This is a genomic window from Hymenobacter sp. IS2118, from assembly GCF_000715495.1.
Taxonomy (GTDB): Bacteria; Bacteroidota; Bacteroidia; order Cytophagales; family Hymenobacteraceae; genus Hymenobacter.
In genome coordinates this window covers 1-56,137 of the sequence record NZ_JNLX01000096.1, presented here as the reverse complement: position 1 = coordinate 56,137, position 56,137 = coordinate 1, and the positions used below count along the sequence as shown (strand labels likewise).

Below are 56,137 nucleotides of genomic sequence, written 5' to 3'. Positions count from 1 at the left end.
CGCCCTGCTCGCGCCCCCGCTGGCTGGCGTGGCCGTGGCCGATGCCGCCTGGGCCCAGCAAACCGCCCGCCTCACCGAGCTGCTGCACGCCGGCGCCACCCACACCGCCCTGCACCAGCAGCACGCCCCCGCGCTGCTGCCCGAAGCCTGGAGCCAGCAGCTGCTACCCGAGCGGGCGGCCCTGCTGGCCTACGGCGACAAGTGGTGGCGCTTTTTGAGCGGCAACTACCGCCGCGCCCGCAAGCGCCTGCAAAGCGTGTGGCAAGGCCCGCTGCCCGATGATAACGCCGCGTTGGTGGTCGTGATTGATGCCATTCACGAAGCCGCCCGGCACCAGCAGACCATCGTGGAAGCCGAGGCGCTAGCCGGGGCGTTGTTCGGGCCGGCATGGCAGGGGCTGCGCTCCGACTGGCCGGCGTTGCGCCGCGTGGCCGACTACCTGGCCCTGACCCAGCAGCGCATTGCCCGCCAGGAATTACCCGCCAGTCTGCTCGCCTACCTGGCCCGCGCCGCCCGCCCCGACGCCCTGGCCGCGCCCGTGGCGGCGCTGGAAACCGCGCTGGCCCGGCACCGCACCACCCTGCAAGCCCTGGCCGATGCCTTGCAGCTGAACGAAGCGCGCCGCTTTGGCCCCGATGGTCGCCTGCAATTCCAGCCCTTTGCCGCGCAGGTCGCCACGCTCGCCGCCTGGGCCGCCGACCTGCCCGCCCTGCGCCTGACCACGGAATGGAACAACGTGGCCGCCACCGTGCAAGCCGAGCAGCTGCCCGAGTTGCTGCTCCTGGCCGAGCGTTGGCCCGAAGCCGCCCAATTTCTGGCCGCCGCCGTGCGCCAGACCTGGCTGGAATACCTGCAGCAGCTGGCCCACGAGCAGTACCCGGCGCTGCGGCAGTTCGAGCGGGCCGGGCACGAGGAGCTGGCCGCCCGCTTCCGCCAGGCCGACCGCGACAGCCTGTACCACCACCGCGTGCGGGCCATGCAGAACCACCACGCCCAGCTGCCCAACCCCCAGGCCGGCGGGCAGATGCTGCTGCTCAAAAACGAGTTTGCCAAGAAAAGCCGGCACCTGCCGCTACGTAAGCTCATGCAGGAGGCCGGGCGGGCGGTGCAGGCCATCAAGCCCGTGTTTATGATGTCGCCGCTTTCGGTGGCGAGCTACCTGCCGCCGGGCGCGGTCGAGTTCGACCTCGTGGTGTTTGACGAGGCCAGCCAGGTGAAGCCCGTGGACGCGCTGGGCGCGGTGGCGCGCGGCCAGCAGCTGGTGGTGGTGGGCGACTCCAAGCAGCTGCCGCCCACCAGCTTCTTCGACTCGCTAACGGGGGCCGGCGAGGCCGCCGACGACGAGAATGTGACGGCCGACATCCAGAGCATTCTGGAGCTGTGCAAGGCCCGCCAGATGCCCGAGCGCATGCTCCGCTGGCACTACCGCAGCCTCCACCAGTCGCTGATTGCGGCCTCCAACCACTTGTTTTATGATGATAAGCTGGTGATTTTCCCGAGCCCCGGCGGGCAGGGGCAGCTGGGTTTGGTGTACCATCACCTGCCCGACACGCACTACGAGCGCGGCACCACGCGCACCAATCCGCTGGAGGCCGCCGCCGTGGCCGAAGCCGTGCTGCACCACGCCCGCACTACCCCGAAGCTCACGCTGGGCGTGGTGGCGTTCAGCACGGCGCAGCGCCAGTCCATTCAGGACGCGCTGGAAATCCGCCGCCGCCAGCACCCCGAAACCGAAGCCTTTTTCAACAGCCACGCCCACGAGCCATTCTTCATCAAGAACCTGGAAAACGTGCAGGGCGACGAGCGCGACGTCATTCTCATCAGCATCGGCTACGGCCGCACCAAGGACGGCTACCTCACCATGAGCTTCGGGCCGCTGAACGGCGAAGGCGGCGAGCGGCGCCTCAACGTGCTGATAACCCGCGCCAAGCAGCGCTGCGAGGTCTTCACCAACCTCACCGCCGACGACCTGGACCTGGACCGCACCCGCGCCAAAGGCGTGGCCGCCCTGAAAACCTTCCTCAACTTCGCCCAGCACGGCCGCCTGAACCAGAACGAGGAAACCGGCCGGGCCGCGGAATCCCCGTTTGAGGAAGCAGTGTACCGGGCCCTCACCGCCCGCGGCTACCAGGTGCGCCCCCAGATTGGCAGCCAGGGCTTCTACATCGATTTGGCCGTGGTGGACCCCGACCAGCCCGGCCGCTACGTGCTGGGCATCGAGTGCGACGGGGCCATGTACCACTCGGCGCGCTCGGCCCGCGACCGGGACCGCCTGCGCCAGCAGGTGCTCGAAGCCGTAGGCTGGCGCCTGCACCGCGTCTGGAGCACCGACTGGTTCCGCGACCCGGCCCGCGAAACCGAGCGCGTGGTAGCTGCCATCGAGGAAGCCCGCGCCCGCCTGGCCCAGGACCAGCCCGATGAGCCGGAACCGGAGGCCGCCGCGCCCGCCGCCCTGCCGGGCCCGTTGGAACGCGAGGAACCCGCCGCCGGGGGCGCCACCGCCGCGGCCCCGTACCAGGTGGCGCAGCTGCCGGCGGCCATCCGGCAGCAGGAGATTCACCAGCACCCCACGGGCCGCCTAGCCGCCTGGGTGGCCGAAGTGGTGGCCGTGGAAAGTCCGGTGCACGCCGATGAGGTGACGCGCCGCCTGGCTTCGGCCACGGGCGCCACGCAGGTGGGCTCCCGCATCCGGGCCACGGTGGCCGAGGCCATCCGGCTGGCCGGCCTGCTGGGCAGCATCCGGCCGGAAGGCGACTTTTTGTGGACGCCGACCATGCCCTTATCGGCCGCACCGCTGCGGGACCGGAGCGCCTTGCCGGCGGTGTCGCGCAAGCTGGGCTTCATTGCGCCGGAGGAGCTGGCCGCTGCCGTGCTCACGGTGGTGCGCGACGGCTTTGCCCTGGAGCGCGAGGCCGTGGCCCTGCCCGCCACCCGCCTCCTCGGCTTCAGCCGCCCCAGCGAAGAGCAGCGCCTCACCTTCGCCGCCACCATCGACCAGCTCCTTGCCGCGGGCCAGCTCCGGGAAGCCAACGGCGTGCTGACGCCGGCCTGAGTGTTCAGCTACAGGCTTTAAGCTACAAGCCGCAAGCCGCAAGCATCAGGGCTTTTTCTTCTCTTTCTCGCAGAGGTTCGCAGAGCTGGTCGTCGAAACACTGCGAACCTCAGCGTTTTCACCTCTGCGAACTTCTGCGAGAAAAGGATACGCCCGCCAGGGTTCTGCTTAAGGGTGGCTGATTTATGACTTTTTAACAGGTTCCGGGTAACCCTTGGCGGGTCAGGCGGGTTAGAAAGAAACAATCCTTTCTTCATTTCAGCCTGAATTTACCATGAAAACCGCATTTAACACCCTTCTTTTTGGCCTGGTAGCCCTGCTGGCCGGCTGCACCTCCCCGGTAGCCGTGCAGCAAAAGCCCAACACCGATTTCAGCCAGTACCGCACCTATGACTGGGCCCGCACCGACGTGAAATCGGCGGACTCCGCAAATCCCATTTACAAGAGTACGCTCAACGACCAACAGATTCAGCAGGCCATTAGCCGGGAGCTGGCTACGCGTGGCATCCGCCAGGCCGCGGCCAGCGCCGAGCCCGATTTCCTCCTCACCTACCATCTCTACATAGAGGAAGCCGAGCGGACCATAGCCACTGCGCCGGTCCGGGGCTACGCCTACCCCTACGCCATGAGCTATCGGGGCAGGTTTTTGCCCATCAACTACGGCTACTGGTACACCACGCCCTACTACACCCGCGGCCGCACCCGCACCCGCACCGAAACCTACCAGGAAGGCACCATGATTCTGGATTTCGTGGATGCCCGCACCAACAACCTTTTCTGGCGCGGCTCCGTGGCCGATGCCGTGAACAATCCCGCCAACATCGGCTCCGAGTTCAGCCGCGTGGCCAAGGAAATCCTGGATGAATTTCCGGTGGAGAAAATGTAGCCGCGTGCTGCCATTGGGCCGCTTCGCCCCTGCGCCCCGCTTCCGGCTGTTGGTCGGGGGCGGGGCGTTTTTAGGAAGGGCAAGCGGGCGTGTTTTACTTTCGCCGGGGCGGGCCTTGCGTAGGAGGCCCACTGCGCCGCGCCGTTGCCATGAAACCGGAATTTGAACCCATTCAGCCCACGCCGGGCAGCTCCTTCACCCTGCGCCACTACACGGAGGCGCGGGACCGGGACATCAGCTGGCACTACCACCCGGAGTACGAGCTGGTGTACATCCCGACGGGCAGCGGGCGGCGGCACATCGGGCAGCACGTGTCGGGCTACGCGGGCGGCGAGCTGGTATTTATGGGCCCCAACCTGCCGCACCTGAGCTTCAGCTACGAGAAAGATGGCTCTTTTGAGCAGGTCGTGCTGCAATTGCGGGAGGATTTTATGGGCGAAGGTTTCCTGCAAAAGCCGGAGCTGGCCGCCGTGCAGCAGTTGTTTCAGCGCTCGCGGCAGGGGCTGGCGTTTGGACCGGCCACCCGAACCGCCGTGGGCCCGGCACTGCGGGCCATGCTGGCGCAGCCAGCGCCCGCGCGCCTGCTCACGCTGCTGGGCCTGCTCTACGAGCTGGCCGATGCGCCCGACGCCACTGCCCTGCACGCCGACATGGGCCTCTCGGCGCTGCAGGTGCGCGAGCAGCAGCGCCTGAAACAGGTGTACGAGCACATCGAGCAGCACTACGCCGCCCCCATCACGGTGCAGCAAATGGCCGACCTTACCTTCCTGACCGTGCCGGCGTTCTGCCGCTACATCAAAAAGATGACCGGCCAGACCCTCACCGCGCTGTTGCAGGAATACCGCATCAGTCAGGCCGGGCTGCTGCTGGGGCAGGGCCGGCCGGTGGCCGAGGTCGCCTTCGCCACGGGCTTCAACAACCTCTCGCATTTTAACCGCACGTTCCGCAAGCTCACGGGCCAGCGGCCGTCGGAGTATCGGCGGGGTAACCTCACCCCCTAGCCCCCTCTCCAAAAAAGAGGGGGGACTAACCTTAGGTCTAAAATCTAGTTCCCCCTCTTTTTTGGAGAGGGGGCTAGGGGGTGAGGTTACGCGCATCAACCCGGCTATCAGGACCAGGCTTTGGTGTGAAAATGGAAGTGGGGGATTCGGCGCAGCAGGGCAACTTTCAGGTAGCGGAGGCTGCGTTCGGCATCTTCGGCAGTGAGTTGCCAGACATAGGGAATATGCATATCAAATAGTAATTAACGTGAAACCAGGCAGCCCCTTTGGGCTTTCCACTGCGCTACCCGGAAAATAGAAAGTGGTGGCGCGGCGCGGGTGGGAAGGCGGGGAGCGCAACGGGCAGGGCAAAAGCCTGCGATATAGAACAACAAAGGTAGTGCACTCCAAAACGCCCTACTGCCACTGCATTGACCACTACTGGCACTGCATTGGCCGGCCGCTATGGCGCGGGGCAGGTTTTCGGCCGCAATGCGGTTATTTGCAGGCTGCAAAACCTCACCCCTCCCCCATTCCCAACATGCTGCGCTACTTGTTATTTCTCCATTCTTCCCCTCTCAAAATGGCCCGCCCGGCGCTAGTGTTGCTCGCTTGCCTGCTGTGGCAGGCGGCGGCGGCCCAGGAAATAAAGTCGCCCAACGGGCAGCTGGCCCTGACGTTTGCGTTGCAGGCCGACGGCGTGCCCACCTACCGCCTCAATTACAAGGGCCGCGCGGTTATCAAAACCAGCAAGCTGGGCCTGGAGCTGAAAAACGCCCCGGCCCTCACCAGCGGGTTTGCCGTGGCCGAGAGCCAGCAGCGCACCTTCGACGAAACCTGGACGCCGGTGTGGGGCGAGGTGAAAACCATTCGCAACCACTACAACGAGCTGGCCGTGACGCTCACGCAGGCCGCCAGCAACCGCAGCATCCGGGTACGGTTTCGGGTGTTTGACGACGGGCTGGGCTTCCGCTACGAGTTTCCGCGCCAGCCCAACCTGGGCTACTTCACCATTAAGGAAGAGCGCACGCAGTTTGCCCTGGCCGGCGACCACAAGGCCTTCTGGCTGCCCGGCGACTACGACACCCAGGAGTACAGCACCGTGACCTCGAAGCTCTCGGAAGTGCGCGGGCTGATGAAGAGCGCCGTGACCGGCAACGCCTCGCAAACCACGTTTTCGCCCACCGGCGTGCAAACCCCGCTCATGCTCAAAAGCCAGGACGGGCTTTACATCAACCTGCACGAGGCGGCGCTGGTGGACTATTCCTGCATGCACCTGGAGCTGGACGACAAGAATTTCGTGCTCGAATCGCACCTCACGCCCGATGCCGTGGGCGACAAGGGCCTGATTCAGACCCCGGCGCTTTCGCCCTGGCGCACGGTGATTGTGAGCGACAAGGCCGGGGATATTCTGACCTCGAAGCTGGTGCTGAACCTCAACGAGCCCAGCAAAATCAAGGATACGAGCTGGATTAAGCCGGTGAAGTACGTGGGCGTGTGGTGGGAGATGATTACGGGCAAAAGCTCGTGGTCGTACACCAACCAGGACAACATCAAGCTCGACTCCATCGACTACTCCAAGGTGAAGCCCAACGGCACCCACGCCGCCAACACGGCCCACGTGAAGGAGTACATCGACTTCGCCGCCCTGCACGGTTTCGACGCCGTGCTGGTGGAAGGCTGGAACACCGGCTGGGAAGACTGGTTCGGCAAGCACAAAGATTACGTGTTCGACTTCGTGACGCCCTACCCCGATTTCAACGTGACCGAACTGCAGCAGTACGCCGCCAGCAAAAACGTACGCATGATGATGCACCACGAAACCAGTGGCTCGGTGCGCAACTACGAGCGGCACCTGGATTCGGCCTTTCAGTTCATGAACAAGTTTGGCTACAACGCCGTGAAAACCGGCTACGTGGGCGACATCGTGCCCCTGGGCCACCACCACTACGACCAGTGGGTGATTAACCACTACAACTACGTGCTGGAAAAGGCCGCCGCCCACAAAATAATGGTGAACGGCCACGAGGCCGTGCGCCCCACCGGCCTGGCCCGCACCTACCCCAACCTCATTGGCAACGAGGCCGCGCGGGGCACCGAGTACGAAGCCTTCGGCGGCAACAACGCCGACCACACCACCATCCTGCCCTTCACCCGCCTCATCGGCGGCCCGATGGACTACACGCCGGGCATTTTCGAAACCAAGGTCAGCGTACTGAACCCGCAGAACAACTCCTTCGTGCACAGCACCCTGGTCCGGCAGCTGGCCCTGTACGTCACCATGTACTCGCCCCTGCAAATGGCGGCCGACCTGCCCGAACACTACAACAAGTACCTCGACGCCTTCCAGTTTATCAAGGACGTGGCCGTAGACTGGGACGACACCCGCGTGCTCGAAGCCGAGCCCGGCGACTACATCACCATCGCGCGCAAGGCCAAGGGCAAAAGCAGCTGGTTCATCGGCAGCACCTGCGACGAGAACGGCCGCAACTCCAACATCCGCTTCGACTTTCTGGAGCCCGGCAAAAAGTACGTGGCCACCATCTACGCCGACGGCAAAGACGCCCACTACGAGAAAAACCCGAAAGCCTACACCATCCGCAAGATGAACGTGACGCGCAAATCCAAGCTGGCGCAGTACTGCGCGCCCGGCGGCGGCTACGCCATCAGCGTGGTGGAGGCGGGGCGGTAAGGGTTTCGTAACCTGGCCCGCTCTTACGCAGGCCCCATCCCCCGTCGGCCCCATCCCCTAACCCCTTCCCCCGGAGGATTCCGCGCATCAAGCGGAGAGGGGCTGGGGGATGGGGCTGGCGTTCTACCGCCCCGCTGGCCGGGCCAGCGCTGCCAGGGCAACCAGCGCGGCGCGGGCCCTGGTTTTCACGGTGGCCAGCGGAATGCCGAGCTCCTCGGCCGTTTCTACCTGGGTGCAGCCGCCGAAATACAACAGCTCGATGACTTCGCGCTGGCGTGGTTTCAGGCCCTGCGTCAGCTCGCGGATGCCGATGTGTTCGGGGTGAAAGGTGGTGGGGGCGGGAGCGCGCTGCGCGCTTTTGCCTTCCAGGGGCTGGGTGCTACTATGAAACTTCTGCCGCGGGCTGCGCATCACGTCGATGGCGTGGTTGCAGCAGACCCGCACCATCCAGGTGAAGAGGCGGCCGCGGGCGGGGTCGTAGGCGCTGATGCCCTGCCAGATTTTGAGCAGCCCTTCCTGAAGCAGGTCCTGCGCCAGGGCTTCGTCGCGCACCAGCCGCACCAGCACCAGTTGCAGGTTACGGCCGTAGCGGTCTTGCAAAAGCCGCAGGGCCTGCTCGTCGCGGCCCAGCAAGCGCTGCACCAGTACCGCCTCGCTTGTTGCCGTGGGCAGTGCCGGAGTAGAACTCATAGAGAGTAGATGGGAAGGGAAAAAACGGTCGAAAATTACCGGCTTGAGGAAGTAGCTGTTGGGGCGCGACTGGTTCGGGCGCGCGCGCGACCCTCATGTACGGTAAGGTTTGCTCGTTCGGTTTGACCTATACGGGCATCTTTGGGGCCAGTTGAATTTTTTGGGTTGAAAATAAGGCCGTTGCCAACAGGATATTTCGGGCAGACTGGCGCTGCAAAAACTGCGTCGGGCCAGATTGGCAGGGTTGGCAGGGGGCCGGCCACGGATTGGGAACGTACTTTGGGCCGGGCTGCGTCCGGGCCGCGCAGTTGAGTTGCTTGCTCGTAGCCGCGCGCGCATTCCGGCCACGGTTTTCAGCCCTGCTCCTTATGCCGACGCCCGCTCCCCTGCCTCCCCCAGACGCCGCCACCATTCGCGGGGCGCGGGCGCAGCGGCGTCTGGGCCGCGTTGGCCTCGGGCTGCTGGCTTTGCTGTTGGTGCTGCTCCTACTCGACCACGCGTTTCCGCTGCCGCCGGCGCCGCGCTACTCGCCCCTGGTGCTGGCCGCCGATGGCAGCGTGCTGCACGCCTACCTCAACCCCACCCAGAAATGGCGGATGAAAACCGAGCTGGCCGAGATTACCCCGGCCCTGCAGCAGGCCATTATCAATAAGGAAGACCGGTATTTTCGCTACCACTGGGGGGTGAATCCGGTGGCGATTGTGCAGGCGGCGGGGCGGAATATATTCGGAAAAGGCCGCACCACCGGGGCCAGCACCATCACCATGCAGGTGGCCCGGCTGCTGGAACCCAAGGAGCGCACCGTGGGCAACAAGCTGCTGGAAATGCTGCGCGCCATGCAGCTGGAAGCACACTACAGCAAGGCCGAAATTCTGCAATTATACCTGAACTTGGTGCCCTACGGCGGCAATATTGAAGGCGTAAAATCGGCCGCGCTGCTGTATTTCCAGCAGCCGCCCGACTACCTCTCGCTGGCCCAGACCGTGACGCTGGCCATCATACCGAACCAGCCGCGGGCCCTGGTGCTGGGCAAGAACAACGCCCGCATCGTGGCCGAGCGCAACCGCTGGCTGCGGCAGTTTGGGGCGCAGCATCTGTTTCCGGCCCAGGACATTGAGGATGCGCTGCATGAGCCGTTGGACGTGCAGCGCCACGCCGCCCCCGCGCTGGCCCCGCACCTGGCGCGCCGGCTGGTGGCGCAATACCCCGGCCAGGCCATCATCCGGGCTACGCTGCGACGCGGGCCCCAGGCCAAGGCTGAGGATTTGACCAAGAATTACGTGCGCCGCCTGCACGAGCTGGGCATTACGCAGGCCGCCGTGCTGGTCGTCAACAACCGCACCCGCGCCGTGGAAGCCTACGTGGGCTCGGCCGATTTTACCGATGCCGCCAGCGCCGGGCAGGTCGATGGGGTGCGGGCCATACGCTCGCCGGGCAGCACACTCAAGCCCTTCCTCTACGCCCTGGCCCTGGACCGCGGCCTGGTGACGCCCAAGCTGAAGCTGCCCGACGTGCCCAGCAACTTCAGCGGCTTCCGGCCCGAAAACTTCGACAAAGAGTTCAGCGGCGAAGTAACCGTGGAGCGCGCCCTCACCTACTCGCTCAACATCCCGGCCGTGCGCGTGCTGAGCGAGCTGGGCGTGACCACCTTCACGGATAAGCTGCGCGATGCCGGCTTCCGCCGCGTGGCCCACGACGCGCCCCGGCTGGGCCTGAGCACCATTCTGGGCGGCTGCGGCACCACGCTGGAGGAGCTCACGGCCCTGTATGCAGCGCTGGCGGGCGGCGGGAAGTACCGGGCGCTTTCTTTAATTAAAAATGAAGAATTGAAAATTAGAAATGGAGCTTCGAGGGCGGATGGCCAAAGACGTACGCCGCGCAAACCCGACTCAATGGCCATTTTTAATTCTTCATTTTCAATTTTTAATTCTGAGCTTGTCTCAGAAGCCGCCGCTTTTCTCATCACCGATATGCTGGCCCAGCACACCCGGCCCGATTTGCCGCTGGGCTACCAGGGCAGCTCGCGCCTGCCCAAAATTGCCTGGAAAACCGGCACCAGCTACGGCCGCCGCGATGCCTGGAGCATTGGCTACAATCCGGACTATACCGTGGGCGTGTGGGTGGGCAATTTCAGCGGTGAGGGCCGCCCCGCCCTCACGGGCACCGACATTGCCACGCCGCTGCTCTTCGACCTCTTCAACGCCCTGGCCTACAACGCGCCTCAGCACTGGGCCCCGCCCCCGGCCAGCCTCGATTTCCGGCTCGTATGCGCCGAAACCGGACTGGTGCCCGGCGACCATTGCCCCAACCAGCTGATTGACTACTACCTGCCGGGAACATCCAGCGCCCGGCGCTGCGAGCACCAGCGCGAAGCCCTGGTTTCGGCCGATGGCACGGTTTCCTACTGCCGGGCCTGCGTGCCGGCGGCGGGCTTTCGACGGCAGCTCTTTGCCAATCCGCTGCCCGAGGTGCTGGCGTTTCGGGAGTCCCAGGGGTTGCCCGCCACCCGGCTACCAGCCCACAACGCGGACTGCCGCCTCGTGCGGGGCGCCGACGAAACCGGGGCCGCCCTGGCCATCACCTCGCCCCTGGCCAACGCCGAATACCTGCTCAGCCGCGCCGAAAAGCAACAGCTGCTGCTGAGCTGCGCGGCCGGCAGCGAGGTGCGCCAAGTGTTCTGGTACGTGAACGACCAGTTTTTGCGCGCCGCTTCGGCCACCGAGCGGGTGTTTATCAGTCCGCCCGCGGGCAACGTGAAAATCTCCTGTGCCGACGACCACGGCCGCAACGTGGACATTCAGCTGCGGGTGGCTGAATTGTAGGCGCGGGCCGGGGCGGCGTATGTTTGCGGCCCCTTACTACCTCTTACGTTGCCTTTTTTATGTCCAAACGAACCATTCGCAGCCTGGCCGAGCTGGAAGCCTGCGTGGGCCAGGAGCTGGGATTTTCCGAGCTGCACACCGTCACGCAGGAACAGATAAACCAGTTTGCCGCCGCTACCCTCGATTTCCAGTGGATTCACGTGGACGCGGCGCGGGCCGAGGCGGAGTCGCCGTTCAAGGCCACTATTGCCCACGGCTACCTCACGGTGGCGCTGCTGCCCTACCTGTGGCAGCAAATCGTGGCCATCGAAAACCTGAAAATGCAGGTGAACTACGAAATTGAAAGCCTGCGCTTCAACCAGGCCGTGACCGTGACCAGCCAGGTGCGGCTGCGCGCCAACATGCTCTCGGTGGCCAACTTACGCGGCATCGCCAAGGCCCGCGTGGGCGTGACGCTGGAGATTGAAGGCTCGAAGAAGCCGGCCTACACGGGCGTGGTCACGTTCCTGTATCACTTTCAGGAATAACGGCGGCGGGCCGACCGGGCGCCGCGTACGGGCGCCGGCCCTCCGTGCCAGCACGGAGGCGGAGGCGCGGGCAGCAGGGAGAGCAAATTACCCAGCAGCGCGGATTGCCGCGGGGGTGCTACGGGCCGTGCTTTGTCACGACCCATTTCACCCCCGGCCCCATGCAGACTGTCCGCCTCTCGCTCGTCCTTATTCTGGCCCTGGCCGGCGCCGCTCCCGCACTGGCTCAGCGCCTGGAAGTGGAAAAAACGCACGATGTATCGAAGAAAGCCAAGCGCGGCTACCTATCCGATGTGACGGTGAACCAGGCGGCGGGCAAGGTCGACCTGCTGTTCGTCACCAAATCCACCGAAAAGCTGGTAGCCACCCAAACCTACCATTTCGACACCAAGTACAACCTGCTGGGCGTGGAGGAAAACAGCATTCCGATGGAAAAGGTGAAGGGCTACCGGGGCGAAAACTTCAGCAAGGAAGCCGTGACGCTGGAGGTGAGCGACCCCATGGCCAGCGCGGGCGCGGCCAGCCTGATTCCGGGCGTGGCGGTGCTGAGCGCCCTGAAAAACCCGGCGGGCACGCTGCTGCTCCGCCGCAAGCGCATCGACTACAAATGGAGCTGGCTGGGCGGCGGCTACCGCAAGAAGGTCAAGCTGCTGGGCACCGAAAAGCCCCGCACCGAAAGCGGCTCCAGCTACCGCCACCTCGGCCATGTTGACGATGACGTGAACGGCGGCGTGCTGGTGCTGGCCGCCGAAAACATCAAGCTCAGCAACATCAAGGGCCTGAAAATTGGCTACCACGTGCTGTATTTCAACAGCAACCTGGAGCTGGTGCGCGATACCTACCTCGATACCGACGTGCTCCAGACCTTCGTGGCGATGGCGCCCGTGGCCCTAGACGCGGAAGAGGAAGCCGACGACAGCCAGCTCACCGCCTCGCCCGACGTGGCCATTATGCTGGCCTACACCAAGGGCGTGGGCAAGCTAAAAGAGGCCCACAAGGCCACCGACTACCAGTACCTGCGCGTATCGGCCCAGGGAGAAGTGAAGGAGAAGATTGCCGTGGACTCGCCCAACAGCGGCTGGCAGGTAGCCGGCTTCGTGCCCCTGACCGATGGCGGCGTGCTGGCCTACGGCCCGGCCATCGACGACCAGAAGAGATTTCATGCCGACGTGCCCGCCGGCGACGACTTCAAAGGCAAGAACTTTCAGCTGCTGAAGGTGCAGGCCGGCCAGGTAAAATGGCTCACCAACACCGACCTGAAGGAGTTTGAGAAAAAGCAGCGCGTGCCCGAAGGCCAGAAGCGCACCCCCGACTACACGGGCAAGAAATTCCGCATCAATCTGGCCAGCGAAACCCCCAACGGCGACATTTTTGTAGGCGGCCAGAACTACAAGGTATCGGGCGGGGGCAACAAAATGCTCAATACCCTGGCCAATGGCCGCGTTTCGGGCAACACCCCCGAGGTGCAGTCCTACGGCGACCTGCTGCTGTTTCACTTCGATGGCAGCGGCCAGCTCCGGTCGCAGTACGGCCTGCGCCGGGCCGAAAACAACGCCACGGCCAAGATTATGCCCACCGGCCAGTTCATGCGCGCCACGCCCGACAGCCGCAGCGTGTACTGGATTGTGCAGGAGCTCGACGGCTTCCGCACTGTGGAAGGGCTGACCGAGGACGGCAGCCGTGGCGGCTTGTTTGAGCCCAGCCAGCGCGAAACCATCAGCTACCCCAGCGTCACGCGCATCGACCTGACCACCGCCACCATTGGAGCCCAGAAAACCTTTGGCGTGACCAAAGACAGCAAGTTTTACATGAGCAACAAATTCCCGCTGCTGCCCGTGGGCGATGCCGGCAAGCAGGTGGTGTTTTTTGGCGAAAACCGCTCGGGCAAAACCCTTTGGTTTGGGCAGATGCCCCTGGAATAGTTGCTTGGCTATTAGCTGTTAGCTTTTTTTCGGCTGGCATAAGGTGGTAACCACCGGTTCTGGTTCTCAAGCCAGGCATGCGTTCACTGCTAAAAGCTGACAGCTAATAGCTAACAGCTAAACTACCGGCTACTTCTCCCTCCTCGTTTGTTCCGTTCGCATGTCGTTTCTTAGCGCCCTCCACCGCGTAGCCGCCCCGTATATGTCGCTTCCCAAGCCGCCCGCAGCCACCCAAATACCGGTGCTTCTCGTCGACGACCACCAGCTGGTGCTCGAAGGTGTGCAGGTGTTGCTGAAGCACGACGCCGGCCTGCGCGTGGTGGCCACGGCCAACTCCGGGGCCGCGGCTCTGCTGCAACTGCAATCGCACCCCGAAGTGCAAGTGGCCGTGGTCGATTTGAATATGCCCCAGATGTCCGGCGTGCAGCTCACGCAGGCCATTCGGACGCGGTTTCCCCAGGTGCGGGTGTTGGCCCTGAGCATGTTTCACGACTACGCTTCGGTGCAGGAAGTACTGGCGGCGGGCGGCTCGGGCTACCTGCTGAAAAACACTTCCGGCGAAGAGCTGAGCACCGCCATCCGCCGCGTGGCATCCGGGCGCACGTTTTTCAACCCCGAAGTAGGCGCCACCCTCCTCGACCATCTCGACGTGCCCGCCACCCGCGACGCGGCCGAACGCCCCGTACCGCTCACCACCCGCGAGCAGGAAATCCTGCAGCTCATTGCCGGAGAATATTCCAGCGCCGCCATTGCCGAAAAGCTGTTCATCAGCGAGCGCACCGTGGAAACCCACCGCAAAAACATCTTCACCAAAACCCAGTCCAAGTCCATCGTCGGCCTGATTCAGTACGCCTTCAAGCACAAGCTTATTTGAGCTGCAAGCCACAAGCTGCAAGCCCACGCACAAGGGCTCTCAGTGTTTAAGCTTGTGGCTTGCAGCTCAACCTTTACGCCAGGGCCCGGAGCGGCACGGCCAGCGTAACGGTAGTGCCCCGGCCGGGTACGGAGTCAAAATCGGCCCGCCCGCCGAGGTAGGCCAGGCGCGTGGCCACGTTGCGCAGCCCGATGCCGGCTTCCGGCCCCAGCGCGGCGGGGTCAAAGCCGATGCCGTTGTCCTCCACCATCACCGTCAGCTCGTCAGCGTGGCGCACCAGCTGCAGGCCAATCTGGCTGGCCTGGGCGTGTTTGATGATGTTCTGGACCAACTCCTGAACCACCCGAAAGAGTACACTTTCCACTGTGGGGTCCAGCCGCATATTGTCGAGGCCAAAGGCTTGAACCTCTACCCGCAGGCCTTCGCCGCTGGGCAGCTTATCGATGAATTCGCGCACGGCCGCCGCCAGCCCGCGTTTCAGCAAGGCGTTGGGCATGAGGTTATGGGAAATGCCGCGCACCTCCCGAAACGACTCATCTACGATATCCACCGCGTTGTCCAGTAGCACCTGGTGGCCGTTGAGCTGGGGACCCAAATGCCGGCCCAGGGCGTGCAGGTTGAGCTTGGCCGCCGTGAGCAGCTGGCCGATGCCGTCGTGCAAATCGGAGCCGATGTGGCGGCGCTCGTTTTCCTCGGCTTCGAGCACGGCCGCCACGCGCTGCCGCTCCAGGCGCTGCTGCTGCTGCTTCAGCTCCAGCTGCTGGCGCAGGGCCCGGCGCTTGAAAAAGCTCCAGCTGGCGCCCAGCACCATCACCAACACCGCGCCCGCGGCCAGCAGCTGCAGGTTGCGGTGGCGCACCAGCAAGCCTTGCTCATCCAGCCTCAGGGCCTGAATGCGGTTGCGGTCATCTTTTCGCTCGCTCTCGTAGCGGGTCTGCATCTCCGCTACGCTGCGAACCGCGGCCTCGCTGCGCACGCTGTCCTTGATGCCCGCCAGCTCGCGCTGGTAGCCGTAGGCGGCGGCAAAGTCGCGGCGTTGCGCCGCCAGCCCGGCCAGTCCTTGCAGGGCATCAATCTCTTCTTCGCGGAAATTTTCTTTTTGGGCCAGGGCCAGAGCCTGGCGCAGGTAGGTTTCCCCCTTATCCAACTGGCCCAGGTGCGCATAGCTTTCCCCGATAATGGACTTCAAATCAGCCTGCTGCACCGAGTTGGAGTAGGTTTCGGTGGCAAACAGGCGCTCGGCCCGCAGCAGCGGCGACAGCGAGGCGGCCCACTGCTGCTGCTTCTGGCGCATCACCCCGAGCGTGACCAAAAAATTTCCAGTGTACGTGCTATCGTCCACTTCGCGCGCCTGTTTCAGGCCCTGTTTCAAGTAGGCCAGGGCCTGGGGGTAGCGCCCGGCATCGCGGTGAATGATGCTGAGGTGGTCGAGGGCATCGAGCACAAAGGGCATCACTTTCAGCTCCTGCCAGCGCCGTAGGGCTTCTTCGTAGGCCGCCTGGGCGGCGGGCGCGTTGCGCTGCTGCAAGTACACCTGCCCGATGCAGCCGTAGGAGTCGGCGATGCCGCCGGCATCTTTGGCGGCTTCGCGCAGGCGCAGGGCCTTTACCTGGTAGCGCATGGCGGTTTCGTACTGGCCCATGTCGGTGTAGCGCGCACCGATGTTGCGGTAGTTGTGGCCTTCCCAAAGCCCGTGGCCCACCGCCCGGAAATAGCGGGCCGAGGCCAGGTGGTGGGCAATGGCGATGCGCGCCTTGCCCACCATGGCATTCATGGTGCCGATGTTGTAGTGCACGCGGGCCAGCCGCAGGGTGTCGTGCAGGCGGGTGGCCAGCGCCAGCGCCTGACGGGCGTACTGGCCGGCAATCACCGTGTCGTTGTACTGGAAATTGTACATCAGCGTCACCATCGCCTTGGCCCCGATGGTGTCGTTGGGATGCTGGGCCAGTACTTGGCGCAGGCTATCCACGGCGCGGTTGTCGCGCTTGGGCACCATCTGGGCCCGGCCCGAAAAAGGGAGCAGTACTATCAGCAGCAGCAGGCGTAGCGTTTTGGTCATAGCAATGCAGGAAGAATATTTCACCAAGGCAATAAGTGAAATTATACTATTATCCGCGTATTGCGCTGCTTACTATCCGACTATTTTTCGCACTATTTATTTCCCCCTTTATTATGTTCTCCCAAACAGTCCTCACCTAAGCATTACAGAAGTGCTGCCAACGCAAAAACACCCCAACGGAAAGCCCGCCGGGGTGTTCTCATCTACTTTTTACGCTTGATTCCAGCAATAACTGCCCGTTACCGACGGGGCACGTGCTGCCCCCAGCCGGACCGCCGGAATCTTACGGTGCCAGCTGCCGCTCCAGGTACTCCTCCCCCACCTGCACGGGCGCCATCTCCTTCGATTCTGCCTCGGTGAACAGCCGCGAGCGAATCAGAAACCGCACGCCCAGCGGGATTTCCAGCGAGAAGCTGGCGCCCCGGCCCTTGGTCACGTCCACGGTGAGCTGGGTGTGCTGCCAGTATTCAAACTGGCTGGTGCTCATGAAGAAGTCGCAGCCGTGAATCTGGCCCAGCCACACGTCGTTGCCACCGATGCGGAACTCGCCTTTCTGGAAGCACATGGGCGAAGAGCCGTCGCAGCACCCGCCGCTCTGGTGAAACATGAGTGGGCCGTGCTCATCGCGCAGCAGGTCGATGGTGGCTTCGGCGGCAGTGGTAACTAGGACGCGGGGCGTGGACATGGCAAAAAAATAGGGGTGGATGGATACAACCTCAAAGCGTTGCGGGCCGTTGGCGCAGCAGCTTTCTGCTGCATGCAACTTCTGCAACTTCTCTTTCTCTTCTATGGAACGAAACATCGGCGACCCCGGCGAAATCCTGAACAACTCCGTAGCCACCCGCGCCGTGAACATCGAGCCGGACATGCGCAAAGTGCGCCGGCTCGACATCTACCACCGCAGCTACCGCAAGCTACTCCAGGGCTGGGGCCTGACGGGCGTAGCACTGCTGGCCGCGGGTGTGGGCCTGTGGTACTTCCAGCACCAGATTTGGGGTGGCATTGTGATTGCGCTGTCCTTGCCGGTGCTGTTTATTGCCGCGCGCCTGCCCCAAACCCTCAAGGGCGACGCTTACCGCAGCGGCCTGCTGATTCCGGGCATCATCACCAGCCTGAGCCCGCTCACCCTGCTGTGCCTCACCGATGCGCGCACCAGTAGTTTTGACGACGACGAAGAGGAGGAGGACGAAACCGCCGAAACCACTGCTGCCGGCCCGGTATTCTGGGGCGTAAAACAAGTGGTAATCGAGCACCTGACCATGCAGCCCGAACGCCTGGGCGAGCAAGTGCCCTGCGTGTCGCTGTTTGGCGAAACCAACGAGGGCGGCGACTTCTACCTCAACTTCGAGCCCCGCCCGCTGGCCTGGGGCACCGACGACGCCCGCCTGATTGAGCAAGCCCGCCAAGCCATCGACAACGAGGAATGGCTGCTGTTGCCCGTTGTGGCCGCCGCTTACGCCGCCAGCGAAAAGAACGAAAACGAAATTGCTTATTTCGACGCGGCGCTACGGCCCGTGCGCCTGCCGAAACCCGCTACCGAAGCCGAAGCTGCGGCGCAATAAGCAAGAGGATTCGCTTGGCTAAACAGAAAGCCCGTCATGCTCCGACTTCACTCGGCACGACGGGCTTTTTATCTAACTGACTTGTTCCCGAGTAAGCAAAAATCGAAGAAGACGAGTCATGCTGAGCGCAGCCGAAGCATCTCTACCGCACCGTTGGACGGTTTCAACGAAGCGAGCGAGATGCCTCGGCTGCGCTCGGCATGACTCGTCTTTTTACTGCGGTTAATTTTGCGCGAGTGCTTAAAAGAAGCCCAGCTTCTGCTTGCTGTAGCTGATGAGCATGTTCTTGGTCTGGCGGTAGTGGGCGAGCATCATCTTGTGGTTTTCGCGGCCGAAACCGGAGGCCTTGTATCCGCCGAAGGGCGCGCCGGCGGGGTAGTCGTGGTAGCAGTTCACCCACACGCGGCCGGCCTGAATGGCGCGGGGCATGGTGTAGAGCTCATGGGCATCGCGGCTCCAGAGACCGGCGCCGAGGCCGTAGAGCGTGTCGTTGGCCATTTCGATGGCCTCGTCGTTGTCTTTGAACGTGGCCACCGACAGCACCGGGCCGAAGATTTCCTCCTGGAAAATCCGCATTTTGTTGTGGCCCCGGAAGATGGTGGGCTGGATGTAGTAGCCGTCGCCCAGCTCGGGATGGTCCTGGGTGTGGGCTTCGCCGCCGGTGAGCACCTCGGCGCCTTCGGCCTTGCCGATTTCCAGGTAGCTCAGGATTTTCTCGTACTGGTCGTTGCTGGCCTGCGCGCCCATCATGGTGCTGGGGTCGAGCGGGTGGCCGAGCTTGATGGCTTCCACGCGCGCAATGAGGCGGGGCATGAAGGCGTCGTAGATATCCTCGTGAATGAGCAGACGCGACGGGCAAGTGCAGATTTCACCCTGGTTGAGCGCAAACATGGCGGCGCCTTCCAGGCACTTGTCCAGGAAGTCATCGTCGGCGTCCATCACCGATTTGGTGAAGATGTTCGGCGACTTGCCGCCCAACTCCATGGTCACCGGAATGATATTTTCGGCAGCGTATTGCAGGATGAGACGCCCGGTGGTGGTTTCGCCGGTGAAGGCCACCTTGTTCACGCGCTTGTTGCTGGCCAGGGGCTTGCCGGCTTCCAGGCCGAAGCCATTCACGACGTTGAGCACGCCGGGCGGAATCACGTCCTGCAGCAGCTCCATTAGCACCATGATGCTGGCCGGGGTTTGCTCAGCGGGCTTCACCACCACGCAGCAGCCGGCGGCCAGGGCGGGCGCAATTTTCCAGGTGGCCATCAGCAGCGGGAAGTTCCACGGAATAATCTGGCCCACCACGCCCAGCGGCTCCTGAATCACGAGCGAAAGCGTGGTTTCGTTCAGCTCGGTGGCCGAGCCTTCCTCGGCCCGAATCACGCCCGCGAAGTAGCGAAAGTGGTCGATGGCCAGCGGCAAATCAGCCGCCATGGTTTCGCGGATGGCCTTGCCGTTTTCTACGGTTTCCACGGCCGCCAGGTGGGCCAGGTTGGCCTCCATCACATCGGCAATTTTCAGCAGCACGTTGCTGCGCGTGGTGGGCGAGGCCTTGCTCCAGGTGGCAAAAGCTTCGTGAGCGGCGTCCAGGGCCAGCTCAATGTCCTCCTTTGTGCTGCGGGCTACTTTGCAAAAGGCCTTGCCATCAATGGGCGAGGGATTATCAAAATACTGGCCCTTGACGGGCGCTACCCACTTGCCGCCGATAAAATTGTCGTAGTGAGACTTGAACTTGGGACGCGCGACCAGGGTGGTGGTTTCTTCGAGGGTTTCAGCCATGACGTTGTAAAAAGTAAAGATTGAATGGGTTAGTCAGTAGGTAAAGGTCTTTGAATAACCTTTCGGTGGGGTGTGGTATTATCTTAAAGTGTGCGGGAATAATCGCAACTTGTAGGCGCTCTGGATGCCTGGGCCCGTCATGCCGAGCGCCGCCGAGGCATCTCGCTCGCTTCGGCTCCGCCCGGCCCGACGCTCTTCTTCCATTTATCACCTTCCTCCCAATTCCCACCCATGCCGTCCCGCCTGCACCTGCCTGCCGCCGTTGCCCCGCTCGCCCCCGAGCGCCTGCACAGCCTTGTCGAAAACCGCACCGTGTACACCCTCGATGGCTTTGAGCTGAACGTATTCGAAACTCACCAGGCCGCCCACCGCGTCCAGCTGCGCCTCGACGGCCTGGCCCTGACCACCATGCTGCGCGGCAAAAAGGTGATGCACCTGCCCGGCCACGCCGCTTTCGACTACCTGCCCGGCGAGTCGGTGGTGATGCAAGACGAGCTGATGGAAATTGACTTCCCCGAAGCTTGCCTCTGTCAGCCCACTCAGTGCCTGGCTGTAGTCATCGCGCCTGACGCCATCCGCCACACCCTGGACCTGCTCAACGAGCGGCACCCCCGCGCCGAAGCCCACCAGCCCTGGTCGTTGCAACAGCCCGACTACGCCCACCTCACCAACACCCCCGAGCTGACCGACACCCTGAGCCGCCTAATGGCCGTGTCGCGCACCTCCCACGCTAACAAAGACGTGCTGGCCGGCTTCACCCTCCAGGAATTGCTGGTGCGCCTGATGCAAACCCAGGCCCGCCAGCTCATTTTCCACGACTACGCCCGCTACGTCACCACCCACCGCTTCGCGGCCGTGGTGGCCTACATCAAGCAGCATCTGTCCGAGAAATTATCCATCGATAAGCTCAGCGCGCTGGCCTGCATGAGCAAGGCCACGTTCTTCCGCGTCTTCAAGCGCGAGTTTGGCATTACGCCGGTCGAGTTCATCATCCGCGAGCGGCTGGGCGAGGCCAAACGGCTGCTGCGCCACCCCCTGGCCAGTGTGGCCGAGGTGTGCCTGCGGGCCGGGTTCAACAACCTCTCCTACTTCCAGGCCCTCTTCAAAAAGCACGAAGGCGTGACGCCGGGGGCGTACAAGAAGCAATTGGTGGCGTAACTCCTTTAAAAAACCACGCTGTAGGGCGCATCGGCCAGCCCCTTCACGTCCTCGTGCAGGCCCACGCCCAAAATCTCGTGCACGTTGGCCCGGATGCGGTTGGAAATCTGCGTGAGCGGCAGGTCGTTGCTGTCTTTGCCGAAGGGGTCTTCTATCTCGTCGCCTATCATTTCCACGCCCAGCAGCGCGTAGGCCCCGAACATGGTGATGGGAATGGTGAGGTATTCGTAGGTATCGAGCAGGTTGAAGGGCATGACCAGGATGAACACCGTGATAAACCCCTTGATGAAATAGCTGTAGGAAAACGGGATGGGTGTGGCCTTAATGCGTTCGCATGCCCCGGCCACATCCAGCAGTGCCTCGTGGTGGCGCTGAAGCGTGAGCAGGTGCGTGGGAAGCAGCACGTCGTCGCGCAGCAGCCGCTCGTAGAACTCCTGTAGCTGGGCGGCAATGCGCGAGGGCACATGGTCGATGTGGTGCAACTGCTCGCGGTAGCCGGGCGTTACTTCGGCCAGCTTGTGGATTTTAGCGCCCTGGCGCAGGTGTCCGTCCAGGGCAATGGGGAAGTTGGAGAGCAGGCCGGCCAGGTAGGCGCGGTTGGCGTGGTCCTCGGCTGGCAGGCGGGCGTGGAGCAGGATGGCCAGGTTGCGGCAGTTGTTCACGAGCTGCCCCCAGAGGCGGCGGCCTTCGTAAAACCGGTCGTAGGCCGTATTGGTCCGGAACACCAGTAGCAGGCTGAGCAGGATGCCCAGAAAGGAGAAGAATTCCTTGTCGACGACAAACGAAATCCAGTGATAATACACGGCTCCGGCCGTAATAGCCGTGGCGTAGAGCCCCACCCACAGCACCCGCTTCAGCAAGTGCCGAATGACGCCCGAGGACTTCAGATGGCGCAACGCCTCCCACCAATCGGTCGATTTGTAAATAATCATAAACGCAACATTCGGCGCGGGTTGTGGCTAGCCGAAGGCCAAAATTAAGCGCCTGCGTAGGTAATGGCGGTGATTTCCACGATTTCCTCGGTTGGCCCCAGCTTCAGCGGCACTTGCTTCCTCAGCTTCTGGCCCTGCACGGCCCGCGCAATGGGCGCCACAAACGCCACTTTACCGGCGGCGATGTCGGCCTCGTCCACCCCCACAATCGTGAAGGTGCGCTCCTGCCCCACCTTGCCACCGCGCACGGTGCGCAGCGTGACGGTGGCCCCGAAGCGCACTTCCCGGGGCGGCTGCCCGGCGGGGTCTACCAGCTTGGCGCTGCCCAGCCGCTCGGTGAGCAGGGCAATGCGGCCGTTGTATAAGGACAGCTGGTGGGTGCGGTCGGTGTCGTTGTCGTGGTTGGCTTCGGCCTGGGTGCGCTCAGCTTCGAGGGCGGTGAGCTCGGCGCGCAGCTGCTCCAGGCCCTGCGGCGTCACGTAATTGGGCGTGCCGGGCGGCAGCGCCGCGCGGGGCGGAATGAGGGGCGGCGTCTGAGCATCGTCCTCTTTGGTAAATCCTCGGCTCATGGCCAGTTGAACGCAGACGCAAGGGACGGGTTGCCCGGCCGCGCACTTGCCCTTTGCCGCCATCCCCTGCCACCTGGGCTTGCAATAAACTGAGTGGGGCGCAACCATCGGCGGCGTCGCGCTGTTGAAGAGGCTTTGTGCCCTGGCCACCGCGCCGCCGTTTCCCTCCATGCCCAGTACCGCCGTCGACACCAGCTCTGCTTCCCACCCTACCGTTTCCGCAACGCCGCCGCTGGCCCCTTCCCTGGTCTGGCTCATGGCCATTACCTGTGGGCTGGTGGTGGCCAATCTTTACTACAATCAGCCGCTGCTGGGCGAAATCGGCCGCACGTTTGGGCTTTCCGAGAGTCGCGTGAGCCTGGTAGCTACCGTTACGCAGGTGGGCTACACGCTGGGCCTGCTGCTGGTGGTGCCCCTCGGCGATAAACGGGAGCGCAAGGGCCTCACCCTTACCCTGCTGTTGTGCGCAGCCGCCTGCATGGCCGGGGCCGCCTACGCCCCCAGCTTCGCGCTGCTGGTAGCGGCCAGCTTGCTGGCGGGGGTATTCTCGTCGGTGCCCCAATTGCTGATTCCCATGGCGGCCTCCCTGGCTTCGGAGGAGCAGCGGGGCCGGGTGGTGGGCAAGGTAATGAGCGGGCTGCTGATTGGCATTTTGCTCTCGCGCACCATAAGCGGCTACGTAGGGCTGCATTTTGGCTGGCGGGCCATGTTTTGGGTGGGCGCTGCTCTGATGGTGCTGCTCACGCTGGTGCTGGCCCGGATGCTGCCACGCAACCAGTCGCACTACGCGGGCAGCTACGGCAGCCTGCTCCGCTCCCTGGTCACTTTGGCCCGGCAGCTGCCGGTGCTGCGCCGCTCGGCGCTGGTGGGAGCCTGCCTGTTCGGGGGCTTCAGCGCGTTCTGGACCACGCTGGTGTTTTTTCTGGAAAGCGACACCTACCACTACCACAGCGACGTGGCCGGCCTCTTTGGCCTGGTGGGCGCGGCCGGGGCCTTCGCGGCTTCTTTCGCTGGCAAATCGGCCGACCGCAAGGGGCCGGACTACGCCCTCACGCTGGGTATTCTGCTGTTTTTGGGCGGCTACCTACTGCTGGGTTTCGGAGGGTACCACCTGGTGGGCCTCATCGTGGGCGTGCTTATTGTGGACGTAGGGCAGCAGATGGCCCACATTTCCAACCAAACCCGCGTGTTTAGCTTGCTCCCCGAAGCGCGCAGCCGCCTCAACACCGTGTACATGACGGCCTGCTTCGTCGGGGCCTCGGCTGGTTCCTTCCTCGGCGGCCTGGCCTGGGACCATTTCCAGTGGCCCGGCGTGTGCGCCGTGGGCCTGGGCCTGGTGACGCTGGCCTACTGCGCCAATCGGTTTTACGGGCGGGAGTAGGTCAGGCAATAGATTAGCGTTTCTATCTGTAGCAAAGTGGCTCTACTTCCGTTTGGTTGCGCCCCTGTTTATCATACAGTAAGGTAAGAGTCGTTTCAAAAGCCGGAACTGAAATATCGATATACCATCTCAATGGGATGTCAGGTATGTTTTTACTCATTTCAGCTAAAATACGCTCCCAGTGTGGCATTTCTTCGGATAAAGTAAGGATTGATTCATCCTTCCAGAAAAGGTCCAGACAGATTTCATCTGTAACAAATCGGTCTACTTTATACCCGAAAGCCGTTTCCAATTGCTTCCAGTCGTAGCGCTTGGACACCGTATCGGGATTATCTGTCAGTATAAGCCCTCCATCATAAAATCTCACCTGTTCCAGTGCCTGTTCATCAAGTGCCTTACGTATCGCTATACCCAGCTTGCTGCTTGGGGATGCAAACAGATTTCGCATGTCCAGCAATCTGTATAGCGTAAAACACCCGCTAATACCGAAGACTATTACAACGAACCAGAAAGCAAAAGGTGAGTATGCCTGCTGCGTCCAGATAGCAGAGGCAACAAACAGGAAAGCTCCACCAATGAGTAAAAATTGTTTGGATTTGCTTTCCCAGATAATCCGACGCCCCTTATACGTTTCATGCATAGCGACTGACAACTAATTCAGCTTATCAACTGCGTTTGGCATTTAGTAATTTTGTTTCTCCAGCCGCTCCAGGCACACCCTCAAACTCGCCCGCCAGTGCGGAATAGCGAGGCCCAGCGCGGATTTTGCCTTGCTCTTGTCCATCACCGAGTACATGGGCCGGGTGGCTTTGGTGGGGTACTCGGTGGTGCGGATGGGCACGGTGCGGGTGGGCAGGCCGCTCAGCTCAAAAATGGCCACCGCGAAATCGTACCACGACGTCAGGCCCTCGTTGCTGTAGTGGTAGAGGCCAAACTGCTGATTCTGGGTTTCGATAATGGTGAGGATGCAGCCCGCCAAATCGATGGCGTAGGTAGGCGTGCCCACCTGGTCCCAGATGACGCGTAGCTCCTCGCGCTCGCGGCCAAACTTCAGCATGGTTTTCACGAAGTTGTTGGCGTATTCGGAATATAGCCAGCTGGTGCGCAGGATGAAAAACCGGTCGGTGTGGGCCGCAATCACCTGCTCGCCTTCCAGCTTGGTGAGGCCGTAGACGCTGACTGGCTCGGTGGCATCGGTTTCGAGCAGGGGCTCGTTGCCGGTGCCGGCAAACACGAAATCGGTCGAAATCTGAATGAGCACGGTACCATGCTCGCCGCACAGGCGGGCCAGGTTTTCCACGCCGTCGCGGTTGATTTTACGGGCCAGCTCCTCTTCGTCCTCCGCTTTGTCCACGGCGGTGTAGGCGGCGCAGTTGATGACGTAGGCTGGGCGGTGCTGGGTAAAAAGCGCCGCCAAGCCTTCGGGGGTGAGAATGTTGGCCTGCTCCTCGGGCAGAAAAACCAGGTTAGGCGTGCCCCTTTCTTTGGCCACGTGTGCCAGGCACTGCCCCAATTGCCCGGAGGCCCCAAAAATCAGTGTTGTGTCCATTGCTGAGCCTTTAATTAGGCTGCAAGTTAGGCTGACCCGACATAGCACCGTGCTGTGTCGGGCCGCTGATAGCACGACGCACAAGCTAAAGCTTATGCCACATTACTCCCGCGGCGGCAATAGTTTCAAGCCCGCCGATACTTCCTTGCCCACAATGGCCTGCTTGTTTTTGATGGGCTCAAAGCGCACCTCGCGCGGCTGTTTTTCGCTCAGGTATTTCCAATAGCGCAGGGGCATGTGGCGGCGGTGCAGCTTCAGGTTCTTGCGCTCCGGGATGTTCACGTGGTCGAAATACGACTGCCAGAGCAGCTTAAACAGGGGCTCGCGCTCATCAAGCACCGTGGCGGAAAGGTCGGAGGCTTTCTGCGGCTTATCCAGTTCAAAGCGCACCACGTCGGTGCGGGTCAGGTCGTAGTACAGGCCGTAGTGGCGGCGGCTGTCGTAAATCAGCCAGCGCTGGTCGGCGTAGCGCTTGGTGAAGTGCGCGGCGATGAGCGGCAGCACGTCAAAGTCGGGCTCGATGGTGGCGTGAAACAGCTCGTCGGTGGTTTTTTCGAAGCGCACGAAGGCTTCCATGCGGTGCTTTTCGCGAAACATCTGCTGGGCCAGGCGCTGGATGCGCCGCACGTCGGCGTTGGCGTAGTTCTCCGAAATGTCGCAACCAGCACGCAGGGCTAGGTCCACGTACCGGAAAATGAGCAGCTCCCGCTCGGCGTCCTCGCTCAAAAACACGTGGTAGAGGCGGGTGCGGGCCTCGGCATCCATCGTTTTCAGCAAGCCCTCCCACACGCGGGTGGCTAGGGCCTCGTCGGTTTCGCGGTGGGCCGGTTGGGCAAACAGGCCGGTCTGGGCCGTGGCCTCGGGCTGAATGCTGTTGGGTGCCGCCCGCCAGTCGTACACCGTAAAAATCACTGTGAGCAAGCCCTCAAACGTCCCGTCGTAGGTATAGTCGCGGGGCGGCGCAGTGAGTTCGGGCGCACCAGCCCGGCGAGCGGGCGCGGCACTAACAGCGGAAGACGGGCGGCGTACGGGTCGCAATGGCAATAAAAGTTGGGAATGGTGAAGCGGCGCTAACCGGATTTCATTACGGCAAAATCAATGCTGCCATTCCGATTTCAACACAGACATCATGATTTTATCGTGAAACGAACCCCGCCGAAGGCAAGCCTGCCGCATGCGACCCTCCACCCTGAAACCAGCCTTGGCATACGCTTTCAAACCGCCCGTGTTCGGTTCCGAAACGGTGAGCATAATCCGGTTGAGACCGAGTTTGGTGAAACCGATGGCTACCACTTCTTTGGTTACTGCAGTGCCAATTCCTTTACCCCAAAAGGCTTTTTCACCTATCAGAATAAAGTACTCACCCGATTGATTGGTGGCGGAGATACCCGACAGCCCGGCATAGCCAATTAGCTCGTTCGTATCCGTGGTGTAGATGCCCAAGTTGAGGCTTTTCGCGTCCCGCAGGGTGGCCGCAAACCAGGCGTCTACTTGCTGAGGCGTGCTCATGGCCTGAAAAACCGACATCGAAAATTCGATGACCTCCGGGTCGGCAATCCAGCGGTGGAAGTGCGCACCGTCTTCCTGCTGCAAAGGACTGAGCCTAATCATATGAGTAGTTTTCAGCAAAGGTATTCGGCTGGTTTTCGCTGAAATGCTACCAGCCAAGCCGCAACCTACGCCGCCTGCTGCGTTTCTATGCTCATTTGGGCCAGGGCGCGGGCGCGGGCATCGTCGTGCAGCTGGCGTACCAGGGGCACCAGCTCGCTGATGCGGCAGCAGCACGAGAGGCGCGAGACTTTTTCGGAGGGCGCGACGACAGGCATCGGCACGTTTTGACGGTGGATGATTTTCATAACCGAGAATAAAATGTCGTTTTGCGCGCCGCCCAGGCTGCTGGTTTGCGCCTTGGGCCGGCCTTGCGGGAAGTGAGCGTCGTAGTTCATGGCTGCTTTAGGAAGCTTGGGCGAATAAATCCAACTGCTGGGTGACCAGCGCCGAGCGCACCGAGGCGCCCCCAAACAAAATCTGGCGGCGCACCTGCTGCTCGCTCAGCTCGCCGATGATGGGCCGGTGCTCGCCCTGGCAGGTGAGAAAATACTTGGCGCGCTTGAGCACCACGCCCAGCTGGCGCAGGGTTTCCATGTTGAGCGAGGCGAAGCGGCGGGCGGCCACAATGCGCTTGGCCGAGCGGGCGCCCACGCCGGGTATGCGCAGTATCATTTCGTACTCGGCCGTGTTCACGTCCACCGGAAACACATGGCGGTTGCGCAGGGCCCAGGCCAGCTTGGGGTCAATTTCCAGGTCGAGGTGCGGGTGGGCGGGGTCGAGGATTTCGTCGGCCTGGAAGCCGTAGAAGCGCATCAGCCAGTCGGTTTGGTACAGGCGGTGCTCCCGGATAACGGGCGGCTGCGTGACTTGCGGCAGGCGGGCGTCGTCGGTCACCGGGATGTAGCCGGAGTAGTACACCCGCTTCAGGCCGTAGCCGGTGTAGAGCGAGTCAGTGAGCTTGATGATTTCGAGGTCGGTTTCGCCGCTGGCGCCCACAATGAGCTGCGTGCTTTGGCCGGCCGTAGCGAAACCGGGCACTTTCTTGAACAGCGCCTTCTCCTCTTTATTCTGAATAATGCCGTCCCGAATCTGCGCCATCGGCGTCAGAATCTCGGCGTAGTTCTTCTCCGGGGCCAGCGTGGTGAGGGCCAGCTCCGAGGGCAGCTCGATGTTCACACTGAGGCGGTCGGCGTATAAACCGGCCTCGGCAATAAGCTCCTCCGAAGCGCCGGGAATGGTTTTGACGTGGATGTAGCCGTTGAAATTGTGCTCGGTGCGCAGCTTTTTCACGATGCGCACGAGGCGCTCCATGGTATAGTCGGGGCTGGAGAAAATGCCGGAGCTCAGAAACAGCCCTTCGATGTAGTTGCGGCGGTAGAAGTTGATGGTCAGGTCCACCACTTCGTCCACGGTGAAGGCGGCGCGCTTCACGTCGTTCGAGCGGCGCGAGACGCAGTAGGCGCAGTCGAAAATGCAGTGGTTGGTGAGCAGAATCTTGAGCAAGCTCACGCAGCGGCCGTCTTCGGTGTAGCTGTGGCAGATGCCCATGCCTTCGGCGTTGCCCAGGCCTTTGCTCTCGTTTTTGCGCTTGCCACCGCTGCTGCTGCACGAAGCATCGTACTTGGCGGCATCAGCTAATATGCTTAGTTTCTCTTGAATGCGCTCGTTCATACGAAATGGCTTGCTTTCGGGCTTAAAAGTAATATGCGGCGACCAAATTGGCGCTATTTCTTAAGCTAATTTTTTTGGTAAAAGTTTCTTTTTCCTGGAAAGAAGCTAGACATTATTCCGCCGTGAATGATGTGGACGTTAGTAAAATTTATTTATTACTTGCTTCGGGCCTCCTCCTTAATCAGGATTTACACACTCAGTTGCTGGCGCGCGTCTCCGACGCGTTGCCCACTGGTTTCGCGTCTGTGACGCGCGGGGCTAACGCGACCAGACGGTGCGAACGGTGGCGTTCGGAAACGCCAAGCCAGCAAGCCACGCGTCGGAGACGCGTGCCAGCGACTGACTGCTTAATCCTATTTTAATAAGGATGGCATTGGAGAACCGCCGGTCAGTAGCCTGAGATGCCGTTTCTTCCACCCTGGACCACTTTCCGGCCCTCCGCGACGGAAAGAGTCCTCAAACCACCTACTGCGGCTCCTTTTCGTAATTTGCAGCGTTGCCTGCCATTATGAGCCCTCGTCACTGTTTTCTGTTTGCGCTGCTGGGGCTTTGTTTGGGCGCGGGGCGGGCGCGGGCCCAGGGCTTCGACCCCCGCTCGGCGGTGCCGCCCGATTCGCTGCGGGCCGGCGAGAACATGCTGCCCCCGCGCACCGACTCCCTGCGCCAGCGCTTCGACGACGAACGCCTGCTCAGCCGGCTCAAGGCGTACTCACGGCGCAAAACCATTGCCGGCCGCGCGGTTTCGGCCTTGTTCAACTTCACCCGGCGCCAGGAAGAGCGCGCCGGCCTCGACGCCGTACTCCTCGACCGGCAGTTCGACCGCCACAGCTACAAAGTCGTGCGTCGGGTTGATATTCGAACCATGGATTCGTTTGGCTACAGCCTCACCGATTCGACCCGGCTGCCGCGCACGTTCCTGGAGAAGTCCGGCAACATGCTGCACCTCAAAACGGCTCGCTCGCGGGTGCGGCAGGTGCTGCTATTCGGGCCCGGCCAGCTGCTGGAGCCCCAGGACCTGGCCGAATCGGAACGCCTGCTGCGCCAAACGCCCGAGATTCTGGACGCCCGCGTGCTGGTGAACGAGCAAACCTCGACCCGCGACAGCGTGGATATTCAGGTAATCACCACCGATGTGTTCAGCCTCACGGGGGGCCTGGAGCTGGGTTCGGCAACGGCGGGCCGCATCACCCTGGGCGACGATAATTTCCTGGGCCTGGGCCACCAGTTTAGAAACTCCTACCGCTACGGGCGCAACCTGGCCCCCAACGGCACCGAAATCCCCCAGACCTGGGCCTACGACGGCCGCTACACAGTGCCGTTCCGGAATTTCGTGCGCGGCCGGGCTACCTACCGCAACGAGTACAACTACCGCTCGGGCGGGGTGGCCGTGCAGCGCGACTTCTACTCGCCCAGTGCCCGCTACGCCGGCGCCCTCAGCCTGGATGCCGTCGACCAGCGCATTGCCCTGGTGCCCACCGCCGCAGGCGAGTTCATCACCTATTACCCCTTGCGCTACACCGTGCAGGATGCCTGGGTAGGCCGCGCCCTGCGCCTGCGCTCCTACGACCTGGGCTACGAAAACCCCGGCCGCATCATCGTGTCGGCCCGGGTGTACAATTTACGCTACAGCGCCGTGCCCCGGCCCGATACCAGCGTTATTTTTCCCGCGCCGCCACCCGATTTCCGCAACAGCAGCCTGCTGCTGGGCACGGTGGGCTACTCGGTGCGCCGCTATTATAAGGACCGGTACCTGTTTGGCTTTGGCCGCACCGAGGACGTGCCCACCGGCACGCTGGTCAGCCTCACGGCGGGCTACGACCTGAGCGGGGCCGTGCAGCGGCGCTACCTGGGCGTGCGCGTGGCGGCGGCGGGCTTCAGCACGCGCAGCGGCTACCTCTACGGCGCGGTCGATTTGGGCGGTTTCCAGCTCATGAACACCCGGCGCAACTGGGAGCAGGGCTTGCTCTCTACCGAGCTCACCTCGTTCACCAAGCTCTACAACTTTGGCAACTGGCAGTACCGGCACTTTCTCAGCAGCCGGGCCACCGTGGGCCTCAACCGCCGGCCCGGCGAGCAGCTGCTCGGCATCAGCGACGCGCGCGGGCTGCGGGGCTTTGCGCCCGCCCGGCCCATTTTCGCCACCAGCCGCTTCGTAGTCAACTACGAAACCACGCTCTACACGCCGCTCTCGCTGCTGGGCTTCCGCCTGGCGGGCTTGGCCTTTGCCGATGCCGTCTGGATTAGCGACCAGCCCAAGGGCGGCTCGCCTTTTAGCGGGGCGCCCTACACCGGCTTCGGCCTGGGCGTGCGCCTGCGCAACGAGTTCACGGCCCTGCGCACCGTGCAACTGCTCATTGGCTACTACCCGCGCGGCCTCAACACGGCCAACGGCATCCGCATGTTCGAAACCGCCCGCGAAACCGTGACTTTCACCGATTTTGGCCTCGGCCAGCCCGGCACAGGGCTTTATCAGTGAGCAGTGAGCAGTGAGCAATGAGCAATGAGCAATGAGCAGTGAAAAACAACTCTTCACTGCTTAACTCTTCACTGTAGGAATTACGCAGTCAGCCGCTGGCACGCGTCTCCGACGCGTTGCCTACTGGCTTGGCGTTTCCAAACGCCGCCGTTCGCACCGTCTGGTCTGGTTGGCCCCGCGCGTCAGCGACGCGAAACCAGGGGGCCACGCGTCGGAGACGCGCGCCAGCGGCTGACTGCGTAAGTCCTGCCGTGCTCACTGCTCACGGATAACTGTAGTCTTACCGGCCGAAGGTGATGGGAATTGTGCAAGCCACGCGCACGGGCTCGCCGTTGGCGCGGGCGGGCACCCAGTTGGGCATCAGCCACACCAGCCGCAAGGCTTCGTCGTTCAGGGCTTTGCCGGGGCCGCTCACTACGTGCGCATCCTGCACTTTCCCCTCGGCACTGAGGGTGAAATTGACGAGTACGCGGCCGGACGTACGGCTCTGCTGGCCTTGCGTCGGATAACGCATGGATTTTCTGAGGTACTCCGCAAAAGCTTTGTTGCCGCCCGTGAACTGCGGGAGCACCTCGGGGTTCACGTACACCGAATCGGCATTGGTAGCGGGCCGGGCCGGCACGGGCACCGAGGCCATAGGGGCATCCGAGGGGTCCGACGGCATTTCGATACTTTGAGCAGAAGCCTGACCCGAGGCCGCAGCCGCAGGAATCCACATGGTAGCAAATAGGGCAATCGTGCGTAGCGAAGTTAGCATAAGGGTAAAAATGGAAGTGAAAACCAAGAGAGAATGAAAAGGAGACCTGCTATGCCCAACAAAGAATGCTACGGCAAAACGGTTTTATTGGATTGTCTTATTCGCATAATATCAAACCGTCAACTACAGATGACAACATAACCGTAAATACCATTTTCAGTTATTTATAGATTGTACCAAAACGAAATACAAAGCAAAATTAACCAATATTCGGCATTAAGCTAGTAGTAGCTTGAGATTTAACCCTTATTTAACAAAGGCCGATGCGCAGTTTCGGCAATATTACTTTTTCAATAATTACGCACATCCATTGCTGGATTCAGCGTGCACCCATAAACCAGGCAGCAGCTTTTTAATCTAGGACTTACGCATTCAGCCGCTGGCGCGCGTCTCTGACGCGTGGGACCAACGAAACCAGCCGGCGCAAACGGCTGGGTTTGGAAACACCAAGCCAGCAGGCCGCTAGCGGCTGAGTACGTAAGTCTTGTAACCCTAAATCGACGATAAAGGAAATAACACCGCGAGGGCTTTTAACAAGCGCGAGCACTTCACCACCGCCGAACGGGAAACCGCCCGACTGGCGAAGACGTTGGGGCACCCGGCGCGGGTGGCCATTTTGCAGCTGCTGGCCCGGCGCCAGTCGTGCGTGTGCGGCGAGCTGGTGACCGAGCTGCCCCTTCCGCAGAGCACCTTGTCGCAGCACCTTAAGCAGCTGAAGGCGGCGGGCCTGGGTGCAGGGCGAAGTGGCCGGCCCGCGCGGGTGCTACTGCCTCAATTTCCGGCTGCCGGCTGGTATTTGCATGTCGGGCCTGTTTCCAGGTAGTGGAAGTGCGGCTTTTGACCCGGCATTTTGTTGATTGCGGGGGCGTGGAGTGCGCAAAGCGGCGGCCTAAAATAATTGCGCGCCAGCTCATCTTTCCGGTGCGATTCTGCGTTAGCGAAACGGAACTTTAGAGGAGCATTATTTTCTGAAAAATAAACAATTAGCTTCGGACGAGTATCGCTTTTGCTGCTGCCGGCTGGCAAAGGCCAGCCATCCCGAATAACCGAAAAATAGCCTTCGCGGCCAGTGCAACTATTTTATGAAGGAAAGCGAAAAGCGTTACCGCCGGCTGATTGAAGCCAGCCAGGACTTGCTGGTAACCGTTGATTTACAGGGCCACATCATCGACACCAACGAGGCGGCCGTGAAGCTGACCGGCGTGGACCGGGAGGTGCTGCTGGGGTCGGACTTCTTCCAGTATTTCGCCGACCCGGCGGCGGTGCGGGCGGTGTATGCGGAAGTGGTGGCCCACGGGACCGTAATTAACGTGCCCTGTACGTTGCGCCACGCCACCGGCCCGCCCACCGAGGTGCTCTTCGATGGCACGGTGAACAAGGACGACCACGGCCTGGTACTGGGCGCGGTGCTGGTGGCCCGCGAAGTAGCCGGGAAAAACTGGGCCGACGAGCTCAGCATTGCCAACGAAGAGCTGGCCTTCCAGAACGACGAGAAGGAAAAGCGGGCCGCCGAGCTGGTGGTTGCCAACAAGGAGCTGGCCTTTCAGAACGATGAGAAGGAGAAGCGTGCTCAGGAGCTGGGCGTGGCCAACACCGAGCTGGCCTTCCAGAACGATGAAAAGGAGAAGCGTGCCGCCGAGCTGGGCATTGCCAATGAGGAATTGGCCTTTCAGAACGACGAGAAGGAGAAGCGCGCCCAGGAGCTGGGTATCGCCAATGAAGAGCTGGCCTTCCAAAACCACGAAAAGGAAAAACGGGCGCAGGAATTGAGCATCGCCAACACCGAGCTGGCGTTTCAGAATAACGAGAAGGAAAAGCGCGCCCAGGAACTGAGCGTCGCTAATAAGGAGCTGGCTTTCCAGAACGATGAGAAGGAAAAGCGGGCGCAGGAGCTGATTGTGGCCAATGAAGAGCTTGCCTTCCAAAATAATGAAAAGGAGAAGCGGGCGCAGGAATTGAGCGTCGCCAACAAGGAGCTGGCCTACCAGAACGACGAGAAAGAGAAGCGCGCCGCTGAGCTCAGCATTGCCAACGAGGAGCTAGCGTTTCAGAACGACGAGAAAGAAAAACGGGCGCAGGAACTCAGTGTAGCCAACACGGAGCTGGCTTTCCAGAATGATGAGAAGGAGAAGCGGGCGCAGGAGCTGAGCATCGCCAATAAAGAGCTGGCCTTCCAAAACAACGAGAAAGAGAAGCGGGCCGCCGAGCTGGGCATCGCCAACATTGAGCTGGCCTTCCAGAACGACGAGAAGGAAAAGCGGGCGGCGGAGCTGGTGATTGCCAACAAGGAGCTGGCCTTTCAGAACGATGAAAAGGTGAAGCGGGCGGCCGAGCTGCGCATCGCCAACTACGCCCGCAGCCTGATTGAGGCCAGCCGCGACCCGCTGGTGACCATCAGCCCCGAGGGCAAGATTACGGACATGAACCTGGCCACGGAGTACATCACCGGCATTGGGCGCGAGCAGCTGCTGGGCTCCGACTTCTTCACCTACTTCACCGAGCCCCAAATGGCGCGGGAGGTATACCAGGGGGTGTTTGCCAAGGGTACCGTGGCCGATTCGCCCCTGACGCTGCGCCACAAGAACGGCAAGCTGACCGACGTGCTGTTCAACGGCTCGGTGTATAAGAACGACGAGGGGCACGTGCTGGGCGTGGTGATTGTGGCCCGCGACGTGACCGACCAAAAGCGCATTGCCACCGAGCTGACGGAGGCCAAAATCGCCGCCGAGCGCGCTACCGTGCTGGCCGAGGAAGCCCAGGCCAAAGCCGAAAGCGCCACCCAGACTGCCGAAGATGCCGTGAAGGCCAAGCAGCAGTTTCTGAGCAACATGAGCCACGAAATCCGCACGCCCATGAATGCCATCATCGGCTTCACGAAGGTGGTGCTGAAAACGGAGCTTACCGACAAGCAGCGCGAGTACCTGACGGCCATCAAGCTCAGCGGCGACACGCTGATTGTGCTCATCAACGACATTCTGGACCTGGCCAAGGTGGATGCCGGCCGCATGACCTTCGAGCAGATACCGTTCAAGCTCTCGGCCTCGGTGTCGGCGATGGTGCATCTGTTCGAAACCAAAATCCAGGAGAAAAACCTGGAGCTGGTGATGGAGTACGACGACCGGATTCCGGAAGTGGTGGTGGGCGACCCCGTGCGCCTGCACCAGATTATTCTGAACCTGGTGAGCAACGCGGTGAAATTTACCAGCGAGGGCAGCATCACGGTGGGCGTGCGCCTGCTGGTGCAGGACGCGGAAAAGGTGGTCCTGGAGTTCGCCGTGACCGATACCGGCATTGGCATCGAGCAAGCCAAGCTGGGCACGGTGTTCGACAATTTCCAGCAGGCCACCAGCGGCACCAGCCGCCTGTACGGCGGCACCGGCCTGGGCCTGGCCATCGTCAAAAATCTGGTGGAGCCCCAGGGCGGCACCATTCACGTGCGCAGCCGGGTGGGCGCGGGCTCCACGTTCAGCTTCGTACTGAGCTTTGCCAAAACCCTGGAAAAGGCCGATGCCGAAACCAACCTGACCGTGGCGCTCGAAACCGGCTTCCAGGACGTGAAAGTGCTGGTAGTGGACGACATTGCCCTCAACCAGCTGCTGATGAAGACGCTGCTGGAAGACTTCGGCTTTGCGATGGAAGTGGCCGGCAACGGGCAGATTGCCATCGAGAAAATGGCCACCACGCACTACGACATCGTGCTGATGGACCTGCAAATGCCCGTCATGAACGGCTTCGAGGCCACCGAGCACATCCGCAACGTGCTAAAATCCAACGTGCCCATTATTGCCCTCACGGCCGACGTAACCACCGTGGACGTGGAGAAATGCCGAGCCGTGGGCATGAACGATTACATCTCGAAACCCATCGACGACAAGCTGCTCTACAGCAAAATTATCAAGTACCTGAAAAGCTCGGGCCACGAGAAGAAGGCGGTATCAGAAGCGGCCGAGGCTGCCCCGGCCGCGCCGCTCACCTGCGTCAACTTCGAGTACCTGCGCCGCGTCACCAAAACCGACGCCCGCATGGCCGAGATGATTTACCTGTATTTGCAGGAGATTCCGCCGCTGGTGCAAACCATGAAAAAGGCCATTGCTGCAACCGAATGGAACGCGCTGAAATCGGCCACCCACTCCATCATTCCCACCTTCGCCACGATGGGCATCAACCCCGAGTTCGAGGACAACGCCAAAGCCATCCAGGCGCTGGCCGGCATCCTGGTCGCCAACGAGGCCGGCGACGCTGGCAGCCCCGAGAACCTGGCCGAAGTGCACCGCCTATTCCTGAAAATCGAAACGGTGTGCGAGCAGGCCGCCGCCGAGCTGGAGGAACAGCTGCAGCGTCTGTCGCAAACGCTGAATCCCACGTGGGCGAAGCGCTAGCGGGTTTCGGCGCTCGCCCCACGCCAAGCGGTTTTTTGACTTCCTGCACGGGCACTGCTAAGCAGGTGTGCATAAGTAATCGTATTGAATTTTAACCGTCATGCTGAGCTTGTCGAAGCCTCTCTACCGCCTCGTTGAACAACTCCAACGGTGCGGTAGAGAGGCTTCGGCAAGCTCAGCATGACCCGCTTTTTTGCTGCGGTTACTTTTGCCCCACTGCTTAAAAGTGGGGGCAGAGCGTAATTGCTTGTTGCTTGTCGCTCTCCGCGTGCGCCTCATCCCCTAGCCCGGCTGCACCAGCCGCGCCACCTCGTCACTAGGGCCGATGGTGGCCACGCTGCCCGCGTTGAAGCGCAGGAAATCGGCCTCCACGCCATCGGAGAAGATGACGCCGCCCGCGGGCATCAGCGACTCGACGTGCAGGGGCTGGCCGGCGCGCAGCCGCCCCGCCACCAGGCCGCACTGCGTGCGCTGGCTGCGGAAGGGCTCGCGCACCACGAACAGCAGCTCGTCAGGTTGCAGGGCGGGCTGCTCGGTGGCGAAGGGGCTGCCCACGAAGTCTTCGAGGCCGGCAGCCATGTTGAAAATGGAGCTTAGCCAGCCGGTGCTGCCGGCCGGGGTGGCCACGATGATGCCCGACGAGGAATGCTCCTCGGTGGCGGCGTCGAAGGTGAGGCGGTAGCGGGCCGAAACGTGCGAGGCTGCCCCGATGAACAGGTCGTTGAAGGCGAGCAGGCGCTGGCCGTCCTGCAAGGTGGCCTGGGCCAGCGGCCGGGTGCGGATGGGCACGTCGGCCCCGCGCACGAGGGCCTGCACGGCGGCGCGGCAGGTATCGGGACGGAAGGGCAGCAGCACGCCGTCGTAGCGGGCGGGGTCGGGGTTGACGGCTACCAGCGGCCGGCCGCGCACGTATTTGGCGGCGTTGGCCACCAGGCCATCCTGGCCCACTACCACCACCACCTGGTCGTCGGCGAAGATGAAGGAGGGCAGGAATTCGCGGTCCACCACCTTGCTTTTCACCACCTGGCCCAGCTCGCGCTGCACCTGGCTCACGGCCAGGTCGAGGGCCGCCTGCTCGGCTTCGTAGTCGCTGAAGTTGCCGCCGGCGCGCTCCACCACGAAGCGGGCCTGGGCGGCGGTGTTGTAGCGGGCCTTGAGCTGTTCGAGCCGGGTTTTGGCCCGCACGATAATGGCGTATTCGATTTTGGGCATTTTGTTAGCTGTTAGCTGAGAGCCGTTAGCTGTTAGCCGCCTGTCATGCTGAGCTTGTCGAAGCGTCTCTACCGCTTCGTCAGACCCGTCCAACGGTGCGGTAGAGATGCTTCGACTACGCTCAGCATGACGGCCTTTTTAAGCTGGATTTCTCCTAGCGGCGTGACGGCTTGGGCGCGTCGGCCGGTGGCGTGGGCGCGTCCTTCAGCAGGTTATCCAACAGGTCGGGGGTGATGTTGAGGGTGCCGATTTTGCCGGCGTTTTCGGCCAGCTCGCGGAAGGCCAGGGCGATGTTGAGGCGCGGGTCGGGGTTGTTTTGCAGGGCCGTGAGGGTGCGCCAGTCCAGGTCGCGGAAGGGCCGCAGGGTGGCTTCGGTCACGTAGCCCTGGGCATCGGCGGCCTGGCGCTGGTTGGCGGTTTGCTGGGTGAGGAGGTCGGCCCGGCTGGCTTCCACGGCGATGTCGGCCTGCACTTGCAGCTCGCGCAGCTTGCGGTCGTTGGCGGCGCGCTGGAGCTGGGCTTCCGAGCGTTTCTCGTCAATCTGCTTGCGCTTTTCTTCCACTGCGATGTCGGTATTCAGCTCGCTTTCCTTGATGCGGCGCTCCTGCTCCACGGCAAAATTGCGGCGCTCGTAGATGGCCTGGTCGGCTTCCTGCTGGAGGCGCTCGCGGGCCTCGGCTTCGAGGGCGCGCTCCATTTCGGGGGTGGCTTTCACGGCCAGGATGTTCACGCCCAGCACCTCGATGCCCAGCTGGGCCACGGCCGGCGAGCTTTGCAGCCCGGCCTGAATCTGCTCCTCAATGAACTTGTTCGACCGGATGGCGTCCTTCAGCGTGAGGCTGTGGACGTAGGCCGAGGTGGCGGCCTGGGCCTCGTTCACGAGGCGCTGGTTGAGCTTTTCGAGGTCGTTCTTTTTGTAGATGCCCGCGCTGTTGACCGTGAAATCGAGCAGCTCGGCCAGCTGGCGCGGGTCGCGCACCCGGTAGCTCAGCTGGCCCTGAATGGTGATGCTCTGGTAGTCGGCCGTGGTTTCGTTGAAGATGAACGGCAGGTCGTTGGAAGCCAGCGGCACGGCCGCGATGGAGCTGCTGAACGTGGAGTAGAAAAAGGCCAGCCCGCGCCCCTCACGCACCACTTTGCCGTTTTTGTACTGAATAACGTAGGTTATCGAATCGAATTTGGCGTAGCCGAGACCGAACATAAGGCGGGGGAATGGGGACGGCTCAAACTTACGGAAATAAGCGGGGCGGCTTCTCCTCAACAGCCAGGCTGAAATTACGAACGTCATGCTGAGCTTGTCGAAGCATCTCTACCGCTTCGTTGAATCGATTTGATTAGTTGCGCGGTAGAGATGCTTCGACAAGCTCAGCATGACGGGGAGGTTCCGCTCTGTCTGACGGGCGGGTATGTTATTCGCCCACTTCCTCCCGACCTTTGCCCTCCCAAACCTAAAAACCGCATACCCTATGGCCAGCCTCCTCCTCGGCGATTACAACGACCTCGAAGTAGCCCGCGAAACCAGCATCGGCCTCTACCTTACCTCCGACGACGGCGACCTGCTGCTGCCCGAAAAGTACGTGGAGGCCGGCACCCGCGTGGGCGACATCGTGCGCGTGTTCGTGTACCGCGACTCGGAAGACCGCCTCATTGCCACCAACCTGCGCCCCCTGGCCCTGGTGAATTCCTACGCCGGCCTCACGGTGCGGGACCACGGCCCGGCCGGCGCGTTCCTGGAGTGGGGCCTCGAAAAAGACCTGCTCCTGCCCTTCCGCAACCAGCGGCGCGACCTGCGCACCGGCGAGCGGGTGTTCGTGTACGTGTACCTCGACGAGGAAAGCGACCGCCTCGTGGCCAGCACCAAATGGAAGCAGTTCCTGAGCCAGGAGCCCTTCATCGGCGAGCCCGGCGACGCGGTGCGCCTGCTCGTAGCCGACGAAACCGAGCTGGGCTACCCCGTCATCGTGAACGGCACGCACCAGGGGCTGCTGTTTCACAACGAGGTATTCCGGCCCCTGCGCCTGGGCGAAATCCTGCCCGGCTTCCTGCGCCAGGTGCGGGCCGATGGCAAGCTCGACGTGCGCCTCCAAAAGGACGGCTACGGCGAAGTAGAATCGGCCACCGACACGCTGCTCAAAGCCATTCAAACCGCCCCCGGCGGGCGCCTGCCGCTGGGCGACAAAAGCCTGGCCGATGACGTGTACCGCCGCGTGGGCATGAGCAAAAAGGTGTTCAAAAAGGCGCTGGGCGCCCTGTTTCGGCAGGGCCTGGTACTGCTGGAGCCGGAAGCCACGGTGCTGAAGTAGCAACTTTGCCCGGCCTTGCTACCTGCGAGCGGCTGGGGCGCGTCTCTGACGCGTGCCTGATGTTTTCGAGCCGCTGGCTCGCGTCGTAGGCGTGTATGTAACGTCATGGCACCCGCCCGAGCCAGCGGCTCGAAGCCAATGGGCAGCGCGTCGGAGACGCGCGCCAGCCTCGCTGCGTAAGCCGGGGCGTTTCCAGGGCTGAAACGGTGGGGCCGCTACTGGCTTTATATTGCCGGTCAACTCCGCGCCGGAATCGCCGTTCAGTGAGTTCGCACGCTCTCGTTCGGACCGCTGGCTGAACTGAAATCTCTTCCTAAAAGGCCGGAAGCTTGTTGTTTAGCGAGCTTCCCATCACCCAATTCACCATGCGTAAAACTGCTTTACTTGCCGGGGCCACGGGCCTCATTGGTTCGCACCTCTTGCCGCTGCTGCTGGCCTCGGAGCGGTATTCGCGGGTGGTGGTGGTGGGGCGCACGGGCTTGTCGATGCTGCACCCCAAGCTCACGCAGGTGGTGGTTAATTTCGACCAGCTTGACGACATGCGCCAGCATCTTATTGCCGACGACGTGTTTTGCTGCCTGGGCACCACCCGAAAGCAGGCCGGGTCGAAGGAGGCCTTTTATAAGGTGGACTATACGTACGTCGTAAAACTGGCGGCTCTCACGGCCGGCAACTTTGCCGGGCAGCTGCTGGTAGTTTCCAGCCTGGGGGCCGACGCCGAAGCAACCGTTTATTACAGCAAAGTGAAGGGCGAGATGGAAGCCGCGGTGCGGAAGCTGCCGTTTCGCGCCATTCACATTTTCCGGCCCTCCCTGCTGCTGGGCGAACGGGAAAGCCCGCGCCTGGGCGAGCGGCTGGGCGCCGTAGCGCTGGGCCTGTTTGCGCCGCTGCTGCGCGGGCCACTGAAGCAGTACCGCCCCGTGGCCGCCGCTGCCGTGGCTGCTGCCATGCTGCGCGCCGCAGCGGAAGACGGCGGCGGCATCCGGGTACACGAATCGGAAGAGCTGACTCCGGCCTAAGCGAGCCGCGCGGCTTGGCTGGAATGGCTTTTTGCAGCTCCTGAAAAAACGAATTTATTGTATTTCCATATATTGCCGGACAGCGGCACGTCGGCCCGGTACGTCCGGTGCTGTAGGCTGCCTCGACAACATGGAAAAGCATTGGATGGGCGGCCCTTGGCCACGGCTGGGATTTACGCTGGTGCTGATAATGGGCCTCAGCGGCACGGGCCGGGGCCAGGCGCCGGCCCGCAACCCGCGCCTCGATTCGCTGGAAGCCCGCCTGCCCCAGGTGCCGCGTCCCGATACCAACCGGGTGAACACCCTGAACGAGCTGATTTGGGAAAACCGCGACAGCCACCCCCGCCGCTCCCTGGCCCTGGCCGTGGAGGCTCTGGCGCTGGGCGAGCGGCTGCAGTTCCGACGCGGCATTGCCAAAACCTACATTCTGCGCGGCATCATCTACGCCACCACCGGCCGCTTCGACGACGCCATTGCCGACTTCGAGCAGTGCCGCCGGCAGCGGGCCGCCCTCGGCGACTGGCAGGGCGTGGCCGGGGCCATCAACAACGTGGGCGAAGTGGAAGTGGAGCAGGGCCGCTACGCGGCGGCCGTGGCCCACTACGTGGAGGCCCTGCGCCTGGAGCAGCGCTACGGCACGCCCGAGCGCATTGCAGCCGACCTGGCCAACATCGGCACCGTGTATTTCCGGATGGGCCAGTACGACCAAGCCCTGGCCTACCAGCAGCAGTACCTGCGCCTGCCCGGCCGCGTAGTCGATGCCCACAACGACGCCCTGGCCTACCAGCTCATCGGGCAAACCTATGAGCAGCTGGCTCAGCCCGATTCGGCGCTGCACTACTTTGAGCGCGCCCTGGCCGCCAGCCGCGGCCGCGCCAACTGGCGCGGCGAAGGCCAGGCCGAGCTGGGGCGCGGGCGGGTGCTGGCCGCCCGGCAGCAATACGCCGCCGCCACCGCGGGCCTGGCGCGGGCCCTAGTGCTGGCCCGTAAAGCCGACGACCTTCCCACCTGCGCGGCCATATTCAGCGCGCAGGGCCAACTGGCCCTGCGCCAGCAAAAACCTGCCGAGGCCCGGCCGCAGTTCGCGGCGGCCTACGCGCTGAGCCGGCAGCTCAAAGCCCGCGAAGCCACCCGCGAGGCGCTGGCCGGCCTGGCCGCCACCGCCCGCCAGCAGGCCGACTACCGGGCGGCGGCGAATTACGGCGAGCAGCTGGCGGCCCTCAAAGACTCCTTGCTCACCGAAGCCAGCACCCGGCAGATTGCCGAAATGAACGTGCGCTACGAAACCGAGCAGAAAACTGCCGAAAACCGCCTGCAGGCCGCCCAGCTCCTTACGCAACAGCAGGTTATCCGGCGGCGCAACGTGCAGCTGGGGGCCGGGCTGGCGCTGGCGCTGCTGGGTGCGGGCCTGGCCTACTTGCTGTATGCGCGCCACCGACTGCGCCAGCGCCTGGAGCACGAGCAGGAGCGCCAGCTGCTGTACCAGCAGCGCACGGCGGCCGTGTTTGAGGCCGAGGAAAACGAGCGCCGCCGCATCGGCTCGGACCTGCACGACGGCGTGGGCCAACTCATAACGGCTGCCAAGCTCAACCTCAACGCCCTGGCCCGCGACCTCGACACGGCGCCGCCCGCCGCCCTGCACCTGCTGGTAGACAACGCCCTGAGCGTGCTCAACGAGTCGTACCGCGAGGTGCGCGACATCTCGCACAACCTCATGCCCAACGCCTTGCTGAAACAGGGCCTGGGGGCGGCGGTGCGCGATTTCCTGAGCAAAATGGTATCGGCCGACGGGCTGCGGGCCGAAGTGCAGCTGTTTGGACTGGACGAGCGGCTGCCGGCCCTGGTCGAGAGCGTGCTGTTCCGGGTGATTCAGGAGCTGGCACAGAACATCGTGAAGCACGCCCGCGCCACGGTCATTACCCTGCAGCTGGTGCGCAGCGCCGACGAGCTGACCATTATGGTGGAAGACAACGGCCAGGGCTTCGACCCGGCCGCGCTGCAGCCCGGTGCCGGCCTGGGCCTGTCCAACATCGAAACCCGGCTGGCCTACCTGGGCGGGCAGTTATTCATTGATGCCGCCATTGGGCGGGGCACCATTGTCACGCTCACGGTGCCGCTCCCGGTAGAAAACGCGGCGTAGGCCTGCGGGTCTTTTCAGGACCGTTGCACCAACAGGTGCATGAATAGCCCGCACCCCGCCAAATGATTTCGGGCTCAATTATAATCGGTCCGATTGAAGTGTAATCGGCCTCGGACGGCAGTTCGGAGCGCGGTTTTCGGGAGGAAGTTGCTCCGGGTACCAGTACTTATTGCGGGTGCCCGCTCAAGACAGACTCGCACCATGGGAAAGGCCTGGCACAGGCGGCGCAGGAATTCGAGCGGGGAAAGTGTCGGTTGGCGATGGCCACTTTGGAACAGGGAATTTGCCACGGGGCTTCGGCGCCGGAGGTTCCGTCCGTTAGGTGGCTATCGGTTTCAGACAAGGGCACCTACTCGCGGCAGCACCAACAGGCGTGGCCGCCGCCAGGTAGTACGCGCCGGGCGACGGCACGGCGTGGATTGGTGAACAACAGCTAAAAACGGGGAATTCGCTAATAGACGTTACGCATCAACAGGCTGGCGCGCCTCTCTGCATAACAGCAGTAACTGATAGCCAGCAGCCAGCACGCAGCAGGCACGGAAAAACAGGCACCCGCTACTCGTCCAACATTACTTTATTTAAATATTATTTCAATGATTAGGACAAATGTTATCCGTGCTGGTACGGAGGGGGAGCAGCTAAAAATACCCACCGGCACGGATTGTACCAGGCGGGCCTGAGCGGGACTTTTGTTATGGTCGGTTTTGCGCCATTCAAGCCCCTGGGCCGGAAACAATTCCGCATCCCATACCCGGCCCATTACGCTCGGTTTTCACTCCATTTCACCCCCCGTTTTATTGTTAAGTCCCATGAAAAACCTCTCCGCTTCCTTCCTCTTCGTACTGCTGGCGCTGGCCGGGCACCTGGCTTCGGCCCAAACCATTCGGCGCGTAAACAACAATGGCGTCACCGGCACCAACATCTACGCCGACATTCAGGCGGCCCACAACGCGGCGGCCAACGGCGACATCATTCAGGTAGAACCCTCCACCGTTACGTACGGCTCCCTGACCTGCACCAAGCAGCTCACCATCGTGGGCCCCGGCTATTTCCTGGCCGACAACCAGCCCCCGGCCCTGCAGGCCAACCCGATTCCGGCCACGATGAGCAGCATTACGTTTGCGGCGGGCAGCGACGGCACTTCAGTATCGGGCATGAGCTCGAACACGACGTGGTACATCAACGACGACAACATCTCCGTGCGGCGCTGCTACCTGACGGGCTACATCTACCTCGGCTTTGGGTCGGTGACGAACGGGACCATTATCCGGCAAAACTACTTCTACGGCTTGCTGGAATCGAGCCCCAGCACCAACTCGCTCATTACAAACAATATTTTCCTCTCGGGCTACATCTCGCTCACCGGGGCGGGCAACAGCGGCGAGTTCAGCAACAACTCGGTGGTGAACGGCTCGGTGAGCCTGAACAACTTCACGGTGCGCAACAACTACTTCGGCAGCGGCTTTACGCCTACGGCTAATACCAACTGGGCCTTTAACCTGCTGGCGCAGGCCACGCTGCCCACCGTGGGCACGGCCACCAACAACACGGCCAACGTGCCGGCCGCGTCGGTGTTTGCCCAAACGTCGGGCTCGCCGCAATACGACGGCTGGTACAAGCTGAAAACCGGCACCAACCCCGCCGTGGGCGCCGGCCAGGGCGGCGTTGATGTTGGGGCCACGGGCAGCGCCACTGGCAACGGCTACCGCTTTGGCGGACTGCCGGCCATTCCGGCCATTTACCAGCTCAACCAGACTGTGACGGGCAACTCGCTGAATGTGACCCTGGGCACGCGCTCCAACAACTAAGCTGCGCCTGTTCATGCAACGCTTTCCTCAACCCCGCCCCGCGCCGGGCGTATGGGGCACCGGCTGGCTGCTGCCGCTGGTGCTGCTGCTACTGCTGCTGCTTGGCGCCGCCTCGCGCAGCCACGGCCAGGCCACCATTGCCCGCGCCGAATACTTCCTCGACACCGACCCCGGCTTGGGGGCGGGCACCGCATTTACGCTGCCCGCGACGCCGGCGGCCAACCTGGCGAGCCTGTCGGCCACGGTACCACTGAGCGCTTTGAGCGCCGGCTTTCATACCCTGGGCGTGCGCAGCCGCGACGCCAACGGCGCGTGGAGCCTGACCAACCGCCGCACGTTTTACTACGAGCCCGCCGCCCTGGCCGCCCTGCCCAACGTGACGCGGGTGGAGTACTTCGTGGATACCGACCCTGGCCTTGGCAGCGCCACTACCGTGCCCATCACGGCCGCTACCGACGTGAGCGGCGTGGCCTTTACTGTGCCGCTGAGCGCCCTGAGCACCGGCTTCCACACGCTGGCCATTCGCAGCCGCGACGCCAACGGCAAGTGGAGCCTGACCAACCGCCGCACCTTTTACTACGAGCCCGCCGCGCTGGCCGCCCTGCCCAACGTGACGCGGGTGGAATATTTCGTGGACACCGACCCCGGCTTTGGCAGCGCCACGAGCGTGCCCATTACGGCGGCGGCCGATGTGAGCGGCGTGGCCTTTACCGTGCCGCTGAGCGCCCTGAGCACCGGCTTCCACACGCTGGCCATTCGCAGCCGCGACGCCAATGGCAAGTGGAGCCTGACCAACCGCCGCACCTTTTACTACGAGCCGGCCGCGCTGGCCACCCTGCCCAACGTGACGCGGGTGGAGTACTTCGTGGACACCGACCCCGGCCTTGGCAGCGGCACTACCGTACCCATCACGGCGGCGGCCGATGTGAGCGGCGTGGCCTTCGTGGTGGCGCTGGGTAGCGTGAGCGCGGGCTTCCACACCCTGAACGTGCGCAGTCGCGACGCCAATGGCAAGTGGAGCCTGACCAACCGCCGCACCTTTTATTACGAGCCCGTGCTGGCCGCCGCGTCCAACGTGAACCGGATTGAGTATTACTTCGACACCGACCCTGGCTTTGGCAGCGCCACCAGCGCGCCGGTGCCCACGCCGGCACCGGACTTGCCTAACTTCAGCCTCGTGGCCGACGCCAGCGGACTGGCCGATGGCGCCCACCGCCTGTTTATTCGCAGCCGCGACGCCACCGGCAAGTGGAGCCTGGTGAGCAGCCGCGACTTCGTGAAAAACGGCTGCGCCTCCTCTCAAAACCTGACCGCCGGGCTGCCCGCTGGCAGCTACAACGCAGGTGGCGCGGTGGGCAATTCCCCGGAGCTGGCTTTCAATACCGAACCCGCCGCGCCCAACACGGGCAACGCGACGTACGTGTACAATGGCGCCGTCATTCAGGCCGACATGGGGTCGGCCCAGACCATCAGTGAGGTGCGGGTGCGGTTCACCAACTCGGGCACGCCCACCAACTTCACGCTCCAGATTCAGACCGCCACCAGCACGGCCGGCACGTTCACGACGGTGGATACCTACACGGCTACTTTCAATGCCTCACAGACTTACACCGTGGTACGCACCCTGGCCACGCCCGCTACCAACGCGCGGGTGCTGCGCTTCGTGTTCCAGAGCACCGGCGGTAACTACACCATCGTGTCGGGCGCGGGCGCTTACTTCTTTAACTGCGCCAGCCCGAGCATCACCAGCTTCACGCCCACGGGCGGCGGGGCGGGCACCAGCGTCGTGCTCACGGGCACCAACCTGAGCGGCGCCACGGCCGTGACGTTTAACGGCGTTCCGGCCGCGGCCGGCACCATCACCGGCAACACCGCCACCGGCCTCACCGTGACGGCCCCGGCCGGCGGCACCACCGGCCCCATCTGCGTGACCACGCCGGCCGGCACGGCCTGCTCGGCGGGCAGCTTCGCGTATCCGCCCAGCATTGCCACCGGCACGGTGTCACGCGCGGCGTTTTGCAGCAGCACCTTTATTCAGGTGCCTTTCTCGACGAATACGGCCGACTACGGCGCGGGCAACCAGTTCCGGTTTCAGCTTTCCGATGCCAGTGGCAACTTCACGGCCGGCTCCCGGCTCTACGGCAATCTGATTAGCATTAACGCCAGCGGCGGCATTCTGAGCGATACCGTGGCCTTCCGCACGCCGGCCGGCACCGGCTACCGGGTGCGCGTGGTGGCCTCGAACCCCGCCATCACGGGCAGCACCAACGGCACGAATCTGACCATTTATGGTACCCCGGCGGCCACGGCCAGCGCCAGCTCGCCGGTGGCCTTCGGCGGCACCATTCAACTGGTGGCCCAGCCCCTGGGGCAGAGCGCCTACCAGTGGTACGTGGCCTACACCAGCGGCGGCACGGCCTACGTGGGCGCGGGCCAGACCCTGAACCTCACCAACGCCCAGCCCACGCAAAGCGGCAAGTACTTCGTGTACGTGAGCAGCTCCAACGGCTGCCAGGACTCGGCCAGCGTGCGGGTGCTGGTGCAGCCCAATGCCGTGCCGGTGCTCACCATGAGCCAGTTTGGCTTCAATGGCTGCGCGGGCAGCACGTTCAACATCGGCTTTTCGGTGACGGGCAACAACTTCGCCAACGGCAATACCATTTCGGCCCAGCTTTCGAGCGCCAGCGGCTCGTTTGCCGCGCCCACGGTGATTGGCTCGGCGGCTTTCACGGGGCAGGGCTCGGCGGCGGTTTCCGTTACCATTCCTACCTCTACGGGCACGGGTTCGGGCTACCGTATCCGGCTGGTGGGCTCGAACCCGGCCATCATCAGCACGACGGACAACGGCTCGAACCTGAGCATTACGACGCAGCCCACGGCCTCGGCCAGCAGCAATTCGCCGGTGGCCTACAACGGCACCGTGCAGCTCTCGGCCCAAACCGTGGCCGGCGCCTCGTACTTCTGGACCGGGCCGGGCTTTTCCTCCGGTGTGCAAAACCCGACCATCGCAAACGCCACGCCCGGCAACAGCGGCATCTACACCCTGTACGTGACGGTGAACGGCTGCCAGAGCCCCGGCTCGGCCACGACCGTGACGGTGAACCCTTCGGCACAGCCCATTCTGGCGGTGGCGCAGTTCGGCGGCTCGCTTTGCCCCGGCACCAACCTGAGCATCGGCTTTTCGGTGACGGGCAACACCTTTGCCAGCGGCAACGTGATTACGGCCCAGCTCTCGAATGCCAGCGGCTCGTTCGCGGCGCCGGTGAACATTGGCGCTATAAACTTCAGCGGGCAGGGCGGCAGCTCGATTTCGGCCACGATTCCGCAGAATACCACGGCCGGTACGGGCTACCGCATCCGGCTGGTGGGCTCGAACCCCGGCGTGACCAGCACCACTGATAACGGCACGAACCTGACCGTGCCCGTGACCCTCGTGGCCACGGCCGGCAGCAACTCGCCCGTCACGGCTGGCGGCACGCTGCAGCTGAGTGCCGGCCCCAACGGCGCGGCCCTCTACCAGTGGACGGTGGCCTACACGGCCGGCGGCACGGCCTTCATCAGCAACCAGCAAAACCCGTCGTTCAACAACATCACCACGGCTTCGTCGGGGGTGTACACCGTGACGGTGACGCAGGGTGGCTGCCAAAGCACGGCTTCGACCTCAGTCATCGTGAACCCACCGACCACGACCACGCTGGCGATGGGTGCGTTCGCGGGACAGTTTTGCGCGGGCAGCTCCTACTCCGCGAGTTTCACGGTAGGCGGCGCGGGCCTGAGCAGCGGCACCATCACGGCGCAGCTTTCGAACGCCAGCGGCTCGTTTGCCACCCCGGTGAGCATCGGCAGCACTACCTTCAACGGCACGGGCGGCGGCAGCCTGGGCTACACGCTGCCGGCCAGTGCCAGCGGCGGCACGGCCTACCGCATTCGCCTGGTGAGCACCAGCCCGGCCCTGACCAGCAACGACAACGGCAGCAACCTTACTATCAGCAACCTGACGAACGTGACGGCCAGCAGCAACTCACCGGTGGCGGCGGGCGCCACCATCCTGTTCAGCTCGGCGGGCGTGCCATCCGGCGCGACCATTGGCTGGACCGGCCCGAACAGCTTCAGCAGCGGCCTGGCCAACCCCAGCCTGGCCAATGCCAACGCCAGCAACGCGGGCACCTACAGCTTCACGGCCAGCCTGAACGGCTGCTCGGTGACGCGGCAGGTAACGGTGAGCGTGGGCGCGGTCGTGGCTTCGCTGAGCACGAACAGCTTCGGCGGCAGCTTCTGCCCCGGCGCGGCCCTCACGGTGCCTTTCACGGCCAGCGGCTTTAGCGGCGGCAACGTGTTCACGGCGCAGCTCTCCAACGCCAGCGGCAGCTTCGGCGCGCCGGTGAATATTGGTACCCTGAGCGGCACGGGCAGCGGCAGCATCGCGGCTACCATTCCGCTGAGCACGGCGGCCGGCAGCGGCTACCGGGTGCGCGTGGTGGCCAGCAGCCCGGCCACGACCAGCAGCACCAACAACGGCACCAACCTGACCGTGGGCGCGATTACCTACGTCTGGACCGGCGGCACTTCCAACGACTGGTTTAATGGCCTGAACTGGAGCTGCGGGCAGGTGCCCGGCAGCACGAGCGTGGTCATCATTCCCGGCGGCCTCACTACGTATCCTACCGTGAGCGGCGGCCTGGGCCTGGCCCTGAACCTGACCGTGCAAACCGGCGCCACCCTCACCTTTGGCACGGGCGGCAACTTCGCCCTCTACGGCAACGTGGTGTACAATGGCAACTGCTACCCCACCCGCAGCAGCACCTGGACGTTTGCCGGCAGCGGCACCCAGACGGTGAGCGGCACGGCCCCGATTCAGTTCGGCAACCTGGTGATTAACGCTGGCGTGACCTTGCAGGCGGCCAACATCATCTGCGTGTATGGCAACTGGACCAACAACGGCAATTTCCTGAACGGCGGCAGCAGCTACGGCGTGGTGTTCAACGGCCCCAACGGCTTCACGCAGGTGATTGGCGGCTCGGTGGTGACGAACTTCTACAACGTGACGATTGACGCCACCACGACCGTGAACCTGGGCCTGAACACAACCTTCGCCGGCAACTTCGTGGTGGATGGCATCTTCGGGGCCGGCAGCTACGGCGTGGTATTCAACGGCACGGTGGCTCAGACGCTGGGCGGCAGCGGCAACTCCACGTTTGCCAGCATCACCATCAACAACCTGGTGAGTCTGACGCTGGTGGACAACATCACGGTGCTGGGCAACTGGATAAACAACGGCGTGTTCGTGGGCGGCTCGTACTCGGTGATTTTCGCCGGCACGGTGGCCCAGCTTATCGGCGGCACCGCCGTAACGAACTTCTACAACGTGGTTTTCCAGAACCTGATTTCGGTGACGCTTAACCAGAACATTTACGTGCTGGGCAGCTTCGCGAACACGGGCGTTTTCTACGGCTACCAGGTGCTGGGCGGCGTGACGACGGGCTACTTCGTGCGCTTCGGCGGCACGGTGGCGCAGGTTATCAACGCCAACGCCACCACGTACTTCTACCACTTCTACGTGGGCAACGCGGCGGGCGTGACCCTGGCCACCAACATCTACATCGCCGGCAACTACTACCTGTATTCGGGTAGCTTCGCGCCGGGCCTGTTCACGGTGTATTTCAACGGCACCGGCGGACTGGTGCAGACGGTGGGCGGCTACACCGGCCTCAGCTTTTATGGCTGGAACATCGGTAGCGGCTCCTTCGTCCGGCTGATTCAGAACGTGACCTGGCTGGGCAACTTCGCCAACGCGGGCACTTTCTACGGCTACAACCTGGTGGGCGGCGTGTATACCGGCTACACCGCCGTATTCGGCGGCTCCGGGGCGCAAAGCCTGAGCGGCGCGGGCGTGTACGAGTTCTGGCACGTGACCTGGAACAACCTGGCGGGCATCACGCTCAACCAGAACATCAGCGTGTGGGGCAACTGGCTCAACAACGGCGGCTACTTCGCCAACGGCTACCTGGTGAACTTCATCGGCAACGTGGCCCAGCTCATTGGCGGCTCGGTGAACACGCTCTTCCACCACGTCACGGTTACCAACCCGGTGTCGGTGTCGCTCAACCAGGCCATTACGGTGCTTGGCAACTGGGCCGGCGCGGGCCGGTTCCTCGGCAACGGCTACCTGGTGTACTTCAATGGCACGGCAGCCCAAACCATCTTCTGCGGGCTGAACACGCGCTTTTTCGACCTGCGGCTTAACAACCCGGTGAGCGTCACGCTGCTCTCGAACATCTACGTGAACGGCAGCTGGACCCATGACGGCGGCTTTGTGGCCAACGGCTACACGGTGTTCTTCGGCGGCGCGGCCACGCAGCTCATCGCGGGCACCGTGCAGACAATTTTCCACCATGTGAACATCGCCACCGGAGCCACCGTGCAAATCAACCGCAGCATCACGCTGCTCGGCAACTGGTTCAACAACGGCAGCTTCCTGGCTAATAACCTGCTGGTGTACTTCAACGGCACGGTGGCGCAGCTCGTGGGCGGCTCGTCCGTCACGAACTTCTTCAACGTGACCTTCAACAACGCCGTGCGCGTGACCTTGAACCAGAACATCTACGTGCTGGGGCAATTCATCAACTCTGGCGTGTTTTATGGCTACCAGGGCGCTACGGGCTACTTCGTGCGCTTCGGTGGCACGGTGGCCCAGACAATTACGGCCAACGCCACCACCTACTTCCACCACTTCTACGCCGACAACGCGGCGGGCGTGACCTTGAGCAGCAACGTGTACATCGCGGGTAATTACTACCTGTATTCGGGCTTCTTCACCCCCGGCGCATTCACGGTGTTCTTCAACGGCACCGGCGGACTGGTGCAGACGGTGGGCGGCTACACCGGCCTCTCGTTCCACGGCTGGAACATCGCCAGCGGCTCCTTCGTCCGGCTGATTCAGAACGTGACCCTGCTGGGCAACTTCGCCAACGCGGGCACTTTCTACGGCTACAACCTGGTGGGCGGCGTGTACACCGGCTACACCTTCGCCTTTGGCGGCTCGGTGGCGCAGAGCCTGACCGGCGCAGGCGTGTACGACTTCTGGCACCTGACCTGGAACAACCTGGCGGGCGTCACACTCAACCGCAACATCGGCCTGCGCGGCAACTGGCTGCACTACGGCGGCTTCCTGGCCAATGGCTACCTGGTGACGTTTGGCGGCAACACGCTGCAGCTGATTGGCGGCACGGTGGCCACCATCTTCCACCACTTCACCATTGCCACGGGCGCCACGGTGCGACAGGATTTGGGCATCACGCTGCTGGGCAACTGGACCAACAACGGCGGGTTCAACGCGAATTCATTGCTGACCTACTTCAACGGCACGGCGCTGCAAACCATCGCCGGCACGGCCCTGACCACCTTCTACGACGTGACGTTTAACAACGCCGTGAACGTGAGCCTGGGCCAGAACATCGACGTGGTGCACAACTTCGTGAACTCCGGCGGCTACTGCGGCTGCGGCTTCCGCACCCGCTTCAACGGCAGCACGCCCCAGAGCATCAGCTGCACCTCGAGCCGCACCCACTTCCACGACCTCACCTTTGCCAACCTGACCGGCGTTACGCTGCTCGACGGCATCTACGTGAGCGGCCTGTGGGTGAACAACGGCGGCTATATCGCGAATAACAAAACCGTTATTTTCGATGGCACGGTGCTGCAAACCATCGGCGGCTCGGTGGGCACGGCGTTCTACAACGTGGGCATCACCAACGCGGTGAACGTGCAATTGCTGCGCGACATCACGGTGGCCGGCTTCTGGAACAACACCGGCATCTTCCGCGGCAATGGCTTCGGCGTCACCTTCAACGGCACGGTGCTGCAAACCATCAGCACCACCGGCGCGCTGGCCCGCAGCTACTTCCACCACATCACCTGGGCCAACCTGGTGGGCTGTGTGCTGGGCGGCGATGTGTACGTGGCGGGCAACTGGCTCTGCAACGGGCCCTTCAACCCGGCCACCTACACGGTGTACTTCAACGGCACGGTGGCGCAGTCCTGCGGCGGCTCGCAGCAGCTCCGCTTCTTCGGCCTGAACTGCTCGAACCCCGCCGGCGTCACCTACAACGGTCCGGTGTACCTGCTCGGCAACTTCGTGAACACCGGCCTGGTGAATTGCGGCGCCTACGCCTGGTACTGCACCGGCACGGCCCCGCAAACCATCGGCGGCGTTTCGGCCACGCCCACGCGCTTCTACGACCTGCTCATTCAGAACGCCACCGGCGTCACGGCCACCGACAACTGGTTCGTAACCCACGTCCTGACCCCGACCACCGGCAACCTCGCTTCCAACGGCCACCTTACCCTCACCAGCAATGCCACCGGCACGGCCATGGTGGTGAACCCCGTGGGCGGCGGGCTGGTAACCGGCGTTTCGACGATGGAGCGCTTCATCACGGGCCTGAGCGGCGCCCCCGGCTACCGCCACTATTCCTCGCCCATGAAGCTGAGCGCCAACGGCATCAGCACCACGGTGCAGGAGTTTGCCGACGACCTGCCGGTGTTCGAGCTGAACCCGGCCTACAACACCGTGGGCAACGCGGCCCAGCCCTTCCCCACCCTCTTCAAGTACGACGAGACGCGCATCACCGCCGCCAAGCCAACTTTTGACGACGGGTTTATGGTGCCCACGGCCAACGAGGACCTGGTGCCCCTGCGCGGCTACACCGCCCAAACCCTGCCCACCACCACGGTGGACATTTCGGGCCTGCTGCAAACCGGCAGCGTAAGCTACTCGCTGAGCCGCGGCAGCCAGGCCAAATCGGGCTGGCAGCTGCTGGGCAACCCCTACCCCGCCCCGATGGACTGGGACGTGGTGCGCAACACCACGGGTATGCTCAGCGGCGTGGCCGATGCCCTCTACGTGTTCCAGCCCAGCGGCAAGTACACCGGCACCTACAAAACCTACGTGAACGGCTTCGGCCAAAACGGCGGCAGCAAGGACCTGGCCGCCATGCAGGGCTTCTTCGTGCGGGCCACCGCTCCCACGGCCTCGGTGAGCTTCACCAACGCCGTGCGGGCTACCAGCTACGTTTCGCCAACCTTCAGCCGCCCCACTCCGAGCAGCAACCCCAGCCCGGCCCTGCGCCTGCTGGCCCGCAACGTAGCCAACGGCACCGCCGACGAAGCGGTTATCTACTTCGAAGCCGGGGCTGAGCTGGGCTTCTCGGCCCGGCACGATGCCTACAAGGTGCAGCTCAACGGCGATGGCCGGCCCAGCCTCTGGAGCCAGACCGGCACCGAGAACTTCGCCATCAACGGCCTGCCCGACCTGACCACGGCCCCCACCATTCCGCTGGGCGTGCGCGTGAGCAAGGACGGCGTGCACCGCCTCGTGCTCAGCGAGCTGGCCAACGTGCCCGCCGGCACGCAGGTGTGGCTGGAAGACCGGGTGCTGAACCGTCGCCAGAACCTGGCCGCCGCCCCCGACAGCGCCTACACCTTCACGATGCTGGCCAAAGACACCGGCCCGCGCTTCTACCTCAACTTCCGGCCCGGCACGGTGCTGGCCACTACCACCGGCCAGCTGGCTGCCCGCACGGCGCTCTACCCCAACCCCACCACCGGCAAAGCCATCCTGGACCTGGCCGGCCTACGCAACCAAGGCGCGGTGCGCGTGGAAGTGGTGAACGTGCTGGGCCAGACCGTGCAGCAGCGTAGCAGCCGCCTCCAGCAAGGTGCCCTCACCGAAACCCTGGACCTGAGCAGCCTGCCCACGGGCGTCTACACCGTCCGCATCCACGCCCAGGAGGGCACGGTGGTGAAGCGCCTGGTGAAGGAATAAGCGGCCGTAACATGAGAAACGAAAAGCCTCGCCAGTATCTGGCTTGTCCTTACCCACATCTTTGAAAAGCGCCGGCCAACAGGTCGGCGCTTTTTTGTGGGTTCTTGCGGGGCCGGCTTAGTAGCTTGCGAGATGAGTATTTCGACGCATTTCTGCGACCCGCAGCTGTGGGCGCAGACGCATTTTGGGGGCACGGTGTTGGGCGATGCCCGCCGCAGCCGACGGGTGGTGCAGTTGGCCGCCGGTTGGGCCCGGCAGCCGGGGGCCACCATTCCGCAGTTGGGGACCGGCCAGGCGGGGGCCAGTAAAGCGGCGTATCGCTTGCTGGGCGGTGCAAGGGCCACGCCCGAGGCGCTGCAGGGGGCGCATCAGGCCGTGGTTCGCCAAGCGCTACAGGAGCCGGGCACCTACCTGCTGGTCGAAGACACGAGCGAACTGAGCTGGCCCGAAGCCGACGAGCGCCGGCCCGGCCTGGGGCCGGTCGGGCCGGGCAAGGCCACGAGCCAGGGCGTACTGCTGCACTCGTTGGTGGCCGCCGGCTGGCCGGTGCAGGACCCCGACCCGGCCGCCAAACGGCCCGCCCTGCCGCTGCTGGGCCTGTTGGACCAGCAGTTTCACGTCCGTCAACCGGTGCCGGAGGCCGAAAAAGACCATCTCCACGGCGGCTCGCGCCTGCGCCAGGGCCGGGTCCGCGAATCGGCGCTCTGGTCCCGGAGCTTGCGCAACGTGGGCAGCCCGCCACCGGACGCGCGCTGGGTGGTGGTGGCCGACCGCGGGGCCGACATCTACGAGCACCTGCAGCAGTGCCGGGCCCAGGGCCTGGGCTTCGTGGTGCGCGCCGCCCAGGACCGGGCCCTGGTGGCCGGCGCCGACAAAGCGCCCGCCGGGCGGCTCTTCGCCGTGGCGCGGGCCCAGCCCTCGGCGGGCCAGTTGACCCTGGCCTTGCGTGGCCGGCCGGGCCAGCCGGCCCGCGAAGTGCTGCTCCAGGTCAGTTTCAGCCCCCCGCTGGCCCTGCGTGCGCCCCAGCGACCGGGCGCGGCGACGGGCAAAGGGGACCCGGTTCCCTGCGCCCTGGTACGGGTCTGGGAAGCCGCCCAAGTCGGGGACACAGGCCCGGCCACGCCCGCCCTGGAATGGCTGCTGCTCTGCGACCAACCCATCACGGATTTTGCCCAGGCCCACGCCTGCGCCCGGCAGTACGTGAGCCGCTGGCTCATCGAGGACTTTCACAAAGCCCTGAAAACGGGCCTGGGGGCCGAAAAGCTCCAGCTCCAAACCGCTGACCGTCTTTTTGCCGCCGTCGCCCTGCTCAGCGTGGTCGCATTGGCGCTAGTGGATATGCGCGAAAAAAGTCGCCTCCAACCCGACTTGCCGGCGACGGCAGCGGGGCTGGAAGCGACTTTTTTACAGGTCCTCACGCTGCGCAGTTCACGACCCGTGCAGACTGTGCGCGACGTGTATTATGCCTTGGCTGGCCTGGGCGGCCACCTGGGCCGCAAAGGCGACGGACCACCTGGCTGGCAAACCCTCTGGCGCGGCCTGATGAGCCTGCGCTTACTCGTCGAAGGCGTCC

At 63.3% G+C, this 56,137-nt stretch carries 36 protein-coding genes; 20 read left to right on the top strand and 16 right to left on the bottom strand.

What is annotated here, in order from left to right:
* The 3 genes from GM79_RS08695 to GM79_RS08685 all read left to right on the top strand — a co-directional run.
* Nucleotides 1–3,052: DUF3320 domain-containing protein (locus GM79_RS08695; protein WP_152559911.1), on the top strand; the 3,052-nt coding region annotated here is incomplete at its 5' end.
* 274 nt (nt 3,053–3,326) lie between these two features.
* Nucleotides 3,327–3,938 (top strand): DUF4136 domain-containing protein, encoded by a 612-nt coding sequence (locus GM79_RS08690; protein WP_035562339.1) that lies wholly within the window; start codon nt 3,327–3,329, stop codon nt 3,936–3,938.
* A 149-nt stretch (nt 3,939–4,087) separates the two neighbouring features.
* On the top strand, nt 4,088–4,939 hold the full coding sequence (locus tag GM79_RS08685) for an AraC family transcriptional regulator (RefSeq protein ID WP_035562337.1): 852 nt from the start codon (nt 4,088–4,090) through the stop codon (nt 4,937–4,939).
* Between the two features lie 107 nt (nt 4,940–5,046).
* Here the strand turns inward: GM79_RS08685 and GM79_RS26260 are convergent, their stop codons facing one another.
* Nucleotides 5,047–5,169: a hypothetical protein gene (locus tag GM79_RS26260; RefSeq protein ID WP_262489445.1), complete on the bottom strand. Its 123-nt coding sequence runs from the start codon at nt 5,167–5,169 to the stop codon at nt 5,047–5,049.
* A gap of 332 nt (nt 5,170–5,501) precedes the next feature.
* On the opposite strand from GM79_RS26260, the gene GM79_RS08680 reads away from it, so the two are divergent.
* A complete protein-coding gene (locus GM79_RS08680; RefSeq protein WP_035562334.1) occupies nt 5,502–7,610 on the top strand; it encodes a glycoside hydrolase family 97 protein in 2,109 nt (702 codons plus the stop codon).
* Nucleotides 7,611–7,733: 123 nt separating this feature from the next.
* Here the strand turns inward: GM79_RS08680 and GM79_RS08675 are convergent, their stop codons facing one another.
* A complete protein-coding gene (locus tag GM79_RS08675; protein WP_035562331.1) occupies nt 7,734–8,300 on the bottom strand; it encodes an RNA polymerase sigma factor in 567 nt (188 codons plus the stop codon).
* Nucleotides 8,301–8,668: 368 nt separating this feature from the next.
* Here GM79_RS08675 and pbpC point away from each other — a divergent pair, with 368 nt between their 5' ends.
* From pbpC to GM79_RS08655, 4 genes are all read left to right on the top strand, one after another.
* Nucleotides 8,669–11,122, top strand: coding sequence for a penicillin-binding protein 1C (pbpC, locus tag GM79_RS08670; RefSeq protein WP_081867642.1), 2,454 nt, complete (start codon nt 8,669–8,671; stop codon nt 11,120–11,122).
* A gap of 59 nt (nt 11,123–11,181) precedes the next feature.
* Complete coding sequence (locus tag GM79_RS08665) at nt 11,182–11,649, top strand: MaoC family dehydratase (protein ID WP_035562328.1); 468 nt, start codon at nt 11,182–11,184, stop codon at nt 11,647–11,649.
* A gap of 161 nt (nt 11,650–11,810) precedes the next feature.
* Nucleotides 11,811–13,571 (top strand): hypothetical protein, encoded by a 1,761-nt coding sequence (locus GM79_RS08660; RefSeq protein WP_035562325.1) that lies wholly within the window; start codon nt 11,811–11,813, stop codon nt 13,569–13,571.
* 160 nt (nt 13,572–13,731) lie between these two features.
* Complete coding sequence (locus GM79_RS08655; RefSeq protein WP_081867641.1) at nt 13,732–14,445, top strand: response regulator transcription factor; 714 nt, start codon at nt 13,732–13,734, stop codon at nt 14,443–14,445.
* 73 nt (nt 14,446–14,518) lie between these two features.
* Here GM79_RS08655 and GM79_RS08650 read toward each other — a convergent pair whose 3' ends face one another.
* Together GM79_RS08650 and GM79_RS08645 are read right to left on the bottom strand one after the other, a co-directional pair.
* The gene (locus GM79_RS08650; RefSeq protein ID WP_152559910.1) at nt 14,519–16,504 is read right to left on the bottom strand and encodes a tetratricopeptide repeat protein; all 1,986 of its coding nucleotides are present in this window, start codon (nt 16,502–16,504) and stop codon (nt 14,519–14,521) included.
* A gap of 283 nt (nt 16,505–16,787) precedes the next feature.
* Nucleotides 16,788–17,189 (bottom strand): DUF779 domain-containing protein, encoded by a 402-nt coding sequence (locus GM79_RS08645; protein WP_035562319.1) that lies wholly within the window; start codon nt 17,187–17,189, stop codon nt 16,788–16,790.
* Between the two features lie 103 nt (nt 17,190–17,292).
* On the opposite strand from GM79_RS08645, the gene GM79_RS08640 reads away from it, so the two are divergent.
* On the top strand, nt 17,293–18,066 hold the full coding sequence (locus GM79_RS08640; protein WP_035562316.1) for a DUF3239 domain-containing protein: 774 nt from the start codon (nt 17,293–17,295) through the stop codon (nt 18,064–18,066).
* Between the two features lie 240 nt (nt 18,067–18,306).
* Here GM79_RS08640 and GM79_RS08635 read toward each other — a convergent pair whose 3' ends face one another.
* The gene (locus tag GM79_RS08635; RefSeq protein ID WP_035562313.1) at nt 18,307–19,836 is read right to left on the bottom strand and encodes an aldehyde dehydrogenase family protein; all 1,530 of its coding nucleotides are present in this window, start codon (nt 19,834–19,836) and stop codon (nt 18,307–18,309) included.
* Between the two features lie 231 nt (nt 19,837–20,067).
* Between GM79_RS08635 and GM79_RS08630 the strand changes: the two genes are divergently transcribed.
* Nucleotides 20,068–20,994, top strand: coding sequence for an AraC family transcriptional regulator (locus GM79_RS08630; RefSeq protein WP_051718682.1), 927 nt, complete (start codon nt 20,068–20,070; stop codon nt 20,992–20,994).
* Between the two features lie 5 nt (nt 20,995–20,999).
* Here the strand turns inward: GM79_RS08630 and GM79_RS08625 are convergent, their stop codons facing one another.
* Both GM79_RS08625 and GM79_RS08620 read right to left on the bottom strand, forming a co-directional pair.
* Nucleotides 21,000–21,926, bottom strand: a complete 927-nt coding sequence (locus GM79_RS08625; protein ID WP_035562300.1) for a bestrophin family protein — start codon at nt 21,924–21,926, stop codon at nt 21,000–21,002.
* 44 nt (nt 21,927–21,970) lie between these two features.
* Nucleotides 21,971–22,495 (bottom strand): GreA/GreB family elongation factor, encoded by a 525-nt coding sequence (locus GM79_RS08620; protein ID WP_035562297.1) that lies wholly within the window; start codon nt 22,493–22,495, stop codon nt 21,971–21,973.
* A gap of 169 nt (nt 22,496–22,664) precedes the next feature.
* Here GM79_RS08620 and GM79_RS08615 point away from each other — a divergent pair, with 169 nt between their 5' ends.
* Complete coding sequence (locus tag GM79_RS08615; protein ID WP_081867639.1) at nt 22,665–23,876, top strand: MFS transporter; 1,212 nt, start codon at nt 22,665–22,667, stop codon at nt 23,874–23,876.
* A gap of 22 nt (nt 23,877–23,898) precedes the next feature.
* Here the strand turns inward: GM79_RS08615 and GM79_RS08610 are convergent, their stop codons facing one another.
* From GM79_RS08610 to GM79_RS08585, 6 genes are all read right to left on the bottom strand, one after another.
* Nucleotides 23,899–24,516, bottom strand: a complete 618-nt coding sequence (locus GM79_RS08610; RefSeq protein ID WP_035562293.1) for a hypothetical protein — start codon at nt 24,514–24,516, stop codon at nt 23,899–23,901.
* A 42-nt stretch (nt 24,517–24,558) separates the two neighbouring features.
* Complete coding sequence (rfbD, locus tag GM79_RS08605; RefSeq protein ID WP_035562291.1) at nt 24,559–25,425, bottom strand: dTDP-4-dehydrorhamnose reductase; 867 nt, start codon at nt 25,423–25,425, stop codon at nt 24,559–24,561.
* A gap of 102 nt (nt 25,426–25,527) precedes the next feature.
* Nucleotides 25,528–26,463 carry a TIGR03915 family putative DNA repair protein gene (locus GM79_RS08600; protein WP_200875592.1) on the bottom strand — a complete coding sequence of 312 codons (936 nt, stop codon included), beginning with the start codon at nt 26,461–26,463 and terminating at the stop codon, nt 25,528–25,530.
* A 57-nt stretch (nt 26,464–26,520) separates the two neighbouring features.
* Nucleotides 26,521–27,054 (bottom strand): GNAT family N-acetyltransferase, encoded by a 534-nt coding sequence (locus tag GM79_RS08595; protein WP_200875591.1) that lies wholly within the window; start codon nt 27,052–27,054, stop codon nt 26,521–26,523.
* Between the two features lie 47 nt (nt 27,055–27,101).
* Nucleotides 27,102–27,371 (bottom strand): hypothetical protein, encoded by a 270-nt coding sequence (locus GM79_RS08590; RefSeq protein ID WP_035562284.1) that lies wholly within the window; start codon nt 27,369–27,371, stop codon nt 27,102–27,104.
* A 7-nt stretch (nt 27,372–27,378) separates the two neighbouring features.
* Nucleotides 27,379–28,647: a putative DNA modification/repair radical SAM protein gene (locus GM79_RS08585; RefSeq protein WP_035562281.1), complete on the bottom strand. Its 1,269-nt coding sequence runs from the start codon at nt 28,645–28,647 to the stop codon at nt 27,379–27,381.
* Nucleotides 28,648–29,155: 508 nt separating this feature from the next.
* Between GM79_RS08585 and GM79_RS08580 the strand changes: the two genes are divergently transcribed.
* A complete protein-coding gene (locus GM79_RS08580; protein WP_152559909.1) occupies nt 29,156–31,123 on the top strand; it encodes a hypothetical protein in 1,968 nt (655 codons plus the stop codon).
* A 280-nt stretch (nt 31,124–31,403) separates the two neighbouring features.
* On the opposite strand, the gene GM79_RS22885 is transcribed toward GM79_RS08580, so the two are convergent.
* The gene (locus GM79_RS22885) at nt 31,404–31,880 is read right to left on the bottom strand and encodes an energy transducer TonB (RefSeq protein WP_152559908.1); all 477 of its coding nucleotides are present in this window, start codon (nt 31,878–31,880) and stop codon (nt 31,404–31,406) included.
* Between the two features lie 589 nt (nt 31,881–32,469).
* Here GM79_RS22885 and GM79_RS26040 point away from each other — a divergent pair.
* Both GM79_RS26040 and GM79_RS22880 read left to right on the top strand, forming a co-directional pair.
* Complete coding sequence (locus tag GM79_RS26040) at nt 32,470–32,703, top strand: ArsR/SmtB family transcription factor (protein WP_410471177.1); 234 nt, start codon at nt 32,470–32,472, stop codon at nt 32,701–32,703.
* Nucleotides 32,704–32,962: 259 nt separating this feature from the next.
* On the top strand, nt 32,963–36,259 hold the full coding sequence (locus tag GM79_RS22880; protein WP_051718678.1) for a PAS domain S-box protein: 3,297 nt from the start codon (nt 32,963–32,965) through the stop codon (nt 36,257–36,259).
* Between the two features lie 282 nt (nt 36,260–36,541).
* On the opposite strand, the gene GM79_RS08560 is transcribed toward GM79_RS22880, so the two are convergent.
* Entirely contained in the window at nt 36,542–37,471 is a 930-nt protein-coding gene (locus GM79_RS08560; protein WP_035562278.1) for an NAD(+)/NADH kinase, read from the bottom strand.
* A 154-nt stretch (nt 37,472–37,625) separates the two neighbouring features.
* Nucleotides 37,626–38,672 (bottom strand): SPFH domain-containing protein, encoded by a 1,047-nt coding sequence (locus GM79_RS08555; RefSeq protein WP_035562275.1) that lies wholly within the window; start codon nt 38,670–38,672, stop codon nt 37,626–37,628.
* Nucleotides 38,673–38,937: 265 nt separating this feature from the next.
* Between GM79_RS08555 and GM79_RS08550 the strand changes: the two genes are divergently transcribed.
* The 6 genes from GM79_RS08550 to GM79_RS08525 form a co-directional block, all read left to right on the top strand.
* Complete coding sequence (locus GM79_RS08550; protein ID WP_035562270.1) at nt 38,938–39,774, top strand: S1 RNA-binding domain-containing protein; 837 nt, start codon at nt 38,938–38,940, stop codon at nt 39,772–39,774.
* A gap of 365 nt (nt 39,775–40,139) precedes the next feature.
* Nucleotides 40,140–40,793 carry an NAD(P)H-binding protein gene (locus GM79_RS08545; protein ID WP_035562342.1) on the top strand — a complete coding sequence of 218 codons (654 nt, stop codon included), beginning with the start codon at nt 40,140–40,142 and terminating at the stop codon, nt 40,791–40,793.
* A gap of 130 nt (nt 40,794–40,923) precedes the next feature.
* Complete coding sequence (locus GM79_RS08540; RefSeq protein ID WP_081867638.1) at nt 40,924–42,933, top strand: tetratricopeptide repeat protein; 2,010 nt, start codon at nt 40,924–40,926, stop codon at nt 42,931–42,933.
* An 809-nt stretch (nt 42,934–43,742) separates the two neighbouring features.
* A complete protein-coding gene (locus GM79_RS08535) occupies nt 43,743–44,741 on the top strand; it encodes a hypothetical protein (RefSeq protein WP_035562265.1) in 999 nt (332 codons plus the stop codon).
* Nucleotides 44,742–44,754: 13 nt separating this feature from the next.
* Entirely contained in the window at nt 44,755–54,564 is a 9,810-nt protein-coding gene (locus GM79_RS08530; RefSeq protein ID WP_035562262.1) for a T9SS type A sorting domain-containing protein, read from the top strand.
* A gap of 132 nt (nt 54,565–54,696) precedes the next feature.
* Nucleotides 54,697–56,137 (top strand): IS4 family transposase (locus GM79_RS08525; RefSeq protein WP_035561561.1); only part of this gene is annotated, 1,441 nt, incomplete at its 3' end.

Excerpts from the sequence above, each read along its gene's own strand:
- GM79_RS08585 (WP_035562281.1), bottom strand. The coding sequence starts at position 28,647 with ATGAACGAGCGCATTCAAGAGAAACTAAGCATATTAGCTGATGCCGCC.
- GM79_RS26260 (WP_262489445.1), bottom strand. The coding sequence starts at position 5,169 with ATGCATATTCCCTATGTCTGGCAACTCACTGCCGAAGATGCCGAACGC.
- GM79_RS08655 (WP_081867641.1), top strand. The coding sequence starts at position 13,732 with ATGTCGTTTCTTAGCGCCCTCCACCGCGTAGCCGCCCCGTATATGTCG.
- GM79_RS08645 (WP_035562319.1), bottom strand. The coding sequence starts at position 17,189 with ATGTCCACGCCCCGCGTCCTAGTTACCACTGCCGCCGAAGCCACCATC.
- GM79_RS08680 (WP_035562334.1), top strand. The coding sequence starts at position 5,502 with ATGGCCCGCCCGGCGCTAGTGTTGCTCGCTTGCCTGCTGTGGCAGGCG.
- GM79_RS08690 (WP_035562339.1), top strand. The coding sequence starts at position 3,327 with ATGAAAACCGCATTTAACACCCTTCTTTTTGGCCTGGTAGCCCTGCTG.
- GM79_RS08620 (WP_035562297.1), bottom strand. The coding sequence starts at position 22,495 with ATGAGCCGAGGATTTACCAAAGAGGACGATGCTCAGACGCCGCCCCTC.
- GM79_RS08615 (WP_081867639.1), top strand. The coding sequence starts at position 22,665 with ATGCCCAGTACCGCCGTCGACACCAGCTCTGCTTCCCACCCTACCGTT.
- GM79_RS08545 (WP_035562342.1), top strand. The coding sequence starts at position 40,140 with ATGCGTAAAACTGCTTTACTTGCCGGGGCCACGGGCCTCATTGGTTCG.
- pbpC (WP_081867642.1), top strand. The coding sequence starts at position 8,669 with ATGCCGACGCCCGCTCCCCTGCCTCCCCCAGACGCCGCCACCATTCGC.
- GM79_RS08560 (WP_035562278.1), bottom strand. The coding sequence starts at position 37,471 with ATGCCCAAAATCGAATACGCCATTATCGTGCGGGCCAAAACCCGGCTC.
- rfbD (WP_035562291.1), bottom strand. The coding sequence starts at position 25,425 with ATGGACACAACACTGATTTTTGGGGCCTCCGGGCAATTGGGGCAGTGC.
- GM79_RS08550 (WP_035562270.1), top strand. The coding sequence starts at position 38,938 with ATGGCCAGCCTCCTCCTCGGCGATTACAACGACCTCGAAGTAGCCCGC.
- GM79_RS08685 (WP_035562337.1), top strand. The coding sequence starts at position 4,088 with ATGAAACCGGAATTTGAACCCATTCAGCCCACGCCGGGCAGCTCCTTC.
- GM79_RS08665 (WP_035562328.1), top strand. The coding sequence starts at position 11,182 with ATGTCCAAACGAACCATTCGCAGCCTGGCCGAGCTGGAAGCCTGCGTG.
- GM79_RS08640 (WP_035562316.1), top strand. The coding sequence starts at position 17,293 with ATGGAACGAAACATCGGCGACCCCGGCGAAATCCTGAACAACTCCGTA.
- GM79_RS08610 (WP_035562293.1), bottom strand. The coding sequence starts at position 24,516 with ATGCATGAAACGTATAAGGGGCGTCGGATTATCTGGGAAAGCAAATCC.
- GM79_RS08590 (WP_035562284.1), bottom strand. The coding sequence starts at position 27,371 with ATGAACTACGACGCTCACTTCCCGCAAGGCCGGCCCAAGGCGCAAACC.
- GM79_RS08635 (WP_035562313.1), bottom strand. The coding sequence starts at position 19,836 with ATGGCTGAAACCCTCGAAGAAACCACCACCCTGGTCGCGCGTCCCAAG.
- GM79_RS08580 (WP_152559909.1), top strand. The coding sequence starts at position 29,156 with ATGAGCCCTCGTCACTGTTTTCTGTTTGCGCTGCTGGGGCTTTGTTTG.
- GM79_RS08530 (WP_035562262.1), top strand. The coding sequence starts at position 44,755 with ATGCAACGCTTTCCTCAACCCCGCCCCGCGCCGGGCGTATGGGGCACC.
- GM79_RS08540 (WP_081867638.1), top strand. The coding sequence starts at position 40,924 with ATGGAAAAGCATTGGATGGGCGGCCCTTGGCCACGGCTGGGATTTACG.
- GM79_RS22885 (WP_152559908.1), bottom strand. The coding sequence starts at position 31,880 with ATGCTAACTTCGCTACGCACGATTGCCCTATTTGCTACCATGTGGATT.
- GM79_RS08675 (WP_035562331.1), bottom strand. The coding sequence starts at position 8,300 with ATGAGTTCTACTCCGGCACTGCCCACGGCAACAAGCGAGGCGGTACTG.
- GM79_RS08535 (WP_035562265.1), top strand. The coding sequence starts at position 43,743 with ATGAAAAACCTCTCCGCTTCCTTCCTCTTCGTACTGCTGGCGCTGGCC.
- GM79_RS08555 (WP_035562275.1), bottom strand. The coding sequence starts at position 38,672 with ATGTTCGGTCTCGGCTACGCCAAATTCGATTCGATAACCTACGTTATT.
- GM79_RS08630 (WP_051718682.1), top strand. The coding sequence starts at position 20,068 with ATGCCGTCCCGCCTGCACCTGCCTGCCGCCGTTGCCCCGCTCGCCCCC.
- GM79_RS08625 (WP_035562300.1), bottom strand. The coding sequence starts at position 21,926 with ATGATTATTTACAAATCGACCGATTGGTGGGAGGCGTTGCGCCATCTG.
- GM79_RS22880 (WP_051718678.1), top strand. The coding sequence starts at position 32,963 with ATGAAGGAAAGCGAAAAGCGTTACCGCCGGCTGATTGAAGCCAGCCAG.
- GM79_RS08650 (WP_152559910.1), bottom strand. The coding sequence starts at position 16,504 with ATGACCAAAACGCTACGCCTGCTGCTGCTGATAGTACTGCTCCCTTTT.
- GM79_RS08660 (WP_035562325.1), top strand. The coding sequence starts at position 11,811 with ATGCAGACTGTCCGCCTCTCGCTCGTCCTTATTCTGGCCCTGGCCGGC.